Annotated in this window: 54 protein-coding genes, 1 rRNA gene, 2 pseudogenes and 1 riboswitch (1 of these 58 cut by a window edge); of the genes and pseudogenes, 20 read left to right on the top strand and 37 right to left on the bottom strand. The window is 70.3% G+C overall.

Annotated features, from left to right (window positions below; genetic code table 11):
- The 4 genes from ACFVYF_RS12335 to ACFVYF_RS12320 form a co-directional block, all read right to left on the bottom strand.
- Positions 1-49, bottom strand: partial view of a spermidine synthase gene (locus ACFVYF_RS12335; protein ID WP_389454847.1) — the 5' end (the start) only. Its footprint begins 797 nt before the window's first position; only the first 49 of its 846 coding nucleotides appear in the window; its start codon is at positions 47-49; its stop codon lies off the left edge, out of view.
- Positions 50-303: 254 nt separating this feature from the next.
- A complete protein-coding gene (locus ACFVYF_RS12330) occupies positions 304-1,146 on the bottom strand; it encodes a patatin-like phospholipase family protein (RefSeq protein ID WP_389454845.1) in 843 nt (280 codons plus the stop codon).
- 186 nt (positions 1,147-1,332) lie between these two features.
- The gene (gene tuf / locus ACFVYF_RS12325; protein ID WP_389454843.1) at positions 1,333-2,502 is read right to left on the bottom strand and encodes an elongation factor Tu; all 1,170 of its coding nucleotides are present in this window, start codon (positions 2,500-2,502) and stop codon (positions 1,333-1,335) included.
- Positions 2,503-2,841: 339 nt separating this feature from the next.
- Positions 2,842-3,576 carry a DNA alkylation repair protein gene (locus ACFVYF_RS12320; RefSeq protein ID WP_389454841.1) on the bottom strand — a complete coding sequence of 245 codons (735 nt, stop codon included), beginning with the start codon at positions 3,574-3,576 and terminating at the stop codon, positions 2,842-2,844.
- Between the two features lie 49 nt (positions 3,577-3,625).
- On the opposite strand from ACFVYF_RS12320, the gene ACFVYF_RS12315 reads away from it, so the two are divergent.
- Positions 3,626-4,513 carry a TVP38/TMEM64 family protein gene (locus tag ACFVYF_RS12315; RefSeq protein ID WP_389454839.1) on the top strand — a complete coding sequence of 296 codons (888 nt, stop codon included), beginning with the start codon at positions 3,626-3,628 and terminating at the stop codon, positions 4,511-4,513.
- A 260-nt stretch (positions 4,514-4,773) separates the two neighbouring features.
- Here the strand turns inward: ACFVYF_RS12315 and ACFVYF_RS12310 are convergent, their stop codons facing one another.
- Positions 4,774-5,943: a thiolase family protein gene (locus tag ACFVYF_RS12310; protein WP_389454837.1), complete on the bottom strand. Its 1,170-nt coding sequence runs from the start codon at positions 5,941-5,943 to the stop codon at positions 4,774-4,776.
- Between the two features lie 277 nt (positions 5,944-6,220).
- On the opposite strand from ACFVYF_RS12310, the gene ACFVYF_RS12305 reads away from it, so the two are divergent.
- The 3 genes from ACFVYF_RS12305 to ACFVYF_RS12295 all read left to right on the top strand — a co-directional run bounded on the left by ACFVYF_RS12305 (position 6,221) and on the right by ACFVYF_RS12295 (position 8,210).
- Positions 6,221-6,682, top strand: coding sequence for a winged helix-turn-helix transcriptional regulator (locus ACFVYF_RS12305; RefSeq protein ID WP_389454835.1), 462 nt, complete (start codon positions 6,221-6,223; stop codon positions 6,680-6,682).
- A 221-nt stretch (positions 6,683-6,903) separates the two neighbouring features.
- Positions 6,904-7,779: an undecaprenyl-diphosphate phosphatase gene (locus tag ACFVYF_RS12300; protein ID WP_389454833.1), complete on the top strand. Its 876-nt coding sequence runs from the start codon at positions 6,904-6,906 to the stop codon at positions 7,777-7,779.
- Positions 7,780-8,030: 251 nt separating this feature from the next.
- Entirely contained in the window at positions 8,031-8,210 is a 180-nt protein-coding gene (locus ACFVYF_RS12295; protein WP_389454831.1) for a hypothetical protein, read from the top strand.
- Between the two features lie 185 nt (positions 8,211-8,395).
- Here the strand turns inward: ACFVYF_RS12295 and ACFVYF_RS12290 are convergent, their stop codons facing one another.
- Complete coding sequence (locus ACFVYF_RS12290; protein ID WP_389454829.1) at positions 8,396-9,136, bottom strand: SDR family NAD(P)-dependent oxidoreductase; 741 nt, start codon at positions 9,134-9,136, stop codon at positions 8,396-8,398.
- A 118-nt stretch (positions 9,137-9,254) separates the two neighbouring features.
- Positions 9,255-9,536, bottom strand: a complete 282-nt coding sequence (locus ACFVYF_RS12285; RefSeq protein WP_389454827.1) for a hypothetical protein — start codon at positions 9,534-9,536, stop codon at positions 9,255-9,257.
- Between the two features lie 108 nt (positions 9,537-9,644).
- On the opposite strand from ACFVYF_RS12285, the gene ACFVYF_RS12280 reads away from it, so the two are divergent.
- Entirely contained in the window at positions 9,645-11,384 is a 1,740-nt protein-coding gene (locus tag ACFVYF_RS12280; protein WP_389454825.1) for a restriction endonuclease, read from the top strand.
- A 154-nt stretch (positions 11,385-11,538) separates the two neighbouring features.
- Here ACFVYF_RS12280 and ACFVYF_RS12275 read toward each other — a convergent pair whose 3' ends face one another.
- Positions 11,539-12,654 (bottom strand): AI-2E family transporter, encoded by a 1,116-nt coding sequence (locus ACFVYF_RS12275; RefSeq protein ID WP_389454823.1) that lies wholly within the window; start codon positions 12,652-12,654, stop codon positions 11,539-11,541.
- A gap of 111 nt (positions 12,655-12,765) precedes the next feature.
- On the opposite strand from ACFVYF_RS12275, the gene ACFVYF_RS12270 reads away from it, so the two are divergent.
- Positions 12,766-13,242, top strand: a complete 477-nt coding sequence (locus ACFVYF_RS12270) for a nuclear transport factor 2 family protein (RefSeq protein WP_389454821.1) — start codon at positions 12,766-12,768, stop codon at positions 13,240-13,242.
- Positions 13,243-13,317: 75 nt separating this feature from the next.
- Entirely contained in the window at positions 13,318-14,892 is a 1,575-nt protein-coding gene (lnt, locus tag ACFVYF_RS12265) for an apolipoprotein N-acyltransferase (RefSeq protein WP_389454819.1), read from the top strand.
- Here the strand turns inward: lnt and ACFVYF_RS12260 are convergent.
- Positions 14,816-15,721, bottom strand: a complete 906-nt coding sequence (locus tag ACFVYF_RS12260; protein ID WP_389454817.1) for a Gfo/Idh/MocA family protein — start codon at positions 15,719-15,721, stop codon at positions 14,816-14,818. The two genes, lnt and ACFVYF_RS12260, sit on opposite strands and share 77 nt — an antisense overlap.
- Positions 15,722-16,062: 341 nt before the next feature.
- On the opposite strand from ACFVYF_RS12260, the gene ACFVYF_RS12255 reads away from it, so the two are divergent.
- Positions 16,063-16,521 carry a hypothetical protein gene (locus tag ACFVYF_RS12255; RefSeq protein WP_389454815.1) on the top strand — a complete coding sequence of 153 codons (459 nt, stop codon included), beginning with the start codon at positions 16,063-16,065 and terminating at the stop codon, positions 16,519-16,521.
- A 215-nt stretch (positions 16,522-16,736) separates the two neighbouring features.
- Here ACFVYF_RS12255 and ACFVYF_RS12250 read toward each other — a convergent pair.
- The 7 genes and pseudogenes from ACFVYF_RS12250 to ACFVYF_RS12220 all read right to left on the bottom strand — a co-directional run.
- Positions 16,737-17,243 (bottom strand): annotated as a pseudogene (locus tag ACFVYF_RS12250) (hypothetical protein); the annotation flags it as partial.
- Between the two features lie 121 nt (positions 17,244-17,364).
- The gene (ung, locus tag ACFVYF_RS12245) at positions 17,365-18,048 is read right to left on the bottom strand and encodes a uracil-DNA glycosylase (RefSeq protein WP_389454813.1); all 684 of its coding nucleotides are present in this window, start codon (positions 18,046-18,048) and stop codon (positions 17,365-17,367) included.
- A 142-nt stretch (positions 18,049-18,190) separates the two neighbouring features.
- Positions 18,191-19,771 carry an ABC transporter substrate-binding protein gene (locus ACFVYF_RS12240; protein WP_389454811.1) on the bottom strand — a complete coding sequence of 527 codons (1,581 nt, stop codon included), beginning with the start codon at positions 19,769-19,771 and terminating at the stop codon, positions 18,191-18,193.
- Between the two features lie 266 nt (positions 19,772-20,037).
- Positions 20,038-20,799, bottom strand: a complete 762-nt coding sequence (locus ACFVYF_RS12235) for an SDR family oxidoreductase (protein WP_389454809.1) — start codon at positions 20,797-20,799, stop codon at positions 20,038-20,040.
- A 17-nt stretch (positions 20,800-20,816) separates the two neighbouring features.
- Positions 20,817-21,578, bottom strand: a complete 762-nt coding sequence (gene fabG / locus ACFVYF_RS12230) for a 3-oxoacyl-ACP reductase FabG (protein ID WP_389454807.1) — start codon at positions 21,576-21,578, stop codon at positions 20,817-20,819.
- Between the two features lie 203 nt (positions 21,579-21,781).
- Positions 21,782-22,165 (bottom strand): DUF3037 domain-containing protein, encoded by a 384-nt coding sequence (locus ACFVYF_RS12225; protein WP_389454805.1) that lies wholly within the window; start codon positions 22,163-22,165, stop codon positions 21,782-21,784.
- On the bottom strand, positions 22,162-22,917 hold the full coding sequence (locus ACFVYF_RS12220) for a HipA family kinase (protein WP_389454803.1): 756 nt from the start codon (positions 22,915-22,917) through the stop codon (positions 22,162-22,164). Before ACFVYF_RS12220 ends, ACFVYF_RS12225 begins: the two co-directional genes overlap by 4 nt.
- Positions 22,918-23,087: 170 nt before the next feature.
- Here ACFVYF_RS12220 and ACFVYF_RS12215 point away from each other — a divergent pair, with 170 nt between their 5' ends.
- Positions 23,088-23,552 (top strand): Rieske (2Fe-2S) protein, encoded by a 465-nt coding sequence (locus tag ACFVYF_RS12215; protein ID WP_389454801.1) that lies wholly within the window; start codon positions 23,088-23,090, stop codon positions 23,550-23,552.
- 10 nt (positions 23,553-23,562) lie between these two features.
- Here the strand turns inward: ACFVYF_RS12215 and ACFVYF_RS12210 are convergent, their stop codons facing one another.
- Positions 23,563-24,213: a cysteine hydrolase gene (locus ACFVYF_RS12210; RefSeq protein WP_389454799.1), complete on the bottom strand. Its 651-nt coding sequence runs from the start codon at positions 24,211-24,213 to the stop codon at positions 23,563-23,565.
- A gap of 191 nt (positions 24,214-24,404) precedes the next feature.
- On the opposite strand from ACFVYF_RS12210, the gene ACFVYF_RS12205 reads away from it, so the two are divergent.
- Positions 24,405-24,878, top strand: a complete 474-nt coding sequence (locus ACFVYF_RS12205; protein WP_389454797.1) for a pyridoxamine 5'-phosphate oxidase family protein — start codon at positions 24,405-24,407, stop codon at positions 24,876-24,878.
- A gap of 100 nt (positions 24,879-24,978) precedes the next feature.
- Here the strand turns inward: ACFVYF_RS12205 and ACFVYF_RS12200 are convergent, their stop codons facing one another.
- Positions 24,979-25,881: a LysR family transcriptional regulator gene (locus tag ACFVYF_RS12200; protein WP_389454795.1), complete on the bottom strand. Its 903-nt coding sequence runs from the start codon at positions 25,879-25,881 to the stop codon at positions 24,979-24,981.
- A gap of 74 nt (positions 25,882-25,955) precedes the next feature.
- Between ACFVYF_RS12200 and ACFVYF_RS12195 the strand changes: the two genes are divergently transcribed.
- Entirely contained in the window at positions 25,956-26,891 is a 936-nt protein-coding gene (locus tag ACFVYF_RS12195; RefSeq protein ID WP_389454793.1) for a DMT family transporter, read from the top strand.
- 156 nt (positions 26,892-27,047) lie between these two features.
- Here ACFVYF_RS12195 and ACFVYF_RS12190 read toward each other — a convergent pair whose 3' ends face one another.
- Positions 27,048-28,379 carry an aminotransferase class I/II-fold pyridoxal phosphate-dependent enzyme gene (locus ACFVYF_RS12190; RefSeq protein WP_389454791.1) on the bottom strand — a complete coding sequence of 444 codons (1,332 nt, stop codon included), beginning with the start codon at positions 28,377-28,379 and terminating at the stop codon, positions 27,048-27,050.
- A gap of 35 nt (positions 28,380-28,414) precedes the next feature.
- On the opposite strand from ACFVYF_RS12190, the gene ACFVYF_RS12185 reads away from it, so the two are divergent.
- Complete coding sequence (locus ACFVYF_RS12185) at positions 28,415-29,104, top strand: pyridoxamine 5'-phosphate oxidase family protein (RefSeq protein ID WP_389454789.1); 690 nt, start codon at positions 28,415-28,417, stop codon at positions 29,102-29,104.
- A gap of 138 nt (positions 29,105-29,242) precedes the next feature.
- Here the strand turns inward: ACFVYF_RS12185 and ACFVYF_RS12180 are convergent, their stop codons facing one another.
- The 3 genes from ACFVYF_RS12180 to ACFVYF_RS12170 all read right to left on the bottom strand — a co-directional run bounded on the left by ACFVYF_RS12180 (position 29,243) and on the right by ACFVYF_RS12170 (position 32,376).
- Complete coding sequence (locus tag ACFVYF_RS12180) at positions 29,243-30,208, bottom strand: DMT family transporter (protein ID WP_389454787.1); 966 nt, start codon at positions 30,206-30,208, stop codon at positions 29,243-29,245.
- Positions 30,209-30,537: 329 nt separating this feature from the next.
- Positions 30,538-31,542 carry a DMT family transporter gene (locus tag ACFVYF_RS12175; RefSeq protein WP_389454785.1) on the bottom strand — a complete coding sequence of 335 codons (1,005 nt, stop codon included), beginning with the start codon at positions 31,540-31,542 and terminating at the stop codon, positions 30,538-30,540.
- A 282-nt stretch (positions 31,543-31,824) separates the two neighbouring features.
- Positions 31,825-32,376: a Clp protease N-terminal domain-containing protein gene (locus tag ACFVYF_RS12170; RefSeq protein ID WP_389454783.1), complete on the bottom strand. Its 552-nt coding sequence runs from the start codon at positions 32,374-32,376 to the stop codon at positions 31,825-31,827.
- Between the two features lie 195 nt (positions 32,377-32,571).
- Between ACFVYF_RS12170 and ACFVYF_RS12165 the strand changes: the two genes are divergently transcribed.
- Positions 32,572-32,760: a hypothetical protein gene (locus ACFVYF_RS12165; RefSeq protein ID WP_389455473.1), complete on the top strand. Its 189-nt coding sequence runs from the start codon at positions 32,572-32,574 to the stop codon at positions 32,758-32,760.
- Between the two features lie 157 nt (positions 32,761-32,917).
- Complete coding sequence (locus tag ACFVYF_RS12160; RefSeq protein ID WP_389454781.1) at positions 32,918-33,346, top strand: SRPBCC family protein; 429 nt, start codon at positions 32,918-32,920, stop codon at positions 33,344-33,346.
- A 93-nt stretch (positions 33,347-33,439) separates the two neighbouring features.
- Here the strand turns inward: ACFVYF_RS12160 and ACFVYF_RS12155 are convergent, their stop codons facing one another.
- A complete protein-coding gene (locus ACFVYF_RS12155; protein WP_389454779.1) occupies positions 33,440-34,078 on the bottom strand; it encodes a PadR family transcriptional regulator in 639 nt (212 codons plus the stop codon).
- Between the two features lie 113 nt (positions 34,079-34,191).
- Here ACFVYF_RS12155 and ACFVYF_RS12150 point away from each other — a divergent pair.
- Positions 34,192-34,356: pseudogene (locus ACFVYF_RS12150) on the top strand (GNAT family N-acetyltransferase); the annotation flags it as partial.
- Positions 34,357-34,422: 66 nt separating this feature from the next.
- On the top strand, positions 34,423-35,232 hold the full coding sequence (locus ACFVYF_RS12145; RefSeq protein ID WP_389454777.1) for a PhzF family phenazine biosynthesis protein: 810 nt from the start codon (positions 34,423-34,425) through the stop codon (positions 35,230-35,232).
- Positions 35,233-35,384: 152 nt separating this feature from the next.
- Here ACFVYF_RS12145 and ACFVYF_RS12140 read toward each other — a convergent pair whose 3' ends face one another.
- The gene (locus ACFVYF_RS12140; RefSeq protein ID WP_389455472.1) at positions 35,385-36,185 is read right to left on the bottom strand and encodes a CPBP family intramembrane glutamic endopeptidase; all 801 of its coding nucleotides are present in this window, start codon (positions 36,183-36,185) and stop codon (positions 35,385-35,387) included.
- A gap of 186 nt (positions 36,186-36,371) precedes the next feature.
- Here ACFVYF_RS12140 and ACFVYF_RS12135 point away from each other — a divergent pair, with 186 nt between their 5' ends.
- Positions 36,372-38,135: a substrate-binding domain-containing protein gene (locus tag ACFVYF_RS12135; protein ID WP_389454775.1), complete on the top strand. Its 1,764-nt coding sequence runs from the start codon at positions 36,372-36,374 to the stop codon at positions 38,133-38,135.
- A gap of 42 nt (positions 38,136-38,177) precedes the next feature.
- On the opposite strand, the gene ACFVYF_RS12130 is transcribed toward ACFVYF_RS12135, so the two are convergent.
- Complete coding sequence (locus ACFVYF_RS12130; protein ID WP_389454773.1) at positions 38,178-39,695, bottom strand: glutamate--cysteine ligase; 1,518 nt, start codon at positions 39,693-39,695, stop codon at positions 38,178-38,180.
- 492 nt (positions 39,696-40,187) lie between these two features.
- On the opposite strand from ACFVYF_RS12130, the gene ACFVYF_RS12125 reads away from it, so the two are divergent.
- Entirely contained in the window at positions 40,188-40,772 is a 585-nt protein-coding gene (locus tag ACFVYF_RS12125; RefSeq protein WP_389454771.1) for a hypothetical protein, read from the top strand.
- Between the two features lie 388 nt (positions 40,773-41,160).
- Positions 41,161-41,367, top strand: a complete 207-nt coding sequence (locus ACFVYF_RS12120; RefSeq protein WP_383276400.1) for a DUF5999 family protein — start codon at positions 41,161-41,163, stop codon at positions 41,365-41,367.
- Positions 41,368-41,463: 96 nt separating this feature from the next.
- Here ACFVYF_RS12120 and gcvP read toward each other — a convergent pair whose 3' ends face one another.
- Positions 41,464-44,349: an aminomethyl-transferring glycine dehydrogenase gene (gcvP, locus tag ACFVYF_RS12115; protein WP_389454769.1), complete on the bottom strand. Its 2,886-nt coding sequence runs from the start codon at positions 44,347-44,349 to the stop codon at positions 41,464-41,466.
- Positions 44,350-44,532: 183 nt separating this feature from the next.
- A riboswitch (glycine riboswitch) is annotated at positions 44,533-44,628 on the bottom strand.
- Between the two features lie 114 nt (positions 44,629-44,742).
- On the opposite strand from gcvP, the gene ACFVYF_RS12110 reads away from it, so the two are divergent.
- Entirely contained in the window at positions 44,743-45,114 is a 372-nt protein-coding gene (locus ACFVYF_RS12110; RefSeq protein ID WP_389454767.1) for a PRC-barrel domain-containing protein, read from the top strand.
- Here the strand turns inward: ACFVYF_RS12110 and ACFVYF_RS12105 are convergent.
- The 11 genes from ACFVYF_RS12105 to rrf all read right to left on the bottom strand — a co-directional run bounded on the left by ACFVYF_RS12105 (position 45,036) and on the right by rrf (position 55,626).
- Positions 45,036-46,544 carry a DNA polymerase IV gene (locus ACFVYF_RS12105; protein WP_389454765.1) on the bottom strand — a complete coding sequence of 503 codons (1,509 nt, stop codon included), beginning with the start codon at positions 46,542-46,544 and terminating at the stop codon, positions 45,036-45,038. The genes ACFVYF_RS12110 and ACFVYF_RS12105 overlap by 79 nt on opposite strands.
- 127 nt (positions 46,545-46,671) lie before the next feature.
- Positions 46,672-47,304, bottom strand: coding sequence for a MerR family transcriptional regulator (locus ACFVYF_RS12100; protein ID WP_389454763.1), 633 nt, complete (start codon positions 47,302-47,304; stop codon positions 46,672-46,674).
- 235 nt (positions 47,305-47,539) lie between these two features.
- On the bottom strand, positions 47,540-48,013 hold the full coding sequence (locus tag ACFVYF_RS12095) for a bifunctional nuclease family protein (protein ID WP_006123076.1): 474 nt from the start codon (positions 48,011-48,013) through the stop codon (positions 47,540-47,542).
- Positions 48,014-48,096: 83 nt separating this feature from the next.
- Complete coding sequence (locus tag ACFVYF_RS12090; protein WP_389454761.1) at positions 48,097-48,852, bottom strand: MerR family transcriptional regulator; 756 nt, start codon at positions 48,850-48,852, stop codon at positions 48,097-48,099.
- A 42-nt stretch (positions 48,853-48,894) separates the two neighbouring features.
- Positions 48,895-49,866, bottom strand: coding sequence for an FHA domain-containing protein (locus ACFVYF_RS12085; RefSeq protein ID WP_389454759.1), 972 nt, complete (start codon positions 49,864-49,866; stop codon positions 48,895-48,897).
- Positions 49,867-49,927: 61 nt separating this feature from the next.
- Entirely contained in the window at positions 49,928-50,809 is an 882-nt protein-coding gene (locus tag ACFVYF_RS12080; RefSeq protein ID WP_389454757.1) for a DUF881 domain-containing protein, read from the bottom strand.
- A 5-nt stretch (positions 50,810-50,814) separates the two neighbouring features.
- Positions 50,815-51,147 (bottom strand): small basic family protein, encoded by a 333-nt coding sequence (locus tag ACFVYF_RS12075; protein WP_003988855.1) that lies wholly within the window; start codon positions 51,145-51,147, stop codon positions 50,815-50,817.
- Positions 51,144-52,052, bottom strand: a complete 909-nt coding sequence (locus tag ACFVYF_RS12070; RefSeq protein ID WP_389454755.1) for a DUF881 domain-containing protein — start codon at positions 52,050-52,052, stop codon at positions 51,144-51,146. Before ACFVYF_RS12070 ends, ACFVYF_RS12075 begins: the two co-directional genes overlap by 4 nt.
- A 90-nt stretch (positions 52,053-52,142) precedes the next feature.
- Entirely contained in the window at positions 52,143-54,638 is a 2,496-nt protein-coding gene (locus ACFVYF_RS12065) for a sugar phosphate nucleotidyltransferase (RefSeq protein WP_389454753.1), read from the bottom strand.
- A 111-nt stretch (positions 54,639-54,749) separates the two neighbouring features.
- Positions 54,750-55,358, bottom strand: coding sequence for a CDP-alcohol phosphatidyltransferase family protein (locus ACFVYF_RS12060; protein ID WP_389454751.1), 609 nt, complete (start codon positions 55,356-55,358; stop codon positions 54,750-54,752).
- A 151-nt stretch (positions 55,359-55,509) separates the two neighbouring features.
- A 5S ribosomal RNA gene (gene rrf, locus ACFVYF_RS12055) occupies positions 55,510-55,626 on the bottom strand.
- Between the last annotated feature and the right edge of the window lie 160 nt (positions 55,627-55,786).

Below are 55,786 nucleotides of genomic sequence, written 5' to 3'. Positions count from 1 at the left end.
TGGCGGTCCCGTGATCCACGTCCCGCGTCACGGGTATCGGCTCGTCCACGGCTCCATTGTGCCGTCTGGGGACGCAGGGTCAGGTCATGTACGGGGCTCGGCCCTTGCCGGTCCGGGGCAGGTCACGTACAGGGCTCGGCGCCCCTTCAGGATGCAGGCCCGCGTCAGGCCACGTACCGGCCTCGACACCCCTTCAGGATGCAGGCCCGCGTCAGGCAGGCCATGTACCGGCCTCGATCCATGCGCCGGGCAGGCCTTCGCCGGCTCGATCCCCACGTCGCTCAGACCCGGCCTCCGCGCCCCTCAGCCCGTCCACACCTCCGCGACCTCTGCCGCAAGGGCGGGGGCCTGGGTTCGGCCGGCGCGGGCTGCGGCCGCTCTCACCGACGGGTCGAGGGGGTTGCGTCCGAAGGACTGCTTGGCGGTGCGGTCGGGGGTGACGACCGCGACCCGCGCGCCGGCCTCCCTGAGCGCGCGCCCCTGGGCGGCGGCCGAGGCGAGAGGGCCGGCGCCCATCGCCATGGGCGCGAGGACGACCACGCGCTCGTAACCGACGGCCAGGTGGGCGTTGGCCGGGGAGTGGACACCGCCGTCGGTCCAGCGGCGGCCCTCGATGGTGACCGGCGGCCAGACACCCGGCACGGCACAGCTGGCGGACACGGCGTCGACCAGGGCGACACCACTCTCCCGGTCGAACACCCGCAGCTCACCGGTCACCGCGTCGACGGCCGGCATGCGCAGGGCCTGCGCCGGCCAGTCGGGCGAGACCAGCCGGCTCTGGATGGCGGCGCGACGGTCCGCCTCGGAGGGGGTACGGGCGCTGAGCGCCATCCGCCCGACCTTGCGGGCGTATGCCTCGGGTGTCCGCGAGGTCAGCGTGGCCAGCACGAAGCGGAGGAGCTGCGCCGCGCCCAGGCGGGCGGGGATCTCCCCCTTGGGCTCGGCGAGCTGACGTTCGTAGAGCTCCCGCAGCGTCAGCTCGCCCGAGGCGAGCTGGGCGCCGACGGACGAACCGGCGGATGTGCCGATCACGACATCGGCGTCACTCAGATCCACCCCCGCCTCACTGAGCCCGTACAGGATTCCCGACAGCCAGCCGATGCCGCTGCTGCCTCCGCCACCGAGTACCAGTGCCTTGCCTGCCATGGTCGTCCCATCTCCGCATGCCGGCTTTCCTGTTCAGTCTCGCCCACGGCACTGACATGCGTACGTGCGGGTGCCCGTCCGTCTCCGGTACGGGCACCCGCACAGACCACCGTCGGCCCAGCGAGGACACCGCCCCCGCACAGACCACCGTCGGCCGAGCGAGGTCCGTCCCCGCGCCAACCGCCGTCAGCCGACCGAGGTCACCGTCCCCGCGCCGACCGTCCGGCCGCCCTCGCGGATCGCGAAGCCGAGACCGGGCTCGAGCGGGACGTCACGGCCGAGCTCCACCGCCATCGTGACGGTGTCACCCGGCCGGGCCACCGCCGCCTCGCCCAGGTCGACGTCGCCGACCACGTCCGCGGTGCGGATGTAGAACTGCGGCCGGTAGCCGGTGGAGACGGGTGTCGTACGGCCGCCCTCGCGCGTCGACAGGACGTACACCTGCGCCGAGAACCGGCGACTGGGTACGACGCTGCCGGGCGCGGCGACGATGTGCCCGCGCCGTACGGCGTCGCGGGGCACCCCGCGCAGCAGCAGCGCGACGTTGTCCCCGGCCTGCGCCTCCTCCATCGGCTTGCCGAAGGTCTCCAGACCGGTGACGACCGACTCCACGGCGGCGCCGAGCACCTCGACGCGGTCGCCGACCCGGATCGTGCCGCGCTCCACGGCACCGGTCACGACCGTGCCGCGGCCGGTGATGGTGAGCACGTTCTCGACGGGCAGCAGGAACGGCGCGTCGAGATAGCGCTCCGGGATCGGCACATACGTGTCCACCGCGTCGAGCAGCGCGTCGATCGCCGCCGTCCAACGGGGGTCCCCCTCAAGGGCCTTGAGACCGGACACCCGTACGACCGGTACGGCGTCGCCGCCGTAGCCGTGCGCGGAGAGCAGCTCGCGTACCTCCAGCTCGACGAGGTCGGTGAGCTCCTCGTCACCCGCGTCGGCCTTGTTGAGCGCGACCACGATGTGGTCGACGCCCACCTGCCGGGCGAGCAGCACGTGTTCGGCGGTCTGCGGCATGATCCCGTCGAGCGCGGACACGACGAGGATCGCCCCGTCGAGCTGGGCCGCGCCGGTGACCATGTTCTTGACGTAGTCGGCGTGGCCCGGCATGTCCACGTGCGCGTAGTGCCGGGTGTCGGTCTCGTACTCGACGTGCGCGATGTTGATGGTGATACCGCGCGCGGCCTCCTCCGGGGCCCGGTCGATCCGGTCGAACGGAACGAACGTGCCGGAGCCGCGCTCGGCGAGGACCTTGGTGATGGCGGCGGTCAGGGTGGTCTTGCCGTGGTCGACGTGACCCATCGTGCCGATGTTGAGGTGCGGCTTGGTCCGCACGTAAGCCGTCTTGGGCATGGCTCTACCTCGAAGCGTCTTCAGATCGGATGAACTGAGTGAAGGTCCCGGCGCGTACCGGCCGGGACGGGGACCCCGAGGACTTGCCGACCCTCCCCCTGCGGGGTCCGCCGGACGATCCGGGAAGGGTCAGCTTCGGGCGCCGTCGACGGCTGCCACGATGATCTGGACGGCAGCCTTCGGCGCATCCGCGACTGCGGATGCTGCGAGGAGGAAGGCGTACCGGAACATGAGGCGATCATCGCCCACGCGTCTGCCCACGTCGAATGGTTTTCCGCGCCTGAAGAACCCCCGTCAGGACGGCTGTTCCTGGTGTTTCCGACGGTGCCTGAGGGTGCCTCAGGGGCCGATGTTCCTGAGAGCCTCGCGCGCCGACAGCGGCGCGAGCCGGTCCCGTTCCCGGGTGACGAAGTCCCGTACGGCCTCCGGATCCGTCTTGGCGTACTCGCGCAGACACCAGCCGATGGCTTTGCGGATGAAGAAGTCGCCGTGGCCGGACTGGCGCACGCAGTAGGCGAAGAGCCGTTCCGTGTCGGTGGCGTCCTGGTACCGGAGCTGGTGGAGCAGGGCCGTCCGGGCCACCCACAGGTCGTCGTCCTCGATCCATGTGTCCATGGCGGCCTTGAGCTTTGGATCGGCGGCGACGAGGCCGCCCACCACATGGGAGGCCAGCGCGTCCACGGTGTCCCACCACGGGATCGTGGTGACGAGATGGCGGGCGACCGGCAGGAAGCCGGACGACAGCCGTCCGACGTGCCGGCGCAGGTAGTCGACGGCGAAGTAGTGGTACTCGCGTTCCGGCAGCCGCCAGCAACGCAGTGCCACGGCGGTGCAGTCGGCCTCGTCGGGGCGGCCGGTGCCCAGCAGGACGGTCCGCGACAGGGCGCGGCGGTCGGGGGTGGCCAGACCGAGAAAAGGCGCGACGTCCTTCATGTACGCGCCCATCGACGCGGCCCGTTCCGGGTCGGCCGCCGCGCCGTACGTGGCCGTGAGCCGTTCCAGCAGCGTGTCCGCGAGCGCGCTGTCCGGCAGGCCGGCCGGAACACCTGACGTTCCCGAAGCTGTGACGCCCATGAGACGAACCATACGGCGATCACACACGCCGGTCGGTTAGTGTCACCGGATGCTCGATGCCACCACCCGCTCTGGGGGCACCGCCACGGCCACTCCCCCGGCCACCGCCATGGAGCTCGCCTCCACCGCGGATCTCGTCGGCACGACGAACCTCGTGGACGCGAGAGAACTCGTGCGTATGACGGCACCTGTCGGTGCGACATCACGTATCGGCGCACCGGCTCTCGTCCTGGCCGGCAGCGTCGGCCCCGCCTCGCCCAGAGGTTTCGCCGCTCACTGCACCAGAGTGCTGCTCTCTCCGTGGTCGCGGCTGTCCCTGCTGGTGGCGCTGCTCGCGGCCGGAGCGGCCACCGTGCTGCTCTTCGAGCCGCAGCGGCTGCTGTCCGACGGCTGGCCGCCCCAGCTCGGGGGCGCCGCGGCGGCCGGGCTGTTCGCGGTGGCCTACGGGCTCTGCACGGTCGCGTTCGTGCCGCGTCCGCTGCTCAATCTCGCCGCGGGAGCCCTGTTCGGCTCCCAGCTGGGCGTGGGCGCCGCGCTCGCGGGCACCGTGCTCGGTGCGGGAGTGGCCTTCGGTCTCGGCCGGATCCTCGGGCAGGACGCGTTGCGCCCACTGCTGCGCGCCCGCTGGCTCAAGGCGGCGGACGGACAGCTCAGCCGGCACGGCTTCCGCTCGATGATGGTGGCCCGGCTGTTCCCGGGAGTGCCGTTCTGGGCCGCGAACTACTGCGCCGCGGTCTCCCGGATGGGCTGGTTGCCCTTCCTCCTCGCGACGGCCCTCGGCTCGATCCCGAACACCGCCGCGTACGTCGTCGCCGGCGCCCGCGCCTCGTCGCCGACCTCGCCGGCCTTCCTGATCGCGATGGGCTTCATCGCGGTCCCGGCGCTGGTCGGAACCGTCGTGGCCTGGCGCAAGCGGCATCATCTGCGCGGCTACTGAGCGTCGGGCCGGGCCGTACGCCGCTCAGGGGGCCGTGCGGCTGCTTCCGAACCCGCCGAGGGCCGCCGGACGCGGAATGTCCGGCACCTTTTCTCGGCTCGGCCGGCACCGTTTCTCGGCTTGGCCGGCACCGCTTCTCGGCTCGGCCGGCACCGCTTCTCGGCTCGGCCGGTCATCGGGAGGCCGCGTCCGGCGGAGCCCTCCGGACGCGGAACACCCAGCACCCCTCCCGCTGCGAACAGCCTGCGGGACCTGACCGGTTACACAGCCTCCAGCACCATCGCGTTGGCGAGTCCGCCCGCCTCGCACATCGTCTGCAGCGCGTAGCGGGCCCCACGGGCCCGCATCGCGTGGACGAGGGTCGTCGTCAGCCGGGTACCGCTCGCGCCCAGCGGGTGGCCGAGGGCGATCGCGCCGCCGTGCACGTTCACCCGGTCGAGGTCGGCGCCCGTCTCCTGCTGCCAGGCGAGGACGACCGCCGCGAAGGCCTCGTTGACCTCGAAGAGGTCGATGTCGGCCAGGCTCAGTCCCGCCTTGCGCAGCACCTTCTCCGTGGCCGGGACGACGCCCGTCAGCATCAGCAACGGGTCGGATCCGGTGACGGCGAAGCTGTGCAGCCGCGCGATCGGGCGCAGACCCAGCCGGGCCGCGGTCTCGCTCGACGTGATCAGCACAGCCGACGCGCCGTCGTTGACCGGACTCGCGTTGCCGGCGGTGACGTTCCACTCGATCCCCGGGAAGCGCTCGGCGAACGCCGGGTCGTAGTAGGCGGGTTTGAGGCCGCCGAGTATCTCGGTGGTGCTGGACGGCCGCACGCACTCGTCGCGCGTCACGCCCTCCAGGGGAGCCACTTCGGCATCGAACAGGCCACCGTCCCAGGCCGCGGCCGCCCTCTGGTGCGAGGTGACCGCGAAGGCGTCCATCTGCTCGCGTGAGACCGACCACTTCGCGGCGATCAGCTCCGCGCTGATGCCCTGCGGCACCAGACCCTCCGGGTAGCGCTCGGCGATCCCGGGTCCGAAGGGGTCCGTGCCCGCCGGCACGTTCGACCACATCGGTACGCGGCTCATCGACTCCACACCGCAGGCGACGACGATGTCGTACGCGCCGGACATCACACCCTGCGCCGCGAAGTGCACGGCCTGCTGGGAGGAGCCGCACTGGCGGTCCACGGTGGTCGCGGGCACCGTCTCGGGAAAGCCCGCCGACAGGACGGCGTACCGGGTGGTGTTCATGGCCTGCTCGCCGACCTGGTCGACGGTGCCGCCGATGACGTCGTCGATCAGCGCCGGGTCCACACCGGAGCGTTCGACGAGGGTGCGCAGGGTGTGCGCGAGGAGTTCCACGGGATGGACATGGGCGAGCGAGCCGTTCGGCTTGCCCTTGCCGACAGGGGTGCGTACGGCTTCGACGATCACGGCGTCACGCATGGTGTGCCTCTCAGGTCAGGAACCGGCGATGGGGCGGGGTGGATCTTCAAACGTGGGCGGGTCGGATCTTCAAAAAACGTGGGCGGGTCGGATCTTCGAACGTCGGGTGAGTTGGATCTTCGAACGTCGGGTGGGTTGGGCCTTCAAACTCGACGCAGCGCCCGAGGTCTACGAGCCCGCCACGACCGAGCGCGTGCGTTTGAATTCCAAACCCACTAAGTGACTCGAGAGTAGCTCAGTGGGTTGGAACTACCAACCCACCCCCTAGACTGGTCTCATGAAGGACGCCCGCCCCTGCTCGATCGCCGGCACGCTCGCCCTCGTCGGCGAGAAGTACTCGCTGCTCGTCCTGCGCGAGGTGTCCCTGGGCGCCACACGCTTCGACCAGCTGGTCCGGAACATCGGCGCCCCGCGTGACGTACTGACCGCGCGCCTGAAGCGGCTGGTCGACGTCGGCGTACTGGAGAAGGTCGAGTACACCGACCGCCCCAAGCGCTACGAGTACCGGCCCACCCCGGCCGGTCTGGAACTGGAGTCGGTGCTGCTCACGCTCATGGCGTGGGGCGACCGTCATCTCCAGGAGGGCGGCTTCCGTCCCATGGTGCTGGAGCACACCTGCGGCAACGAACTCGTGCCCCAGGTCGTGTGCCGGGAGTGCGGCGAAGAGGTCCGGCACGACGATCTGATGCCGCACCCGCAGGCGCCGGGCTGGACGGTGACGGGGCCCGCGGTCGCGTAGGCCACCGACGCCCGGCCAACACCGACGGGCCGGCGCGCGGCAGGGACGAGAATTCGGTCGCCGAAGCGGACGCTCCCGTCCCGTTTACGCTCCGAAACCCCCGTGATCGGCGCCCCGGCGCGGAACGCTACGCTGCCCCTCAAGACCAGTGATCACCGCGCCGGGACGGCCCGGTGCCCCCATCACCCCTTCCGCCATCAGCACTTGGACCACGTAAAGCCATGTCTTGGTTTGAATCCCTCATCCTCGGACTCGTCCAGGGGCTGACCGAATTCCTCCCCGTCTCGTCCAGTGCGCACCTGCGGCTGACGGCCGCGTTCGCGGGCTGGCACGACCCGGGAGCGGCCTTCACGGCGATCACCCAGATCGGCACGGAGGCGGCGGTGCTGATCTACTTCCGCAAGGACATCGCGCGGATCATCTCCGCGTGGTTCCGCTCCCTCGCGAACAAGGCGATGCGGCGCGACCACGACGCGCAGATGGGCTGGCTGGTGATCGTCGGCTCGATCCCGATCGGCGTGCTCGGGGTGACGCTGAAGGACCAGATCGAAGGGCCGTTCCGTGATCTGCGGCTGACCGCGACGATGCTGATCGTGATGGGTGTCGTGCTCGGCATCGCCGACCGGCTGGCGGCGCGCGACGAGACGGGCGGCCGGCACCGGGCGGCCAAGCAGCGCAAGACCCTTCAGGAACTGAGCATCAAGGACGGGCTGATCTACGGCGTCTGCCAGGCGATGGCACTCGTCCCAGGCGTCTCCCGGTCCGGCGCGACCATCAGCGGCGGCCTCATCATGGGGTACACACGCGAAGCCGCGGCCCGCTACTCGTTCCTCCTCGCGGTACCCGCGGTGCTCGCCTCCGGCGCGTTCGAACTCAAGGACGCGAGCGAGGGGGGTCATGTCTCCTGGGGGCCGACGATCTTCGCGACGGTCATCGCCTTCGTGGTGGGTTATGTCGTGATCGCCTGGTTCATGAAGTTCATCAGTTCGAAGTCGTTCATGCCCTTCGTCTGGTACCGGATCGCGCTGGGCATCGTCATCCTCGCCCTGGTGGCGACGGGCGCGCTGAGCCCGCACGCTGCGGAGTCCTCGGGCTGACAGCCCCCTGGCGCGAGTACCCAGCGCATCCGTCACCACAGGAACGTCGTGGAGCCTCACCCGCTCGACGCGGAGCAGGTCCGCGGGTGGAGTCACTGTCGGCCTGATCGCACTCCTGGGCCGAACTCCCTTGCTCCGGGCGCCCGTTGAGCACTCGACACGTTCCCCCAAGAGCCGCCGTGACCAACCACATACGATGTGCGTAGCCGTTCGGTAGCGCAGTGTCAGTCCTTGCCCCTAGGCTTGTGCGCATGTCCCCCGATTCCATGTTCCCTGGTTCCGTGCGATCTGCGGCCGCGTTGAACGAGCAGATTCGTGCTCTGTGGATGCGTGCCGGCGGTTCCCTGTCGGCGCAGGAGCGGGCCGAGTACGAGCTGTTGGTGGTGGAGTGGGCCGCGGCGATCCGGGGCGAGGTCATCGAGGCGGCATGAGCGCGCGGGCGTCCCACCGCCCGCACGAGCCAGCGGCGCTTCCATGACTAGCCCGCGAACATCGCACCGCCCGCTCAAGCCGGGCCCCGCGCCGCTCCTTTGACAAGCCCGCGAGCATCGGGCCGCCCGCTCAAGCCGGAACCCGCGCCGCTCCTGAAGCGAGCCCACGAAACATCGCGCTGTCCTCAGCGGCCCCCCGCCACCCGAAGCACGGCCCCCGTCGTGTACGAGGATTCCGGTGACATCAACCACGCGATGGCGGCGGCGATTTCGTCCGCGTGACCGGGTCGGCGCAACGGAATCGCGGCGGCCGCCCGCTCGGCACGGTCAGGGTCGCCCATCGCCGCGTGCATGTCCGTGTCGATCATGCCCGGGGCGACCGCGTTGACGCGGATACCGTCAGGACCGAGTTCCTTGGCGAGCCCCAGAGTCAGGGCGTCGACGGCCGCCTTCGTCGCCGCGTAGTGGACGAACTCGCCGGGGCTGCCGAGCGTGGCCGACGCGGAGGACACGTTGACGATGACGCCGCTCCCCCATGCCGTCATCGCCTTGGCCGCACGCCGCGAACACAGCAGGGTCCCCAGGAGGTTGACCTCGACCACCCGCCGCAGGTCGGCCGGTTCCGAGTCCGCGAGCCGGCCCAGCGGCCCGGTCACTCCGGCGTTGTTCACGAGCCCTGTCACCGGCCCGAGTTGGTCCACCGCCACGTCGAACAGCCGGTCCACGTCGGCCTCGTCGGAGGTGTCCGCCCGCACCGTGACGCAGCGCGCCCCCGCCGATCGCACTGCCGTCGCGGTCCACTCGGCGGCGGCCCCGTCGCTCACGTAGCCGATGACCAGGTCATGCCCGTCGGCGGCGAGGCGCGCGCAGGTGGCCGCCCCGATCCCCCGGCTCCCGCCCGTGACCACCGTGACCTGACGTGCCATGCGTGCCTCCCCGTATCGCCCTGCGCCCGAAGCCGGCCCGAGCCGATTGATCCCGCACCGACGGATCAGTCGATCACGTGGATATGCGGGACGCCAATTGCTGGATAGAGTCAGCTGGTCACAACTGGTTGTGGGGACAACCAACGTGCCTTTCGGCTGTCAGCGTCCTGGGGAGGGCTTGCAGCGCATGAGTCGTCGCTCTACTGGTGTTGTCGGCGTGTGGGCTGAGGTGCAGCGGCAGCAGCAGCGCCAGCTGGAAGCCGAAGCCAGACAGCGGAGTCAAGAAGCCCAGCAGGCGCGGGCCTACCAGCGGCGAGCTGCCCAGAGCCATCGCGAGTACCGGCAGGCGGAAGCGCTGCGCCGTACCGAGGAACTGGACGCGCAGGTCGCGTCGTTGCAAGGCCTGCTTGCCTCGGGCTGCCGAACGCCGGGGTTCAGGGCGGCCTCCCTCATGCGGCCCGAGGAGGTCCAGCCCTTCGCCCCCGGGACGTTGGCACAGCCCGTGCCCATGCCGGATCTCCATCATTACCAGGCGCAGAGCGGCTGGACCGCGAGTCGCCGCGCCCAGGCCCAGGCCGAGGCACGGTCACGCTTCGATCGGGACTGGCAGGCCGCCCAGGCCGCCGAGGCCCACAGACAGCGGCAGTTGGCGTCGTACCAGCGGGAGTACCAGCAGTGGGCCGCTGCCCAGCTGGCCGAGGTACGCGCGCACAACGCCGGGGTCTCCGCGGTGGTCGACGGCGTGCGGCGCCGGGATCCCGATTCCGTGGTCGAGTACTTCTCCGCCGCCCTCTACGCCTCCACCAGCTGGCCCGAGGCCTTCCCGCGTCAGGTGGCGGCAGCCTACGACCCGGCAGCCCGGCAGCTGGTCCTCGACTGGGAGTTGCCCGCCTACGAGATCGTCCCGGAGGTCAAGTCCGTTCGGTACGTGTCCGGGGTGGATCAGGACAAGGAGACCCCTCGTCCGGTGGGCCAACGCCGTGCCCTGTACCGGGAGGTTCTCGCTCAGTGCGTGCTGCTGGTGCTGCACGAGCTCTTCGCCGCCGACGAGTTGGGCGCGCTCGAGTCCGTGGCCCTGAACGGGTTCGTCGACGGACACGACCCTACGACCGGTCGGCCCGGCCAGATCTTTCTCGCCACCGTGATGGCCCCGCGCTCCTCGTTCCGTGAGCTGCACCTCGCCCAGGTGGACGCGGGGAGCTGTCTGGCCGACGCGCTGCGCGGACAGCTCTCGGCGCGGCCTGACCAGCTCACGCCGGTACGGCCCGGCAGGCGGCCGCACGACATAGGAAACCGCGTGGTCGCCCACGGCAGCGACGAGGAACCAGACCTGTACGCCATGGATCCGCTCGCCTTCGAGAACCTCGTCGCCGAGCTCTTCCGGGCCATGGGCATGCAGGCGGTGACGACCCAGCGCTCGAACGACGGCGGGGTGGACGTCGATGCGCTCGACCCGGCGCCGATCCGGGGCGGCAAGATCGTCGTACAGGTCAAGCGCTACCGCAACACGGTCTCCCCCACCGCGGTGCGCGACCTGTACGGAACGGTGCAGGACGCCGGCGCCAACAAGGGTGTCCTCGTGACGACTTCCGGGTTCGGCCCCGGCTCGCACACCTTCGCCAACGGCAAGCCGCTGGAACTCGTCTCCGGCGCCGAGCTCGTGGATCTGCTGCACCGTCACGGGCTGCGCGGACGCCTGGGCGAGGGTGGCCGTCGAGCCGCCGGGCAGCCGGCGCCGTCGGTTCGGGAGACCCGACTGCCCGACGACTACAACGTCCTGGGCATGTCGTGGACCGGAGGCGTGGCCCTGGACGTCTGCGCGCTCGTCTGCCGCGGCAACCGCGTCCTCACCGACGACCACTTCGTCTTCTTCAACAACCCGCAGACGCCCGACGGTTCCGTGCGTGCCCTTCCCGCGTCAGCGCCTGACAAGGCCGCGATCTGCGTCTCCTTCGACGGGTTGCCTGAGGAAGCCGACCGGTTCGTCCTCGTGGCCGCCATCGACCCGGAGGTCAACCCGGACGCCGATCTCGCCGGTTTCACGGATGCCCGCATCCGTCTGCTGGACCCGGGGATGACCGAACTGGGGCGGCTGGAGGTGTCCGACGGCCGGCGGGGCGAGACCGCTCTGGTCCTCGGTTCCTTCCGCCGAAGGTCCAACGGGGACTGGGACTTCGTCCTCGGCGGCAAGGGGTACACGGGTGGCCTGGAAGAACTCGTGCGGGAGCACGGCATCGACGTGGAGTAACTCGCCGGCGCCGCACCGGCGACCGTGCGCCCCGAAGAACCGGAAAAGCTGGAAAAGCCGGAGAATCCGGAGAATCCGGAGAATCCGGAGAAGCCGGAGAATCCGGAGAAGCCGGAGAAGCCGGAGAAGCCGGAGAAGCCGGAGCGAAGCCCGCCTAGGACGGCACAACGGCCCCCGAGTCCGGCCCCTCGGTTTCCGGCTCCTCGGGCGGATCGCCGAGTTGCTCGCGTGCGTAGTTCCAGACCACCGCGATGAGCGCGGCGACCGGTACGGCGAGCAGGCTGCCGACGATGCCGGCCAGGTTGCCGCCCAGTGTCACCGCGAGCAGGATCACGGCCGCGTGGAGGCCGAGGCCGCGGCTCTGGATGATGGGCTGGAACACATTGCCCTCGAGCTGCTGCACCACGACGATGATCGCGAGCACGATCAGCGCGTCGGTCAGGCCGTTCGACACCAACGCGATGAGCACCGCGACGAAACCGGCGAACAGCGCACCCACGATCGGCACGAACGCGGACACGAAGGTCAGCACCGCCAGCGGCAGCACCAGAGGGATTCCCAGGATCCACAGACCGATGCCGATGAAGACGGCGTCCAGCAGGCCGACGAGGGCTTGGGACCGGACGAACGAACCCAGGGTGTCCCAGCCGCGCTCGGCCACGGTCGGGATGTCGGTGGCGAGCCGGCCGGGCAACTGGCGGGTGAGCCACGGCAGGAAACGTGGTCCGTCCTTGAGGAAGAAGAACATCAGGAAGACCGCGAGGATGGCGGTGACCAGGCCGTTGACCACAGTGCTGACCCCTGTGGCAACCGCGGTGACCATGCTCCCCACGCTGTCCTGGATGCGCGCGACCGCGGCGTCGACGGCGCTGGTGATCTGGTCGTCGCCGATGTTCAGCGGCGGCCCCCCGGCCCACTCGCGCACCTTCTGGATGCCGTCGACCACTCCGTCGGTCAGATCGCCGGACTGGGAGGCCACCGGCACCGCGATCAGCGCCACGATGCCCATGACGACGAGGAGGAACAGCACGGTCACCACGGAGGCGGCCAGGGCCGGCCGCCATCCGCGCCGCCGCAGAAAGCGCGCCAGGGGCCAGGTCAGCGTGGTCAGGAACAGGCCGACCACGAGCGGCCAGACCACGGACCACATCCGGCCCAGGATCCAGAGGGCCACCGCGAGCAGCACGAACACCAGCAGCAGATCGACGGAGACACGCGCCGATCTGCGGAGTGCGTCGCGGGTTTTCGTGGGGCTCAAGGTGGCAGACATGGGGGTCACCCTATTGGTACGCAAGTCACACTGCGTGGGCAGTGTGCCGGCCGGCGAATATCCACTGCACGCCCCCTTGGCTGGGCACCTCCCGTGGCCAACACTGAGCCGATGACGCAGCGTGTGGAGCTCGCGGCCGTGATGGACCGGCTTGCCGTGGACGAACTGATCACCGAGTACGCCGTGGCGGTGGACGACGGCGACTGGGAGGCGTACCGAAAGCTGTTCACACCGGACGGGCGCGCCGACTACCGGTCGGCCGGCGGTATCGAGGGGGATGCGGCGGAGATCACCGGGTGGCTCGCCCAGAGCCTGCAACTCTTCGCGATGCGCCAGCATCTGATCGTCAACCGGCAGGTCCGGTTCGGCCTCCTGGAGCAGGACACGGGCGACACGGCCCGGGTCCGGGCGGATTACATCAATCCGATGCGGTTCGCGGGCCGGGACTGCGGATCGACCGCACCGGACTTCGTGTGCGGCGGCCGGTACGCCTTCGATCTGTTCCGTACGGCCGACGGCTGGCGGCTTCACGAGGTGGTCGTCCAGGAGAAGTGGCGCAGCACCGTGGAGCAGCCCGTCGCCACCTGAGCGGAGGTGTTCTGTCTGAGATCGATTCGGGCGGGCAGACTGGTGAGGGCATGCCACTGGGGAGGGAGACGCCGTATGAGGCTGACCGGCGACTGGCTCGAATCCCGCTGGTGGCGGGGGGCCTTGGCGCTCCTGGCCGGGGCGCTGCCCATGTTCGCGTTCCCGGCGCCGTCCCTGTGGTGGTTCGCGTACGTCGCCCTGGTGCCGTGGATCGTGCTGATCCGCTCGGCGCCGACCGCCCGGCATGCGGTGTACGACGGCTGGCTGGGCGGGCTCGGCTACATGCTGGCCGTGCACCACTGGCTGCTGCCGAGTCTGCATGTGTTCACCGTCGTCATCGCGGCCCTGCTCGGTGCCCTCTGGGCTCCCTGGGGCCTGCTCGTCCGCCGGTTCCTGTCGGGTGTGCCCTCCCCCGGCCGGGTCGCGGCCGCGCTGGTCGTGCTGCCGTCGGGCTGGCTGGCGGTCGAACTCGTCCGCTCCTGGGAGGGCCTCGGCGGGCCCTGGGGGCTGCTCGGGTCGAGCCAGTGGGAGGTGCAGCCCGCGCTGCGGCTCGCCTCGGTGGGCGGGGTGTGGCTGCTCAGCTTCCTGGTCGTCACGGTCAACGTCGTGGTGGCCGTGCTGGCCTCGGTGCGTGAGTCGCGCGTACCGGCGGTGGCCGGACTGGTCGCCACGGCCGCCGCTACCTCGGCGGCCTGGGTGTGGTCGCCGCGTCCGGACGCGGACGGCGGGACCCGGATCGCCATCGTCCAGCCGGGTGTCGTCGACGGCTCCGACAGCGGCGAGAAGCGCTTCGCCCGGGAGGAGGCGCTGACCCGTCAACTGGCGGGCCAGAAGCTGGACTTGATCGTCTGGGGAGAGAGCAGTGTCGGCTTCGACCTCGCCGACCGTCCCGACCTGGCGGACCGGATCGCCGCGCTGTCGCGTCTCACCGACGCCGACATCATGGTGAACGTGGACGCCCGCCGCTCCGACCGCCCCGGCATCTACAAGAGTTCCGTGCTCGTCGGCCCGCAGGGACCCACGGGTGACCGCTACGACAAGATGCGCCTCGTGCCGTTCGGCGAGTACATACCGGCGCGTTCCCTGCTCGGCTGGGCCACCTCCGTCGGCAAGGCGGCCGGCGAGGACCGCCGGCGCGGCAGCGAGCAGGTGGTGATGAACGTCGGCCACGGACTGCGCGTCGGACCGATGGTGTGCTTCGAGTCGGCGTTTCCCGACATGAGCCGCCATCTCGCCGAGGACGGCGCCGAGGTGCTCCTCGCCCAGTCGTCGACGTCGTCGTTCCAGTCCAGCTGGGCGCCCGAACAGCATGCCTCGCTGGCCGCGTTGCGGGCCGCCGAGACCGGCCGCCCCATGGTGCACGCCACACTGACCGGCGTCTCCGCGGTCTACGGTCCCAGCGGGCAACGGATCGGTTCATGGCTCGGCACCGACGTGAGCGGTTCGGAGGTCTACGAGGTGCCCCTCGCCCGCGGTGTCACCCCGTACGTCCGCTTCGGCGACTGGCCGGTGCACGCGGCCCTGCTGGTGCTGGCCGCGCTCGGCGCCACCGAGTGCCTGCGGTCGCTGCGGCTCAGGCGGCCCGCTCCTCCACCGCACGTACCACCCGCTCGCACAGCTCATGAGTCGCCAGCGCGTCCCGGGCGCTGACCACCTTCCCGGCGCGTACGGCGTCGAGGAAAGCGAACACCACCTGTTCGATCCCGCGCTGCCGGGCCACCGGCACCCAGTCACCGCGCCGGCGCAAGGTCGGCTGTCCCTTGTGGTCGATCACGTCGGCGAGATTGAGCACCTGCCGCTTGGTGTCCTGGCCGGAGACCTCGAGGATCTCCTCCGTGGAACCGCTGAGCCGGTTCATCACACCGAGTGCCGTGAAGCCGTCCCCGCCGAGCTGCAGCACGACATGGTGCAGCAGACCCTCCTCCACCCGGGCCCGCACGGTGACGTCGTCGACCGGCCCCGGCACCAGGAACCGCAGGGTGTCGACGACATGGATGAAGTCGTCGAGGACCATGGTGCGCGGCGCCTCGGGCAGCCCGACCCGGTTCTTCTGCATCAGGATCAGTTCACGCGGGTGGTCCAGGCACTGCGCGTATCCGGGTGCGTAGCGCCGGTTGAAGCCCACCGCGAGGCTCACGTTCCGCTCCTCGGCCAGCCGCACCAGCTGTTCGGAGTCGGCCAGTTCGTAGGCGAGCGGCTTGTCGACGTACGTCGGTACGCCCGCCTCCAGCAGTCGCGTCACGATCTCGGGGTGGGCGACGGTGGCCGCGTGCACGAACGCCGCGTCGAGGTCCTGGGCGAGCAGCTCCCCGAGGTCGGTGTGCCGCTGCGCCGCCGGAAGGTGCAGGCTGTCCGCGACCTCGGCGAGCGCCGCGGGCGTCCTCGTCTGCAGATGCAGTTCGATGTCCGGCTGGGTGGACAGCACCGGCAGATACGCCTTGCGCGCGATGTCGCCGAGTCCGATACAGCCGACCTTCACAAGGATCTCCTCAGGCAGTACGTGCGCGTCCAGGGAGCAAGTTCCGTCTTGCCACCCTGGTCAGCAGCATACGACCGCCACGGCAGCCGGCCGGCGATCCCGCGGAAGCCACCCGGGAGAGGCGCGGGTGCGGCCTGGGGCAGCGCGGAGTCCCGCTGTTCCGCCTGCCCGTCAGTGCGGCCCGGCCATGCCCGATCGGGGATCCGCGAGCGCATCGACGGCGCCACCGGCGAGCAGGGGTGACGCGCGCGCCCGCCGACGGCGGGGCCGGGGTCACCCATGTGGGGCATCCTCCGCCTGTCCGCTCCCCAAAGCGGGCCGGAACCAGCAGAGTTGCGCGGGTGCATCGATCGACGACCACCGCAACGCTCCTGGTCACCGTGGCCTTCTCGGCCCTCTCCGGCTGTGTGAGCGTCCAGCATCAACCCCTCTCCGGGCCGACGCCCACGCCCTCCCGGCCGTCGGCACCGCGCCCGGACGGCAAGGCCGAGCCGCACGTCGTACAGGCCCCGGCGCGGGAGGCGCTGGAGCTCATCGGCCCGCCCCGGCATACCAGGCCGAACGCGCCCACGGCACCCCGGACGGCCCCTGCGGCTCCCGCGCCGGCGCCCGCGCGTCAGCGCCCACGCCACGAGAACCCACCGCCGAAGCCGCACCGGCCCGAGCCCCGCGTCGCCGTCCCGTCCGTGCCCCGAGACCTCGGCAAGAACGCGGACGTGTGCGCGCTCGGCAGAAAGTACGGCGGCTGGAAACCGGACAGCCCGGAGGCGGTCATCTGCAAGGGCGCGTACGGGCGTTGACGCCCGGGCCATCCCGGATTTCCTCGGCCCTTCCGTCGCTAGGGCCGCTGTCGCGGCGGCCCCAGCGTCTCCCCTCCGGCTCCCCCGGGACCCCTGACTCGTCCCGGATCACCGGGGCCCCCGGGACCACTCGGCCCCGCGGAACCGCCCGGACCTCCAGACCCCCCGTTGGAGCCGGAACCCCGAGCGGCCCCTCCCCCGCCGGTCCCACCCCCGCCGGTCCCGCCCGGCTCGCTCCCCGACCCCTCGTCCTCCCGCAGCCGCAGTTCCAGGCGGCCGATCGCCGCCCTCACCCCGTCCCCGTAGCGGTCGTCGCCGAGGGCGCCGGCCGCGCCACGGGCCCGGCGCAGATGGCCGCGCGCGGCCTCGGCGCGGCCGAGCTTCACATAGTCGGCGGCCAGATTCAGATGCAGCGAGGGATAGAGCGCGCGCACCGCGAGCGACTGGTCGTGCTCGGCGACGCGCCCGTCCGTGAGCGCCTCGGCCGCCGACAACGCACGCAGATCCCAGACCAGTTCGTCCGCGGGGTCGTCCTGCGCGTCCGCCATGTAGTGCGCCAGTGTGCAGCGGTGCAGCGGGTCGCCGTCCTCGCCGATCTCCGCCCACAGGCCCAGGAAACGGTCTCGGGCCTCCTCGCGGTCACCGGCGTGCTGCAGCATGATGATCTGCCCGATCCGGGTCATCATGGCGTCCGGCGCCGCCTGCTCCTGCTGCTCCGCCACCGCGTCCTCCACGCTCGTCGCCTGTCGCCCACGACGCTAGGGCCTGTCCGGCGGATCTTGCGGTAGGTCGCGGGGCGTGGCACGCACATCCGCGGCGCTGTCGTCGGACGGGCCCCTGCCGTCAGCCCAGGTCCGGGATCCGCCAGTCGATGGGCTCGTGTCCCTGCTGGGCGATCGCCTCGTTGATCTGCGTGAAGGGGCGCGAGCCGAAGAACCTCTTCGCGGACAGCGGCGACGGGTGGGCGCCCTTCACCACGATGTGCCGCTCCTCGTCGATCAGCGGGAGCTTCTTCTGCGCGTAGTTGCCCCAGAGCACGAAGACCGCCGGGTCGGGCCGCTCGGCCACCGCGCGGATCACCGCGTCCGTGAACTTCTCCCAGCCCTTGCCCTTGTGCGAGTTGGCCTCTCCGCCGCGCACGGTCAGCACCGCGTTGAGCAGCAGCACACCCTGCTGGGCCCACGGCAGCAGAAAGCCGTTGTCCGGGACCGGGGTGCCCAGCTCCTCCTTCATCTCCTTGTAGATGTTGCGCAGGGAGGGCGGGGTCTTCACTCCGGGGCGGACGGAGAAGCACAGCCCGTGGCCCTGGCCCTCGCCGTGATACGGATCCTGGCCGAGGACGAGCACCTTCACCCGCTCGTACGGCGTCGCGTCGAGCGCGGCGAAGACCTCCTCGCGCGGAGGGTAGACGGGACCCTTGGCGCGCTCCTCCTCGACGAACTCGGTGAGTTCCTTGAAGTAGGGCTGCTGCAGCTGCTCGCCCAGGACGTCGCGCCAGGACTCGGGCAGCATGGCAATGTCGGTCACGTCAACTTCCTCCGATGTGCGGTCACTTCCAGGCCTCAGAACCTACAGGCGACCACTGACAACCGGACCCGCAGCCCGAATCGCCACCCGGCACTCGTCGCAGCTCAGCACCCCTCACACCGCGGGCCGCACGCGCCCGGCGCTACCAGCTCGTCTTCCGGTGCAGTTCCCACATCATCATGATCGTCGAGGGGTCGAGGGCCAGTTCGCCGCCGGCGATCTCCTCGCTCGCGGCCACGTACTGCTTGCCCTGCCAGAGCGGCAGCAGGCGCGCGTCGTCCACGAGGATCTGCTGCGCCTCCTCGAACTCCTTGACCACGGCCCCGCGATCGCTCTCACGGCGGGACTCGGGCAGCAGCACGCCGGTGATCTCCGGCGCCGGATACGGCGTACCGAGCGCGTTCTGCTCGCCCACGAACGGCGCGATGAAGTTCTCCGCGTCCGGGAAGTCGGGGAACCAGCCCCGCCCGAACACCGGGTACTCGCCCTTGCGGTAGCCCGCCTCGTACGTCTTCCAGGGGCGGCCCTTGACGGTGACGTCGAAGAGGCCGGACGCGTTGAGCTGGTCCTTGAGCTCCCGGAACTCCGGAGCGGTCTCGGAGCCGTAGCGGTCGGTGGTGTACCAGAGCGTGAGCGGGACGCGCCCGGTGATGCCGTCTTCCTCGAGGATCTTGCGGGCCTTGGACGCGCTGGGGTCCCCGTAGTCGTCGAAGAAGCCCGTGGTGTGCCCGACCAGCCCCTTGGGGACCATGGAGTACAGCGGGTCGACGGTGTCCTTGTAGACCTTGTGCGCGATGGCCGGCCGGTCGACGATCTGCGCGATCGCCTTGCGCACCGCCGGCTTCTTGGCCCACGGGTCCTTCGGGTTGAACACCAGGTAGCTGATCTCGGTGCCCGCGCCCTCGACGAGCTGGAGGCCCTCCTCGTCGTGGTGTCCCTGCAGAGAGACGATGTCCGAGGAGGCGAGACCGCGGAAGGTGACGTCGATCTTCTTGTCCTTGAGGGCGTCGACCATCTGGGACGAGTCCTGGAAGTAGCGGATGGTGACCGCGTCGTTCTTGCGCTCGGCGAAGCCGTCGTAGTGGTCGTTCCTGACGAGTTCGGCCTTCTTGCCGTCCTCGTAGGAGTGCAGGCTGTAGGGCCCGGACCCGAAGACCTTGCCGTCCTTGCGCAGCGAACGGGCCGGGTAGTCGTCCGGGTCGACGATCGACATGGCGGGGGTGGCCAGGACGAACGGGAAGGTCGCGTCCGGCTTGTTGAGATGGAAGACGATCTCGCGGGCGCCCAGCACCTGGACGCGGTCCAGACTGCCCAGCAGCCCCGCGGGACCGCCGGACACGTTGATCTGCCTGATCCGGTCGATCGAGTACTTGACGGCTCGGGCGTCGAGGGTGTCACCGTCGGAGAACTTCATGTCCGGCCGCAGCATGCAGCGGTACGTCCGGTTCGAGGAGTCGGTGAACCGGCAGTTCTCGGCGGCGTCGGGCTGCGGCGTGGTCGCCCCGGAGGGGTAGCTCAGCAGGGTCTGGTAGATGTTGCGGAACAGCTCCCAGGAGCCGTCCCAGGACGCGGCAGGATCCAGCGTGCTGGGTGCGCTGGTGGTGCCCACGACGATCGGCCCGTTGTCCTCGGACGACCCCGTGGAGAGAACACCGCACCCGGCCACCAGGGATATGGACGTGAGCGCCGCCAGCCGGCGCAGACATCGGTTCCGGTTGAACACGCGCACGCTCCTCGATCTGCCGTCCAAGGGTCGGCAGACGATACCGCAGTGTCCCGCCGCTGGAACCGTGTTCCGGCAGGGCACTTGATCAGCGCGTATGTGACTACGTTGTCATTCCTCTGTGCCCCCGTCGCGCGTGGACACAAGGGCCGTTTCTGTCCACCGAAGGCCGACGCGGACACCGTTTCTGCCGACCTCTGCGACGCCCGGCGATACGCCGGCGCGGGCACCGTTTCTCCGTACGGGCGCCCGCGCCGACGCCTGCGTCAGCTGACTCCGGCGTTCAGGAAGATGCCGCCGTCCACCACGAGCGTCTGCCCGGTGACCCAGTCCGACTGCTCGGAGGTGAGGAAGGCCGCGGCACCCCCGATGTCGGAGGGCACGCCGAGCCGGCCGAGCGGGTAGGCCGCGGCCGCCTCCGCCTCGCGGCCCTCGTACAGGGCCTGCGCGAACTTGGTCTTGATGACGGCGGGCGCGATCGCGTTGACCCGGACCTTCGGCGCGAACTCGTGCGCGAGCTGCACGGTCAGGTTGATCATCGCGGCCTTGCTGATGCCGTACGCGCCGATGAACGGCGAGGGCGCGAGGCCGGCGACGGACGCGATGTTGACGATCGACCCGCCGTTCTCGCTCTGCCAGGCCTTCCAGGTCTGCTGGGCGAACCCGAGGGCCGAGACGACGTTGGTCTCGAAGACCTTGCGCGCCACATTGAGGTCCAGCTCGGCGATCGGGCCGAACACCGGGTTCGTACCGGCGTTGTTGACCAGGTGGTCGACGCGGCCGAAGGCCTCCATCGTGCGCTCGACGGCGACGGCCTGGTGGGCCTCGTCGTGCGCCTTGCCGGCCACGCCGATGGCGCGGTCGGCACCGAGCGCCTCGACGGCCTCCTTGAGGGCGTCCTCGTTGCGGCCGGTGATGCACACGCGGTCACCGCGGGCGATCAGCGCCTCGGCGACGCCGTATCCGATGCCGCGGCTGCCGCCCGTGATGAGGGCGACCTTGCCGGAGAGTTCGGGAAGTGCGGTCATGTCGGTGTCCCCCGGCTTCAGTTGAGCGGTCCGCCGGCGACGTACATCACCTGGCCGGAGACGAAGCCGGCCTCCTCGCCCGTGAAGAAGGCGATCGCGTTGGCGATGTCGTCCGGCTTGCCGACGCGCTGCACGGGGATCTGGGTGGCGGCCGCGGCCTGGAACTCCTCGAAGCCCATGCCGACCCGGGCGGCGGTGGCGGCGGTCATGTCGGTGACGATGAAGCCGGGGGCCACGGCGTTGGCGGTGACGCCGAACTTGCCGAGCTCGATGGCGAGGGTCTTGGTGAAGCCCTGCAGACCCGCCTTGGCCGCGGAGTAGTTGGCCTGGCCGCGGTTGCCGAGGGCGGAGGACGAGGACAGGTTGACGATCCGGCCGAACTTCGCCTCGACCATGTGCTTCTGGCAGGCCTTGGACATCAGGAAGGCGCCGCGCAGGTGCACGTTCATGACCGTGTCCCAGTCCGTCGCGCTCATCTTGAACAGCAGGTTGTCGCGGAGCACGCCCGCGTTGTTCACCAGGATCGTCGGCCCACCGAGCTCCTCGGCGATGCGCGCGATCGCGGCCTCGACCTGGGCCTCGTCGGAGACGTCGCAGCCCACCGCGATGGCCTTGCCACCGGCGGCGGTGATCTTCTCCACGGTGTCCTTGCAGGCGGCCTCGTCGAGATCGATCACGGCGACGGCGCGGCCCTCTGCGGCCAGTCGTACGGCGGTCGCGGCGCCGATGCCGCGCGCGGCACCCGTGACCACGGCCACGCGCTGCTCAGTGGTGGACATTGCTGGTTCTCCTCGCCCTTGGAAAAGCCTGTCGGAAGCCTGTCTCGGCACCCTCGGCCCCTCGCGGAAGCCTCGGGATCCTGAAAAGCCTGCGGCTCACACGGTACGCCCGTCCAGTGAGCGACCGCTTAGTACCCTCAGCAGACGTGACGCTAGAAGCCCTGGCACTCGGTGTCAACGGCACACGGGGTGCCTGTGATCCATTACCTCACCAGCAGGTCCAGCAACCGCTCCGCCTCGGCCCGCGGATCCCCCGTGAGTCCGGTGTGCACGGGCCCCGGCTGCACGACGGTGGACCGGGGCGCGATCAGCCATCGAAAGCGGCGCCCGGCGTCGTCGCCCGCGGCCTGACCTGCCGCTTCGCCACCGGCGCAGACTCCTTCGACGGCACGCAGCGCGGCCCGTACGCCCGCCACGTCCGCGTCCGGATCCAGTGCCCGCAGCTTGTCCTCGTCCAGATGGGTGCGGGCGGCCACGAAGGACCGGGCACGGCAGTAGACCAGCACCCCCGCGTTGAAGCACTCGCCGCGTTCGACCCGTGGCACCACCCGCAGCAGCGCGTACTCGAAGACGTCCCGCTCGCTCACTTCTCCCCCTTGACGCGCTCGTGGATGTCGGCGGCCCGGGCCAGCAGTGGCTCCGCGTAGGCGCGGCGCAGCGCGTCGGCCGAGTCGAAGCCCGGCTCCCCGGCCAGCCACGCCTCGGGGATCTCGGCGGTCACCTCGGCCAGCAGCTCCTCGGTGACCAGGGGGGCCAGCTGGGCGGCGGCGGAGGCGACATCGGGCCGGAACGGGGCGAGCGCGTGGTCGGAGGCGTCGTACGGCTTGGCCGCGGAGGTCCGCCATGCCGGCCAGTTGTGGTGCCAGATCATGGTGGCGCCGTGATCGATGAGCCACAGCTCGCCCTGCCGCATCAGCAGGTTCGGGTTGCGCCAGGAGCGGTCGACGTTGTTGACCAGCGCGTCGAACCACACGACGCGGCCGGCCTCCTCGGGGCTCACCTCGAAGGCGAGGGAGTCGAAGCCGAGCGCGCGGGACAGGAAGTCCATGCCGAGGTTCGGGCCACCGCTGGACTTGAGGAGCTCCTGCACCTCCTGGTCCGGCTCGCCGAGCCCCAGCACCGGGTCGAGCCCGATGGTGACGAGGCCGGGCACCCGCAGACCGAGCCGGCGGGCGAGTTCACCGCAGACGACCTCCGCGACGAGCGTCTTGCGGCCCTGGCCGGCGCCGGTGAACTTCATGACGTATGTCCCGAGATCGTCGGCCTCGACGAGTCCCGGCAGCGAGCCGCCCTCACGCAGGGGCGTGATGTAGCGGGTCGCGATGACTTCCTTGAGCATCGCCCCAGGCTACTGGGGTGTTCGGGGGCACCGGGCGCGTCCGGTGGGCGGGTCCGGCCGCGGCGGGATCTCGATTGGGTCACCATGCCGCCCCCGGCTGAACGGCGCGCGGGGGCGACCCGTACACCTTCATGGACCTATGTCACGTCCGTTGAAGGGAAGACGCCAGCATGACCAGCGAATCGTTTGAGCCCCGGCCGGTACCGGGACCGGGCCGTCGGGCCGTGGTGGCGGCGGTCGGGGCGGCCGGCATCGCCGTCGCGCTGACCGCGTGCGGGGACGAGAAGGAGTCGTCCGGTTCCACCGAGGTGAGCGGAGGCGCCTCGGGCGGAGCCGGTGCGGGCGGCGGCACCGTCATCGCCAAGACCGCCGACATCCCGGAGGGCGGTGGAAAGCTCTTCGCCGACCAGGGCGTGGTGGTGACCCAGCCGACGGCGGGCACCTTCGAGGCGTTCTCGTCGAAGTGCACCCACCTCGGCTGCGCGGTGAAGGACATCTCCGACGGCGTCATCAACTGCCCTTGTCACGGCAGCCAGTTCTCCGTCAAGGACGGCAGTGTGAAGAAGGGCCCGGCGACCAAGCCGCTGCCCGCCGCCAAGATCTCCGTGGACGGGGACTCGATCACCCTCCTGTGAACGGCCTCGCTCACTCCCGGGGTCCGCGCCGCGGCCCCTTGAGGCAGGCCAGCACCTCGTCCGTGGTCGCGACGGTGGCGACCAGGGCGAGTGTGTTGCGGAGCATCGCGGGGGTGTAGTCGGAGGGCACCCCCGCGATGGCGTCCGAGGGCACGACCACCGTGTAGCCGCGGTTCACGGCGTCGAACACGGCGTTGGGAATGGCCACGTTGGCGGAGACGCCGCTGACCACCAGCGTGCGGCAGCTCAGATTGCGCAGCAGCGGATCCACGTCGGTGCCCGAGATCGGCGACAACCCGTGCAGCCGTCGTACGACGAAGTCCTCGTCGGTCACCTCGATGGGCGGTACGACGCGCACGGCGGTGGTGCCCGTCAGCTGTTGCACCGGCAGCCGGGCGGCCGCGCGGAACAGCCGGGCGTTGCGGTTGGCGCCGCGCCCGTCCGGCCGGCGCTCGGCGATCGCGTGGATCACCTGTACCCCGCTCTCGTGCGCGGCGGCGACGAGGCGGGCGACCTGTGCGAGCGCCCCCGACGAGCGGGCCTCCTTGGCGAGTTCGGGCAGCGCGCTGTCCAGGCCCACGACGCCCTGCTGGCACTCGACGGTGAGCAGCACCGTGGTCGCGGGGTCGAGGAGTTCACTGAGCTGTTCGTACGACGGCATGGCTCCCCCTGGTCACGGACGGTCGGGCGGGCGAGACTAACGACCATTGCGTGCGGACGGAAGACAGCCCATGCTTTTCTGACGGAGCGTCAGAGCTTTTCCTGACGGAACGTCAGGCATATATCTGGCATATATCTGATAGGGCGTCAGAATACGAAGTCCGGCGTGCGCGCCGGAGAAGAGGGGACCGCATGGCCGTCACGCAGCGCCGGGGCCGCAGGATCATGATGACACCGGGCGAACTGGACGAGTTCCTGACCAGCCAGCGCACCTGCCGCGTCGCGACGGTCTCGGCCGACGGTGCCCCGCACGTGAGCACCCTCTGGTTCGCCTGGGACGGCACCTCGTTCTGGCTGTACTCCATCACCCGCAGCAAACGCTGGGCCGACCTGCGCCGCGACCCGCGCGTCGCGGTCGTCGTGGACAGCGGCGAGGAGTACGGCGAGCTGCGCGGCGCGGAGCTGTCGGGCACCGTCGAGTTCGTCGGCGAGGCCCCTCGTACGGGCGAGCCCTGCCCCGAACTCACCGCCGTGGAGCGCCTGTTCGCCCGCAAAAACTTCGGCATGGACGAGATGCCGCACGACGGCCGGCACGCCTGGATGCGGCTGACGCCTGATGCGGTGGCGTCCTGGGACTTCCGCAAGATGGCTGCACCGCAGGCCTGACCGGGGCCGGGCACGCGTGACTCGTGTCCGACCGGGGCCGGCCGTGACCGGTCCCTGGGGTCGCGGGCCACGGCCACAATGGTGCGGCCCTGGCCCCCGCTCAGACGACAGCCCGACCCGCCGCCCGCAACGCCTCCACCGCCGCCCGGATCGACGGGCGGCGGTCCGCGTCCGCCCGCCACACGACGTAGACATGCCGCCGTACCCGCTGCTTCACCGGGACCGTGACGACTCCCGGGGGCATCGGATGACGGCCGAGCAGGGGGGCGATGCACACGCCGAGGCCCGCGGCGACGAGGCCGAGCTGGGTGTGCGTCTCCGCGGCGCGATGACCGATGTGCGGCTCGACGCCCTTGGAGCGCAGCGTGAACATCAGCCACTCGTGGCAGAACTCGCCCTCGGCCCACGTGATCCACTCGTCGTCGGCGAACTCGTCGAGGTCCACCTCCGTACGGTCGGCGAGGCGGTGCCCGGCCGGCATCGCGACATCGGCGGGGTCGTCCAGGACCGCCGCCTTGACCAGCCCGTCGGGCAGGGGCATCGGCTTGTTGTACCAGTCGAGCACCACCGCGAGATCGAGGTCGCCCCGCACCACACCGGCCACCCCGGCCTCGGGCTCCAGCTCGCACGAGCGCACCCGCAGCCCGGGATGCGTACGGCGGAGCGCGGCCAGGGCGGACGGGAAGAGTCCGCGCGCGGCGGTCGGGAACGCCGACAGCCGCAGCTCTCCGACCACCTGACCGCGCTGCGCCTCCAGATCGGACTGGGCGAGCTCGACCTGGGACAGGATGCGCGCGGCGTGATCCGCGAGCAGCCGACCGGCGTCGGTGAGCCGGACCCCCCGGCCGTTCTTGGCGAGGAGCTGCTGCCCCACCTCCCGCTCCAGCTTGGACATCTGCTGGGAGACGGCCGAGGTGGTGACGTGCAGTCCATCGGCGGCCCCACTGACCGAGCCGTGGCGGGCCAGGGCGTCCAGGGTGCGCAGGCGCTCCAGATTCAACATGTAAGCGATGCTACGAGATATCGCTTGAGAAATCTCGCTTGTGCTACGAGGTCGACTGCTTCATCGTTACGTCCATGAGCACCGTCACCACGCCGTGCGACCTTGCCTCCACCGCCCCGCCCGGACATCGCCGCCCCGCCCTCGACTGGCGGATCCGCTTCGGCGTCCTCTCCCTGATCTGGGGTTTCAGCTTCCTCCTCATCAAGGTCGGTACGGACGGGTACGCGCCGTTCCAAGTCACCCTCGGGAGGCTGGTGTTCGGTACGGCGGTGCTCGCGGTGGCGATGGCGGTCAAGCGGGAGCGTCTGCCGCGCGGGGCACGCACCTGGGGCCATCTCGCGGTCGCCGCGCTCCTGTTGAACGCACTGCCGTTCTCGCTGTTCGCCTACGCCGAGCTGACGATCCCGTCCACACTCGCCGGCATCTGCAACGCGACCTCCCCTCTGTGGGGCATGGCCCTGTCGATGGTCGCCCTGTCCGAGGACCGGCCGACCCGGCTCAGGGTCGCGGGCCTCGGCCTCGGCTTCCTGGGCGTGCTGACCGCGCTCGGCGCCTGGCAGGGCTTCAGCGGCCTGGACGCCACGGGCACCGCGCTGGCCCTGCTGGCCTCGCTGTGCTACCCCATCGGCTGGATCTACGTCCGCCGCACCCTGGCCGGCACCGGCCACTCGCATCTCTCTCTGACCGGCGCCCAGTTGCTCCTCGCCACGGTCCAACTGGCCGTCGTCACCCCACTGTTCACCAGCCTGCCGACACACTTCCCGCTCGTCCCGCTGCTCGCCGTCACGGCACTGGGTGCCCTCGGCACAGGGCTCGCCGTACTGATCCAGTACGGCCTGGTCGCCGAGGTCGGTCCGACGACGGCCCAGATGGTCACGTACTTCATCCCCGTCATCGCCACCGCGGCGGGCGTCGCCGTGCTGGGCGAGCCGCTGGCCTGGTCGACGCCCATCGGCGCGGTGACAGTCCTCGCGGGCGCGGCACTGACACAGGCGAGGGGGCGTCGGTGACACATAGGTGCGGGCGCCTGTAGGCACGGGCGCGGGCACCGGCCTCACGCGTACCGGCCCGCGGTGCGGCCTCACGCGTACCGGTGCTGCGGCCCCGCCGGACCCGCGCGCGCCCGTCCTCCCCATGAACACATGGACCCGGCACACCAACCGGCCCTACACGTACCGCCGTTCCGGCATCGAGCCGATCGCCGCGGCAACCGCGTCCGCCATCGGCTCGGCGTCGCGCGGAGCGAACGTCGAGACCGTGATCCTGATGCCGGGTGGCGCGCCGATCCGGAAGCGGGCCCCGGGCGCGACGGCCCAGCCGGCGTGCAACAGCCGCGCGACCGCGCCCGTCTCGTCCGGGACGGGCACCCACACGTTCATCCCGCTGCGCCCGTATGCGGCGATCCCGCGCTCGGCGAGAGCGGCGATCAGCGCCTCCCGGCGTCGGCCGTACGCCGCCGCCACGGCCCGGGGGTCCACCGCGCCGCCGGCCCACAGGTGCACCACGGCCCGCTGCAGCAGCAGACTCACCCAGCCGGGCCCCAGCCGCTGCCGCCCGCGCACCCGGTCCACCGTGACAGGGTCACCGGTCAGGACGGCCAGGCGCAGGTCGGGGCCGTACGCCTTGGCCGCGGAGCGGACGACGGCCCAGCTGTGCGTCACACCGGCGAGCGGATGCAGCGGCAGGTCGACGATCCGGTGGCCGTGGTCGTCCTCGACCAGCAGGGTCTCCGGGTACGTCCGGAGCACCGACCGCAGGGCACGCGCGCGCCGGGCGGTCACGGCGGCGCCGGTCGGGTTCTGCGCCCGGCTCGTGACGATCAGGGCGCGCGCGCCCGCCGCCAGGGCGCGTTCCACGCCGTCGGGGACCGGCCCCTCCTCGTCGACGCCCACCGGAACCGCCCGCAGACCCAGCGCGGGCACGAGGTCGAGAAGGCTGCCCCAGCCAGGATCCTCCACGGCGACGGCGTCCCCGGGTTTGAGATGGGCGGCCAGTACGCGTTCCAGTGCGTCGAGCGATCCGGAGGTCACGACGACCGGCCCGTCCGGCACTCCGTCCGCGTCCAGGTCCGCGCGGGCCAGCCGCGCGAGGTCGGGGTCGACGGCCGCCTCCCCGTACATGACCGGTGCCCGGTCCGCCCGCTCCGCGGCCGCCGCGAACGCCTCGGCGAGGCTTGGCAGCAGGGCGGGATCGGGGTTGCCGTCGGCCACGTTCCGCACGCCCGGCGGGACGTCGACGCGGATGTGGTCCCGAGCGGTGGTGACGGGCTTGGGACGGACACGGCTGCCCCGGCGCCCGGCGGTCTCGATGACCCCGCGTTCCCGCAGCGTGCGATAAGCGGCCGCGACCGTGTTGGGATTCACGCCCAGGTCGGCCGCCAACTCCCGCATCGGCGGCAGCACATGGCCCGGCTGCAGATCTCCGGCACCCACCGCACGCTCGACGCTCGCGGCAATCTCGGCTGCGCGACGCCCTTCGATCCGATACTCTCCTAGCACAAACAAGATTATGCACTAGTGCAATGGAGAGCGCAATGCCGGAGACGAGCACCCAGCCAGGGACGCCGCAGCCCGCTGCCTACACCCCGACCGACCGCACCGTCCCCACCCGTTCCAAGGAGCGCGCCGCCTACGACCACGAGCTGGTGCACTCGATACTCGACGAGGGTTACGTCTGCCATCTCGGCTTCGTCCGCGACGGCGCGCCGGTCGTGCTCCCCACCCTGTACGGGCGCGTCGGCCGGCGGCTCTACGTGCACGGTTCGACGGGCTCGCGCCCGCTGCGGATGACGGGCCAGGCCGACCCCGGGCTGCCCGTCTGCCTGACGGTCACCCATGTCGACGGCCTGGTCCTCGCCCGCTCCGCCTTCCACCACTCGATCAACTACCGCTCCGTGGTGGTGCACGGCATCGCCCACGAGGTCACGGACCCCGAGGAGCGGCGCACGGCCCTGGACGCGCTCGTCGACCACGTCGTGCCCGGCCGTTCCTACGACTCCCGGCCCGCCAACGCCAAGGAGCTGGCCGCGACCGCCGTGATCAGCCTCGACCTGGACGAGGTCTCCGCCAAGGTGCGCACCGGCGGTCCGAACGACGACCGCGAGGACCTGGCGCTCCCCCACTGGACCGGCGTCGTGCCCCTGACCAAGGGATACGGCACACCGATCCCCGCCGACGACCTGGCTCCCGGCATCGAGCTGCCTGACTACCTGACGACTCTGTGAGGCGAGGGCGGGCCTGAGGGTGTCGCCATCCGCGGTGATCGGGCAGGTGCGGGCCGGCACCCGTACCCGTACCCGTACCGCGATGGCACCTCCACCGGCGCCCGGCGCCGGACCGGGACCCTCAAGCCCGCCGACCCGTCACACGAGCGCCGTCTCCTCCCGAGGTACCGCGCGCGTGGCCGACTCCGCGGCGCGTGCCTCCGCGACCGCGAGTCCCGCGACCGAACCCAGCATCAGCAGCGTGCCGACGAGGGTCGCAGCCGTCAGCCGCTCACCCAGCAGGCCGACCGCGAGGACCGCGGCGCTCACCGGCTCCAGAAGCATGATCACCGACACGGTGGCCGACCGGACCACGGCCGCACCCGCGAAGTACAGGGCATAGGCGATCGCCGTGGGGACGGCGGCGATGTACGCCAACAGGGCCAGGATATGGGCGGGTTGAGCGGTGTGCGGGACGAGACCCTCGGCCAGACCGAGCGGCAGCAGGCACACCGTGGTCACGGCGAACGCCCACACCGACGTACCGGAGGAGTCGATCCCGCCGTCCCGGCCCCACCACCGCGTGAGCAGCGTCATCAGGGAGTACCCGGCGGCCGACGCGACCGCGAGGACGACACCCCACGGCCGCACGGTCGCTCCCCCGTTGCCGAGCACCAGCACCGCGAGTCCGGCGAGCGCCCCGGCGACGGCGGTGACGCCACCGCGCCCGAGCCGTTCGCCCAGGGTCAGCCGAGCTCCTAGGGCGATGAGCACGGGACCGGCGCCGAGCGTGACGACGGTGGCCACGGCGAGGCCGGTCGCCTCGACCGCGGCGAAGTAGGCGGTCTGGAAGACGGCGAGCCCGGCGCCCGTGACACCGATCCGCAGCGCCTTGCGGCCGAGCGGCTCACGCACCGGGGGCTTGACCCGCGGGCGGAGCAGGCGCACGGCGAGCAGCAGGACGAGTCCGCCCGCGCAGCGCCAGAAGGACAGGGCGACCGGCCCCATGTCACTGGCCCGGTAGACCAGCGACGCGGCCGCGCCCGCGGTGCCCCAGGCGACACCGGCGACGATCAGATAACGGAGGCCTCGCCCGACAGGCAGGCCGGAAACGGCATTCGACATGTGTTCTCTCCACGGAGACGCAGAAGCTCGGGAAAGGACCGCGTCGCCACGGGCACGCCGACCGCGCCGCCGGTGCATGACATACAGCCGCCGATGCATGACATACAGCAGCTGATACACGGCGTACGGGAGCCGGCGCGCGGGTCGCGGCCGAAGCGTGCGCGGGGCACGGCGGCCGGCGCGCGGAGCGCGGGCGTACGGAGGGTCCTGGGACTTCTTCTGCGGGCAGCACCGTCCGCCCGGCGGCAGTGCCGGGTGTTGATCCGGAGGGCCCGCCTCAGGCGGCCGGAGGCGGAAGAACGAGTGCGCGCGAATGCATGATCAGCACACTAGGCGGCGGTGCCGCGCGCGGACAACTCCCTTTCGGCGTCGCCCGCACCGGCCGCGACCGGCTCTTCCGCGGCTTTCACGGGCGCCGAGGACTGTGCGATGAACGCGCCCACGAGCACGACGCCACCGCCGATGATCTGCGGCGCCGACAGGTGCTCGCCCAGCAGGACCCAGGCGAGGACCGTCGCGATGACCGCCTCCAGACAGGCCACGACACCGGCCACCTGCGGCGAGAGCCTGCGCACGGACACCACGCCGGTCACATACGCGACGACGGTGGCGATCAGCACGATCCAGCCGAGCAGCAGCGCGGCCGAGACGGAGGTGCCGTTCATGTCCGCGCTTCCCCCGAGCACGGACCAGTCCATGGTCCAGGGCCGCGCGACGACGGTCAGCACGAGAGTGCCGACGAGCAGCCCGTACGCGATGACGCCGAGCGGATCCGGCGCCTGGGCGCCCGCGTCGCTGCCCTGGTCGGACAGGACGAAGTAGCCGACCTGGCAGCAGGCGGCACCCAGGGCGAGGAGCAGCCCCAGGACATCGAAGCTGAGCCCCGACCACACCTCGACGACACAGGCGAGGCCGCCGACCGCGAGGACGACACCCAGTGCGGCGGCGCGCGTCACGGGCCGCCGCTGTACGAACCGCACCCAGCCCAGCACCAGCGCGGGCGCGAGGTACTCGACGAGCAGCGCCACTCCGACCGGGATCCGGGAGATCGAGGCGAAGTAACAGGCCTGGACACCGGCCACGGCGAGCAGTCCGTACCCGGCGAGCAGCGCGGGACGCCGCCGTACCAGCGAGCGGTGACGGACGGCCAGGGGCAGCATCACCAGCGCGGCGCCGGCGACCCGCAGCCACACCACGTGGAGAGGATCCAGCCCCGCCTCGATCAGCGGCTTCGCCGCGACACCCGATCCGCCGAAGGCGACCGCCGAGACGAGGGCGATACCCAGGCCGACGCCCTTGCCCTGGTGAACCTGACTGCTTGGAGACGTGTGCACCGGGACATGATGACAGGCGCGGTCATGACCGTCACCCCGGATGACACCTGTCTCATACGGTGGACGCCCGGCGGAACCGCCAGCGGTCGCCCTTCGCACGCCCCGGGGCACCGGCCCTCACCACACGGCGTCACGACCACGGCCACGGCCACGACCACGACCATCGGACCCGCGTCGTCACCGCGCCACGTCACCACCCCCGAGCGCACGCTCATCGCACCGCATCACTACCGCCGGGCGTCCGCCCGCAACGCGCCACGTCACCTCTGCCGGGCACGCAGCTCACCGCGCTACGTCACCCCCGCCGGCGTACTCCTCGCATCCCGCGTCGATGCGCCGCAGCAGCTCACGAGGGTCCACGCCGGCCCGGCCCAGCACCTCGACGGCCCGCGAGTCGGGGTCCGCGATGACGGCCGCGAGCATGTCGACCCCGCGAGGCCGTGGGTCGCCGCGTCGTTCCGCGCGGGCGCAGGCGCCGTCCATGGCTCCGGCCGCCACCGGCGACCAGCCCGTGCCGGACGTCATGACCGGTACGGCACCCGAGTCCTCGACCGCGCTCTGCCAGCGCAGCCCGTAGCCGATGCTCCGCTGTACGAGATAGCCGAGCAGCCGCGCGACCTGCGGACCACTGTCGAAGACCGCGCGCACCTCGGGATCGGACTCCAGGAGCGAGTGCAGCAGATGAGCCGTGTCGACCTGCCGGTCCCCGTCCCGCAGCGCCCGCCTGCGCGCACCGGCCACCACCGAGGCCAGCTCGGCAGTGAGCCTGGCGTCGACATCCGGGCGGTGGGGCCCCTGTTCGGCGGCCGGTTGCTGGGGAAGACCGTAGTGCACACTGCTACCCCATCAGCCTGCCGGGAGTGGAGCATCCCCGGCGGGAAGCATCTTGCCGTCCGACACAGGTTGGGCATCCGCGGGCGGGGTCTCCTCCCTACGGATGACATCGCACCGTCTTCCCTCATGGGCGCGCGCCGCCTTGCCGCGCGCCCCGTGCGCAACCGCGCCACTCCGGCGCACGTCGGAACTGACATGGAGAGCGGGGGCTGGCTGGTGGCCCTGCCGGCGGTCGACGGCAGGCAGTACGTGTACCGGGTGTACGCCCCTGAGGACGCGCTGCTCGCCGACCTGTTCTGGGAGGCGTGGCACTGCCACGACGAAGGCCCCTTCCCGCGCGCGTGGGACCTGTTCGACGCCGCGGTGATACGGCGGCTGGGCTGACCACCACTCGGCGCACAGCGGCCGGAAGGCCGCACAGGGCCCCGACCCCTCCGCAATTCCTGACGGTTCATCAGTATTGAATGTTCCAGGCCCTGCGGCTACGTTCCGCGACACCGTAGCTGCGCTCGGCGCAGCGCCCGACAGAAGGGGTGGCCGCATGGCCGAAGTCAGCGCGGAAGCACGGATCGAGGCGCCCGCCGAGAAGGTCTGGGCGCAGCTCACGGACTTCTCGTCGTACGGCGAGTGGAACTCCACGCACACGAACTTCCCGAAGGGCGGCCCCGAAGTCCTCGCGAAGGGCGGCACGTTCGAGGAGAACATGAAGCTCATGGGCTTCCCGGCCGAAGTCAACTGGACGATCGAGGAGCTGGAGCCCGCCCGCACTCTGGCGATCCGCGGCAAGGGCCCGATGTCCGTGACCGTCGTCACGCGTTACACGCTGATCCCGGACGGCGAGGCGACCACGCTCCGCATAGACGGCGAGTTCACGGGCGCCGCCGTCTCCCTGATGGCGGGCAAGCTCAAGGATTCGGCGACGGCCGCGCTCAACGAGTCCCTGCGCAAGCTGGCAGGTCTGGTGTCCTGAGCCACTGGGCCACACCCGAGCACGAAACACGAAAGAGGCGCCCCGCGGAGAGATTCCGCGGGGCGCCGTCGGTTCACGGACCACGGTGGGCCGTCAGTCCTCGTCGGCGAGGATCAGATACAGCTTCTTGCGGGCTTCGTTGATGACCGTCAGCGCCTTGTCGCGCTGGTCCTTGCTGCCGGTCTTCCAGACCTGGCCGAACGCCTCCATCAGACCGAAGCCGGCCTGCCGGATCTCGCTCAGCGCCTCCCAGTCGACCCCGCGCCCGGCCTCTTCCCAGGGTGCGTCGGGACCTTCGTCGGCCGCGGAACGGCCGGCCTCGGTGAGCGCGAACAGCTTCTTGCCGCCCTCGCTCTCACTGGCGATCAGGCCCTCGTCCTCCAGCAGTTGAAGGGTGGGATAGACCGAGCCCGGGCTGGGCTTCCACGCCCCGCCGCTGCGCTCGGCGATCTCCTGGATCATCTCGTAGCCGTGCATGGGCCGGTCCTTGAGCAGGGCCAGGATCGACGCGCGCACATCGCCGCGTCGCGCCCTTCCCCGCGGACCGCCCCGGCCGCCCCGTCCACCCCAGGGACCCGGGCCGAAGCCGGGTCCACCGAAGCCTGGACCACCGGGCCCGAAGGGCCCGAAAGCCCCCCGGCGCCCCTCGAAACCGCCCCGACCCGGATGGCCGGGCCCGCCATGACGTCCCTGTCCGTGTTCGTATCCGAATTCCTGTCCATGGGAACGCATCGCAATCACTCCATTCCATCGTTGATCAGTCGCGATGTGTCAACGATATATCGGAACAGCTCGGCTGGCAAGCACTGAGGTGAGCACTCGGGCTGCGCGATAGCGTGGCGATCATGGGGGACTGGGAAATCCGGCCGGCATCGGTGGCGGACGTCGAGGCAGTGGCCGAGTTGCGGGCGATCGTGCTGCGGGCGGATCTGGACCGGCTCGGGCGGTACGACGCACAGGGGGTGCGGCAGCGGCTGCGGCTGCGAGACGGATTCGGCCCGTCCTGCACAACCTCCGGTCCAGAAACCCCGAATTGGCCTTGGCCGACCGCTTCGCACCGGCGCTAGCTTCAGCTCATGCGGATTCGAATCGTCGACGCCTTCACCGACCGTCCCTTCGCCGGCAACCCGGCCGGGGTCCTGCTCCTGGACGCCTTCCCGGACGACGAGTGGCTCCAGAACGTGGCCCGCGAGGTCAACCACGCCGAGACGGCGTACGCCCACCGCCTCCCCGAGGGCGGTGAGGCCGACTGGGCGCTGCGCTGGTTCACGCCCGCCACCGAGGTCGCGATGTGCGGCCACGCCACGCTGGCCACCGCGCATGTGCTGCACACCACCGGCAGTCACGAAGGGCCGGTGCGGTTCGCCACCCGCAGCGGCGTCCTCATCGCGACACCCCACGAGGACGGCTCCCTCACCCTCGACTTCCCGACCGCGCCGCTCACCCCCGTCGAGGTCCCGGAGGGCGCCGCCCAGGCCCTGGGCGCCGAGCCGCTCGCGGCCTTCGACACCGGCCCGAACGTGGGCGACCTGCTGGTCGAGCTCGCCGACGAGAAGACCGTCCGCGGCCTCACCCCGGACCACAAAGGCCTCGGCCGGCACTCCGAGCGCGGGTTCATCGCCACCGCCCGCGCCGAGGACCCGTCCCGGGGATACGACTACGTCTCGCGCTGCTTCTTCCCGAACGTGGGCATCGACGAGGACCCGGTCACCGGCAGCGCCCACACGGCGCTGGCCCCCTTCTGGTCCGAGCGCCTCGGACGGCCGTCCCTCACCGGCCTGCAGGCCTCACCCCGCTCCGGCCGCGTCCGCACGGAACTGCGCGGCGACCGCACCCTGCTCACCGGCCACGCGGTCACCGTCATCGAGGGCGACCTGCTCGCCTGACAGCGCCCGGAGGGGGCGTACGCACCAGAGCGCCCGGAGGGGGTACGCACCAGAGCGCCCGGAGGGGGCGTACGCACCAAGCCGTTCGCCCCCTCCGGGCAGGGACTCCCTCGGACAAGGACTCCCCGTGGAGAGACTCCTCGCGCCACGGCTCACGCCGTGGGCAGCCACCCCACCTTCCCGGCCAGCAGCGCGTATCCCACGAACGCGCCGATGTCGAGCAGCGAATGGGCGACCACCAGCGGGCCGACCCGCCCCCAGCGCCGGTACAGGTAGACGAAGACCAGGCCCATCGCCATGTTGCCGAGGAACCCGCCGACGCCCTGGTATAGGTGGTACGAGCCGCGCAGCACCGCACTCGCCACCAGCGCCGTGCCCGGTGTCCACCCCAACTGCCCCAGCCGGCGCAGCAGATAGCCGACGACGATCACCTCTTCGAGGACCGCGTTCTGGATCGCGGAGAGGATCAGGACCGGGTACTTCCACCACACGTCGGGCAGCGCCTCCGGCACCACCGTGAGGTTGAAACCGAGGCCCCGGGCGGCCAGATAGAAGGCGATGCCCGTGCTGCCGATCACCGCGGCGATCGCGGCGCCCCGGCCGAGGTCCGGCCAGGGCCGCGTACGGTCGAAACCGAGCGTGCGCAGCCCCGCTCCTTCCCGCATCAGGAAGTGCGCCACGAGTGCGACCGGCACCAGCGCGGAGGCGATGCCGAAGAGCTGCCAGGCCAGATCCAGCCACGGCCGGCCCGGAGCGGCCGAGGCGTTCAGGGTGGCCGCCTGGTCCTTGAGGCCACCCGGTTTGGTCACCGATCCCACAAAGCTGATCAGTGCCGAGACCCCGCTCGCGCCGAGCGAGAGTCCGAGAACGAGCAGGGTCTCGTCCCGGAAAATCCTTCGTGAGGGCCCCTCTTCAGGAAAAGATCCGGCCACCGACCCCGCCTCCACCTGCACTCCCGCCACTAGTTGAGTAATCCCGTCTCATGCCCATCTTTGCCCCGCTAGGGTCTCGAAAGAAGTTGCGAAGATCGTGCGCGACAGGCCGTTGGGGGGACGGGCACCATACGGGGCGTATCTCCCCTGTGCCTGCCATTCGGCTGCTTCACGGTTCACCGTTCACCAGGGAGGGGCTTCATCGGCATGGGACGACACAGCTTGCCCGACGGGTACGGGGCGGGCGCCGCCGGCCCCCGGCCACGCGTCCGCCGCCGTAACGTGGCCCTCGCCACCGCCCTCGTCCTCGCCGTCGCGGCGGGGACCGCGGCCGCCGTCCGGGGCGGGCTGCTCTCCTTCGGCTCCTCCTGCCAGGACCAGGCGGTGCGGCTGAAAGTCGCCGCTTCCCCCGATGTGGCCCCCGCCCTCAGGGCCGCGGCCGCTCACGCCCGCGACAACGACATCACCTCTGACGGCCGCTGCCTGGACATCAGGGTGACCGCGCGCGAGGCGTACAAGGTCACGGACGCGCTCCGCTCGGGCAAGCGGTCCGACGTGCAGGTGTGGGTGCCGGACTCGGATGTATGGGTGCAGCGCGTCGCCGCCGACAGCAAGGCGACCCAGGTCACCCAGGCCGGCAACATCGCCTCCTCGCCGGTCGGCGTGGCCGTGGTCCCGGCGGCCGCCAAGTCCCTCGGGTGGCCCGACAAGACATACACCTGGGCCGAGTTGGCGGGCGCGGCCATGCAGGACGACCGGCTGAAGCTCGGCGCGGCCGACCCGTCGCGCAGTGCGGCCGGCCTGCTCGCCCTCACCCGGCTGAGCTCCACCACCGCCTCGGCCAAGGGTGGGGACACCCAGGTGGCGGCCATGGCGAAGGCGTTGTCGCAGCGCACGGCCGACAGCGACAGCCAGGTCCTAAAGACCCTCCCCCGCGACTCCTCCGGCGCCGAGCAGGGCAACCCGAAGCGCAATCAGGCGCTGGTCCTCTCCGAACAGGCGGCCTTCGCCCACAACTCCTCGGCGGGCAGCGCGGACGAACTCGACCTCTTCTACCCGAAGGACGGCTCACCGCGCCTCGACTACCCGCTCACCCTGGTCGACGAGTCACGGCTGACCACGGACGAGAGCCGTGCCGCCCTGCGGTTCATGACCCTGCTGGACCAGCCGGACGGGCGCGCGATCCTGGCGAAGCACGGCTTCCGGACGCAGGCGGACTCCGCCCCGGACGCGCTGATCACCCGGGCCGGCGGCCGAACCCCGCAGCCGTACGCGGTGTCCGCGCCCGAACCGGCCTCGGCGAAGGCGCTCCAGGAGGCGCTCGGCATGTGGACGATCACCGTGCAGAGCGCCCGCGTCACCGCGGTCGTCGACGCCTCCGCCTCCATGACGGAGGAGGTGCCGGGCACCGGCCAGTCGCGGATGGACGTCACCAGAGCCTCGCTCCTGCAGGCCCTCGCCACCTTCACGCCCGAGGACGAGATCGGGCTGTGGGAGTTCTCCACGAAGCTCGACGGGAACCGCGACTACCGCGTGCTCGTACCGACCGACCGCCTCGGCGACCGCAAGGGCAGCGGCACCCAGCGGGACAAGCTGTCCGCCGCGTTCAGTGGCCTCAAGCCGGTGCCGGGCGGCGCGACCGGCCTGTACGACACCACGCTGGCCGCCTACAAGGCGGCCACCGCGTCGTATGTGAAGGGCAAGTTCAACGCGCTGGTCATCCTGACCGACGGGGTGAACCAGGACCCGGGCAGCGTCTCGCGCTCCACCCTCGTCGACGAGCTGGAGCAGCTGGTCGACCCGAACCGTCCGGTGTCCCTGATCGCCATCGCCGTGGGCCCGGACGCCGACAAGGAGGAGGCCGAACAGATCGCCAAGGCGACCGGCGGCTCGGGTCACGAGGTCAGTGAGCCCTCGCAGATCCACTCGGTGATCCTGAAGGCCATCGTGGAGGCGGGCAGTCAGGGCTGATTCCCCCACGCGCGACCAGGTGCTGCCGCGAAGCCTCCGGCGTCACCCGAGTGGCACCGGCTCCGGCAGCCCCACGGGCCACGTGTGCACCGGCTCCCCCGCATGCATCAGCTCGCTGTACCGCTTGGTCGTCGCGGCCAGCGCCGCGTCGCGCCCGAGCCCCTTCTCCAGGGCGCGGTGGAAGGTGGCAGCCTGCCAGCTGGCGCCGTTGACCCGCCGCCGGCACCGCTCCTCGATCACCCCCAGGTAGAAGTCCCGGTCGGCCGGCTCCACGCCCCATGCGTCGAGCCCGGCCGCGGCCAGCGGCAGCAGCTCGTCGCGCACCAGATGCACGGCGTCCACCTGGGCGGTCCCGCCGTACCGGCCCCGGCGCGGCCACTCCAGGCGCGCGTCGATGCCGTCGCGGCAGGCGGCTTCGAAGTTGGCCGCGGCCGCCTCGAAGGGCAGCCGTGTCCACACGGGCCGCGCCTCGTCGGCGAGCGCGCGGACGACGCCGTAGTAGAAGGCGGTGTTGGCGATGACGTCGGTGACGGTGGGCCCTGCGGGCAGCACGCGGTTCTCGACGCGCAGATGAGGAACGCCGTCGGCGATGTCGTACACCGGCCGGTTCCAGCGGTACACGGTGCCGTTGTGCAGCACGAGTTCGGAGAGCTTCGGGATGCCGCCCGCGTCGAGCACCTCCAGCGGGTCCTCGTCGTCGCAGATCGGCAGGAGCGCCGGGTAGTAGCGCAGGTTCTCCTCGAAGAGGTCGTAGGCGGACGAGATCCACCGCTCCCCGAACCAGGTGCGCGGCCGGACGCCCTGGGCCTGCAGCTCGGGCGGCCGGGTGTCGGTGGACTGGAGGAACAGCGGCGGCCGCGACTCCCGCCACAGCTCGTGACCGAACAAAAACGGAGAGTTGGCACCGACCGCGACCTGCGCCGCGGCGACCGCCTGCGCGGCGTTCCACACGTCCGCGAACCGCCCCGGCGTGACCTGGAGATGCAACTGCACGGAAGTGCAGGCGGCTTCGGGCGCGATGGACCTCGACGTGCAGACCAGACGCTCCACGCCGTCGATGTCGAGCGCGAAGTCCTCGCCGCGGGCGGCCACGATCTGGTCGTTCAACAACGTGTAGCGATCGACGTCCGAGAGATTCGAGGAGACCAGGTCGTCACGGCCGAGCGTCGGCAGAATGCCGATCATCACGATTCCGGCGTCGACTTCGTTCGCTTTTCGATGGGCATACGCGAGCGAGGTGCGCAACTCCTCGGAGAGCTGGTCGAATACCCGGCCCGCCAAACGATGGGGAGCGATGTTCACTTCCAGATTGAACATGGCGAGTTCTGTTTGGAAATCTTTGCTCGCTATCCGCTCCAGTACTTGCGCATTCATCATTCTCGGCATGCCGTCGGGCCCGGCGAGATTCAGCTCGATCTCCAGGCCCATCAGATTCTTCGGGCGCTCGAACCGCTTCTCGTCCAGCAACCGCTCCAGTCCCGTCAGACACTGCCGGAGCTTGCCCCGGTAGCGCTGACGGTCGGACAGGTCGAACGAGCCCGCCGCGACCTTCTCTCCCATCGGGGTATCCCTCCTCGGATGGGCAGGCCGACGCTCCGCCCGCGATGTCGTCCACGGTCACGGGGGATGATGCCCCGGCAACGCGATCCATAACGTCCCCGCTGGACCCCGTGGCCGCTACTCTGGACACGAGTACCCCCAGGCACATTCACCAGGCATGGGGCATGGCGCAGTTTCGGCCCGCCGTGCGCTCGTGAAAAACGCCGACGAGAATCGGCCGACCGCTGCCGCGCGATATTTCGAGGTCAGCGCCGCGACACCCTCGCGAAACGGGGATGAACCCCAACCTTTCCGCGACCGAATAGGTCCTTGTTCTTCATCTGCGGAACAGGTAGACGAAACATCATCTGAACACGTGTCGTATAAACTCCGCAATCGGGGCAGAGAGTTGGCGATCCGTCCTCTATTCGCCTCCTCTGACCCCGAGTGCTGACAGCGTCGTCCGCCCCCGCCCTCGCGCCACCATGCCTGTCGAATGAGAGGCGACCCACCATGCCGCTGCATGTCCCCCCGGCTCCCGCGCCCGCCCTGCGCTCCGTTCTCATGGCACTCGGTTCTCCCACCGCTGTCCGTGAGGCCCGTACGCCCGCCCTGCGCAACGCGCAGGGACCCGCCACACCCGAATTCCCGTTGCCCGTACACGTATGGGACCGGATCACTCCCGAGGGCGCCTCCGCCACCCGGCTTGCCGGGTGGCGTTTTCTGATCCGCTGCGGCGAACGCGCGGTCGCCGCAGCGGAGACCATGCTGACCCCCGACGGCTGGGCCTTCTCGCACTTCTTCGAGGGCCCCTACATCGCCGCCACGGAGCGCGCACTGCGCCAGGCGGAGAACATGAAACAGTCGTACCAGGCACGCCTCCTGTCGGTGCCCGAGCTGTACATGCTCACGCTCTGGCTGCACGGCGACTGCACCGCGGACGGTGCCACCGGCCACCCCGCCGCCACCGATCTGCTGGTGCCGCTCGCGCCCGCCCCGCCCGGCATCGCGGCCCACCGCCCGCACCGCGTAGCCGAGCTGCTGCCCGTGCTCACCCACCGGGTCACCCCGGCCCCGCTGCTCGGCTCGCCCGCGTAACCGGGACAGCCGCACAGCAGACAGGTCATCTCGAGCGCACCACTTCGTGCCCCGCAGCCGGTCGACGGCTGCGGGGCACGCGCTCTTACGGGCCCACCCGCGCTCGTAAGAGGGCGCAGGGCACCTTCGTACCGTGTGGACTAGTCCTATTCGGCCCCCCGGAACCACCCGAACTGACAGTGCAGTTGGGATGAACCGTCCGCACGGGTGATGCGTCATGAACCTGTGAGAAGTGCTGCTGTGAAATACCTGCGGATTGACGCCCGTAGGGCAACACTGGTGACGGACCGACTTATTCAAACGGGGGGCGGCCATGAACGACGTTTCGAGCCGCAAGACGGACAAGACAGCCATCTCACACGTCACGACAGAGCGAAAGATCCCATCCATGTGCCAGCACCAGCCACCGTGCCCGACAGCCGACTCAGCAGACCGGGAAGCCGCGCTCCACGTGGCGCACCACCCGGAGCAGGGATGGAGCCTGCTGTGCAACGGCGTTGTGCTCTTCGAGGACACCGGTGAGCTCCTGCCCGACGGCAAGATCATCGACCCGCACCGCCCGCTGGGCACGGAGCAGGTGATGACGGCCGCCTGAGCCGCACAAGCCGGGTGGAGTGACAGCCGCCCAGACACATTTGGGGCCGGCCCGGAGGAACACTCCGAACCGGCCCCGACGCATGTCCGAGGGTGACTACTCTTCGTAGGCGTCCAGCGGCGGGCAGGAGCAGACGAGGTTCCGGTCGCCGTACGCCTGGTCGATGCGGCGCACCGGCGGCCAGTACTTGTCGGCGGCCGAGACACCCGCCGGGAAGACCGCGTCCGCACGGCTGTACGCGTGGTCCCAGTCGCCGCCGAGGGCCGCCGCGGTGTGCGGAGCGCCGCGCAGCGGGTTGTCGTCGGCGGGCCATTCGCCCGCGCCGACCTTCTCGACCTCCGCGCGGATGGCGATCATCGCCTCGCAGAACCGGTCGAGCTCCACCAGGTCCTCGGACTCGGTCGGCTCGATCATCAGCGTGCCGGCCACCGGGAAGGACATCGTCGGCGCGTGGAAGCCGTAGTCGATCAGCCGCTTGGCGATGTCGTCGACGCTCACGCCGGTGGCCTTGGTCAGCGGGCGCAGGTCGATGATGCACTCGTGCGCCACGAGCCCGCCCGGGCCGGTGTAGAGCACCGGGTAGTGCGGCTCCAGGCGCTTGGCGATGTAGTTGGCCGAGAGCACCGCCACCTGCGTGGCGCGCTTCAGGCCCTCGCCCCCCATGAGCCGGACGTACGCCCACGAGATGGGCAGGATGCCCGCGGAGCCCCAGGGCGCGGCCGAGATCGGGCCGACACCGGTCTTCGGGCCGGCTGCGGGCTGCAGCGGGTGGTTCGGCAGATACGGCGCGAGGTGGGCGCGCACACCGACCGGGCCGACGCCCGGACCGCCGCCGCCGTGCGGGATGCAGAACGTCTTGTGCAGGTTCAGGTGCGAGACGTCACCGCCGAAGTGCCCCGGCTTGGCCAGCCCGACGAGTGCGTTGAGGTTGGCGCCGTCGACGTAGACCTGACCGCCCGCCTCGTGCACCTGCGCGCAGATGTCGGCGACGTGCTCCTCGAAGACGCCGTGCGTGGAGGGGTACGTGATCATCAGTACGGCGAGTTCGTCGCGGTACTGCTCGATCTTGGCCCGCAGGTCCTCGACGTCGATCTCGCCGTCCCCGGCGGTCTTCACGACGACGACCTTCATGCCGGCCATCACGGCGCTCGCGGCGTTCGTGCCGTGCGCGGAAGAGGGGATGAGGCAGATGGTGCGCTGCTCGTCGCCATTGGCGCGGTGGTAGCCGCGGACCGCGAGGAGGCCCGCCAGCTCGCCCTGCGAACCGGCGTTGGGCTGCAGCGACACCTTGTCGTACCCGGTGACCTCGGCGAGCCGCTCCTCCAGCTCACGGATGAGCGTGAGGTAGCCCTGCGCCTGGTCTGCGGGCACGAAGGGGTGCAGCTGGCCGAACTCGGGCCAGGTGACCGGCTCCATCTCCGTGGTCGCGTTGAGCTTCATCGTGCAGGAGCCCAGCGGGATCATGCCGCGGTCGAGCGCGTAGTCGCGGTCGGAGAGCTTGCGCAGGTAGCGCAGCATCGCGGTCTCGGAGCGGTACTGGTGGAAGACCGGGTGGGCGAGGTAGTCGTCGGTCCGCAGCAGCCCCTCGGGCAGCGTGTCGGCGGCCGACTCGTCCAGCGCGGCGATGTCGGCCTCGACACCGAACGCGGTCCAGACGGCGCCCAGTTGCGCACGCGTGGTGGTCTCGTCGCAGGCCATCGACACATGGTCGGCGTCCACGAGATGGAAGTTGACGCCCTGGTTGCGCGCCTCCGCCACGACCGTGGCCGCCCGGCCCGGAACCCGCACGGTCAGCGTGTCGAAGTACGCGCCGTGGACGACCTCGACCCCGCCGGCCTTGAGTCCCTCGGCGAGGATCGTGGCGTAGCGGTGCGTGCGCCGGGCGATCGTCTTCAGGCCCTCGGGTCCGTGGTAGACGGCGTACATCCCGGCCATCACGGCGAGCAGTACCTGCGCCGTACAGATGTTGCTGGTCGCCTTCTCACGGCGGATGTGCTGCTCGCGGGTCTGCAGGGCGAGGCGGTACGCCTTGTGTCCGTCCGCGTCGACGGACACGCCCACGAGCCGGCCCGGCAGGCTGCGCGCGAACTTCTCGCGCACCGCCATGTATCCCGCGTGCGGACCGCCGAAGCCCATCGGCACACCGAACCGCTGGGTCGTACCGACCGCGATGTCGGCACCGAGGTCGCCCGGAGCGGTGAGCAGGGTCAGGGCGAGCAGGTCGGCGGCGACGGTGACCACGGCACCGAGCTCGTGCGCCTGCTCGATGACGGGCTTGATGTCGCGTACGGCGCCGGAGGCCCCCGGGTACTGGATGAGCACGCCGTTGATCTCACGCTCGGCGATCCCGGCCGGGATGCCCTCGCTCAGGTCGGCGACGACGACCTCGACGCCCGTCGGCTCGGCGCGGGTCTGGATGACCGCGATGGTCTGCGGCAGCGCGTCCGCGTCGACCAGGAACAGGCCCTTCTTGTTCTTGCCCATGCGCCGGGACAGCGACATCGCCTCGGCGGCGGCAGTGCCCTCGTCGAGCAGCGAGGCGCCGGAGGTCGGCAGACCGGTCAGCTCGGCGACCACGGTCTGGAAGTTGAGCAGCGCCTCCAGGCGGCCCTGCGAGATCTCCGGCTGGTACGGCGTGTACGCGGTGTACCAGGCCGGGTTCTCCATGACGTTGCGCAGGATCACCGGCGGCGTGAAGGTGCCGTAGTAACCGAGGCCGATCATCGAGTCGAGGACCTGATTGCGGTCCGCGAGGGAGCGCAGCTCGGCCAGCACCTCGGCCTCGGTGCGCGCGCCCGGCAGCTCCAGGGCGTCGGCGTTCTTGATGACATCCGGGACCGCGGCGGCCGTCAGTTCGTCGAGGGAGCCGTATCCGACCTGCGCGAGCATCTTCGCCCGGGCCTCGTGGTCGGGCCCGATATGGCGCTGCTCGAAGGGGATGCCCTGTTCGAGCTCGGAGAGCGGAATGCGGTGGGCGGTCATTGCGGAGGCCTCCTGGTCTGACGCGACCTTCGAGGGGCACCCCGGCACGGGTACCCCGACGGCCTCCCCCTCTGTCATCTCGACCTGAGAGCTTCACCGGCCCGCCCCGCGCGCTGACGACCCGGCTTTCACCGTCGGTGAGAGCGGGAGGTGTGGATCCCCCGCCCTGCTTTCCAGAGTGACCTCGTCCGTGCGGTACGTGAGCCTGAGAGATTCCGGGGAGGATTTGCTCCTTCGGCGCCTTCGGTGTTGTCCAAAGGACTCTCCCGCACGGGGTCAGCAGCCGCTAGCCAGCCTACCAGCGAGGGCAACGCACGGGCTTTCGAGTGGCCACCTTCCTGAATGTGCTCTTTTGTAGTGCTTACGGATGAGTTGCGACCAAGAGGAGGTCCCGTGCATACCGACATCGATCCGCGCAACCTGATCGGCCGCAAGGCGTTCGACCGCAAAGGAACCAAGATCGGCACCGTCGACGAGGTCTATCTCGACGACGCCACCGGAGTGCCCGAGTGGGCGGCCATACGCACCGGCCTGTTCAGCCGCGACGCCTTCGTCCCGCTGGAGCCGAGCGAGCTGGTGGAGGGCGCCCTTCAGGTCCCCTTCGACCGCGCCCTGATCAAGGACGCCCCAGACTTCGGGGTCGGCCGCCATCTCTCCCCCGAACAGGAGATCCAGCTCTACCACCACTACGGTCTCGACGTGGCGTCTCCGTCTCCTCCGCCGGACCGCGACTTCGGAAGACTCGCGGGCTCGGACGAGGGCTGACCGGACCGCTCCTCAAGGGACTCCTCCGCATCCGTCACCGGCCCGACCGCCCCTCCCTCCGGCGCCGCCGGCACCCGCGCCACCAGGGGCAGCGGATCCGCCGGTTCCAGCTGCGGATCGTCGGTCCGGAACGTCCGTACGCGCCCGGGCTCCGAATACGGCGTCTCGAATCGCACGGTCACCCTCCCCAGCCCGCTCCCCTGCACCCATCCGTGCCCGAACTCCGCATGCCGTACGTCGTGCCCCGCGGGCCACCGCCGCTCGGCGGGCGGCTCCGGTGCGGGCTCCGCCGCGGGCTCCTGCGCGCTCTCCCCGTCCGGCAGCTCCAACGCCGGCAGCTCCTCCTCGGCGGCCTGCGCCTGCGCCTGCGCGAAGAGATCCTCCTGGGTGAAGTCGGCGAGGCCCGTGACGCCGACACCGAGCAGCCGCACCCCGCCGGTCGTGTCCACGGAGTCCAGCAGCCGCGCGGCGGCCTCCCGCACCACCCCGGGATCGTCCGTCGGCCCCCGCAGCGTCTCCGACCGGGTCAGCGTGGAGAAGTCGTAGCGCCGGACTTTGAGCACTACCGTCCGCCCCGAGCGCCCGGCGCCCCGCAGTCGCTGCACACACCGGTCGGCCAGCCGCTGGACCTCCAGGCCGACCCGCACCCGGTCATGGATGTCCACGTCGTACGTGTCCTCGACCGACACCGACTTGGTCTCGCGCTCGGCCACCACGGGCCGGTCGTCGTGGGCCAGCGCCATGGCGTACAGCGCATGCCCGTGCGCCTTCCCGAGCAGCCGTACCAGCTCGTCCTCGCCCGCCTCGGCGATCTCCTCCACCGTGGTGATCCCGCCCCGGCGCAGGTGGTCCCCGGTCGCGGGCCCCACGCCCGGCAGGGTCCGCACCGACATGGGCCCCAGCAGCGCCCGCTCGGTCCCGGGCTCTATCAGCACCAGTCCGTCCGGCTTGGCCTGCTCCGAGGCGATCTTGGCGAGCATCTTGGAGGCGGCCAGCCCCACCGATCCCGTCAGTCCGGTCACGGCACGGATGTCCGCGCGCAGCTGCACACCCACCAGCCGCGCGGATCCCTCGTCCCAGGCCACCCCACCGGCCTCCAGATCGACGAACGCCTCGTCCAGGCTCAGCGGCTCCACCAGCGGCGACAGCTCCCGCAGCAGCCCCATCACCTGCTCGCTGACCTCCCGGTAGATCTCGAAGCGCGGCACGAGATACGCGGCGTTCGGCGCGAGCCGGCGCGCCTGGGCCATGGGCATCGCCGAATGCACCCCAAAAACGCGTGCCTCGTACGAGCAGGTGGAGACGACTCCACGGGGGCCGAGTCCGCCCACGACGACCGCTTTCCCGCGCAGGCTCGGCTTGGACGCCTGCTCCGCCGAGGCGAAGAAGGCATCCATGTCGAGATGCAGGATCGTGGGCGTCGTTCTCACAGGTCCGATGCTGCCCTACGCCACTGACAATGCCCCGGCATGCCGGGGCATTGGGCACGCGCTCTGCGCCGCAGGGTCCGGCCATGAGCGGCCGGACCGGCGATCACGCCGCAACGAGGTGTGTCCGTCAGACCGCGCGGTTGCGCCTGCGCGCCAGCTCGTCCGTGGGATTGTGGCCGACAAGCGTCTCGCCCGTGTCGACCCGCTCTCCGTGCAGCTGTGACAGCGCGCTCTCCACGTCCCGCCAGACGACACCCACGGCGATCCCGAAGATGCCCTGGCCACCTTGGAGCAGTGCGTGCACCTCGTCGGGTGACGAACACTCGTAGACCGTCGCGCCGTCGCTCATCAGCGTCATCCGCTCGAGGTCCAGGAATCCGCGCTCTTTCAGGTGCTGGACCGTGGTGCGGATGTTCTGCAGCGACACTCCGGTGTCGAGGAACCGCTTGACGATCTTCAGGACGACGACGTCCCGGAAGCTGTAGAGGCGCTGCGTCCCCGACCCGTGAGCGGGCCGCACGCTGGGCTCGACCAGGCCCGTACGAGCCCAGTAGTCCAGCTGCCGGTAGGTGATGCCCGCGGCCGCGCACGCTGTGGGGCCGCGGTAACCGATCTCCTCGGAAGCCGCCCCTCCGTCCGGCACAGCCGCCGGCCGCTGCGCGGCGTGGCCGGGCGTGCTGCCGTGAAGCGGGTACGGGCCGCCTTCCCCCAGACTCCGTCCGGGGGCACCCCCGACCGTACCGTCGCCGCTGCTTCCCACGCCGACCTCCGTCCTTGACCTGCCCTCTCGACGGTAGGCAGTCACCAGGGGCGCGTCAACGATCGCCACACTCGGCACGCCGAGTGATAATCACCCTAGGAGTGGTTTCCCGTGCCCCACCGCGGGGAAAGGCTAGCCGAATGCTCTCGGTGCGGACCGCAAGACGCCTCACTGGCCCCCGGCAATTGCCGGCCGCGGCGGCCCGGCCCACCGGCCCGTCATGGGCCGACCGGGGTCACTGGCTGTTGGTCCCGAAGTCCTCGGGAGAGATCTGGTCGAGGAACTCGCGGAACTTCTCCACCTCGTCCTCCTGCTCGTCCGGGATCGCGATGCCGGCGTCGTCGAGCACACCGTCACTGCCGTAGATCGGCGTACCGGTCCGCAGGGCCAGCGCTATGGCATCGGACGGCCGGGCGCTCACCTCGACACCACTGGCGAACACGAGCTCCGCGTAGAAGACGCCCTCACGCAGGTCCGTGATGCGCACTTCGGTGAGCTCCTGGCCGACCGCCTCCAGCACGTCCTTGAACAGGTCGTGGGTCAGCGGTCGCGCGGGGGCCATGCCCTGCTGGGCGAAGGCGATCGCCGTCGCCTCCCCGGGCCCGATCCAGATGGGGAGGTAGCGGTCGCCTCCCACTTCACGCAGGAGCACGATCGGTTGGTTGGAGGGCATTTCGACCCGGACACCTACGACATCGAGCTCGTTCACACAGCAACCCTAGGCCGTGCCCGGGACGTTTGGGTAGTCGGGCACAGAACGGGTGGACGATCCGCCACCGGCGAACACCCGGCTCAGGGCAGTCGTACGCCGAGCGCGGTCCGCACCAGCGCCGCGTGCAGCTTCATCGTGAGCCCCGCCAGTTCCTTCGTACGGGCTTCGGCGTGAGCCCTGGTCTGCGGGTTGCGGTGGCGCTTCAGCGGGGCCACCACTTGGTCGACGAGACCCGCCTCACGGTCGGCAGCGGCCTTCATCGCGCGCAGGTGCCGTGGTTCGATCCCGAACCGCCCCAGCTCGGCAACGAGCGCGGCGACGACGACCACCTCTGCGTCGTACCCGCCGTCCGGCAGCGGTGCGACGAGGCCGTACGACTCCCACTCGTCGAGCTCCCGCTCACCGATCTCGGCGGCGGCGAGCAACTCGTCACGGCCGATACGGGCCGCCGTGGGGGTCTCGGGCTCCCCGAAGAGGTCGCCCGGGCGTTCCGCGTCCCCGGGACCGCGCTGCCGGCCCAGGGTGGGCGGCCGTACCTCTTCCCCGCGCTCCAGGGCGTCCAGGTGCTCGCGGATCACCTTCAGCGGCAGATAGTGGTCCCGTTGCATCCTCAGTACGTGACCGAGGCGCTCGACGTCCTCCGGGCTGAACTTGCGGTACCCCGACGCGGTGCGCTGCGGCTCGATGAGCCCTTCCGACTCCAGGAACCTGATCTTGGAGATGGTCACTTCGGGGAACTCGTCGCGCAGCACGTTCAGCACCGTGCCGATGCTCATCAGCCCACTGTCCGCTGCGGCGGTACCACTCCCGGCACCGCCGCTCGGTGTTTGAAGCATGGACCTTCCTGGGGGTCCCCCCGGACCGCGTCCGGGGGAGGGTCAGATGCCTCGCTGGCTCGCGTAGAACACCAGCCGGTACTTGCCGATCTGCACCTCGTCACCGTTCGACAGGGCGACCTGGTCGATCCGCTCCCGGTTGACGTACGTGCCGTTCAGGCTGCCGACGTCGGCAACCGTGAACGAACCGTCCGCGGCGCGGCGGAACTCCACATGGCGACGCGACACCGTCACGTCGTCGAGGAAGATGTCGCTCTGCGGATGACGCCCGGCCGTGGTCAGCTCGCCATCCAGCAGGAAGCGGCTGCCTGAATTCGGTCCACGGCGCACCACCAGCAGCGCCGAGCCCAGCGGCAGCGCGTCGACGGCCGCCTGTGCCTCCGGGGAGAGCGCCGGCGTCGCCGTCTGGCCCGTCACTTCGGCGTCGTAGGCCTCGAGGCCTGAGATGGAGATCGTGGACGTCGTCTCGGACGGACGCTCGGGGACCGAGGCGCCCCGCAGCGGCGCACCGCAGTTGGAGCAGAATCGGCTGTTCTCCGCGTTGCGGTTACCGCACCTCGTACACACCAGGGCCGACATGGACGGATCCTCCTGCCGCGGCTGCCCGCCAGGGGCATGGGACGCGTACGGATCGGAGGCAAACCCTCCACCCGTACTTGAGGTTGACGGATCCCCGAAACCTATGCGGCCGGATGCGGCAGGGTCAACAGACGCGCCCTGACCACCGGAAATGTCACCACCCGGACCACCGATCTGGTCCCGGAACAGCGGGCGCTCACCGCTCTGCCCCTCCGCGTCGGCGGGGCGCGATGCACGATGACGGGCAGTCGCGTTGTCATTGCCCTCTCGTGCGCTCTTGCCGAACAACTTCCCAAACAACTTCACGGGCGATTCCCCTTGACCGAAACAGACCCGCCCGTGGGGCAGGACGAACCCTGATTGAACACACCGGTCGACCCGGACATCCTCACAACGTCCGTATCCACCTGACAGTTTCCACCACGCACCACCCAATCGGTGCGTCGACCCCCCGCAACCTCCTGCCCTGCCCCGGCGACCCCCATGCGCCCGCCGGTCACTGGGACGACGACCGAGCGTAGTCAGGCCGCTTCGCAGCTCGCAAGGCATCGACGACGATCTTCGTCGAGCGATCGACCGTCACGGTGGCCTGCTCCTTCTCCAGCGTCTGCACCACGCCTCCGGGAATGTTGAGCGCCGGCTCCAGGTCCTGCGGCTTGCCGATGACCTTGAAAACGTAGGGCTGGGTGATCTTGTTCCCGTCGACGCTCACTCCGCTCCCGGAATCCGTCAGATAGGTGCTGGCGACCACCCGCACACCGTTGACCTGGATCGCTTCGGCCCCCGCCGCGCGCAGCTCCTGGATGGCGTCGAGCAGCATGTCCGCCTGGACCGTCCCCTTCGTGTCGTCGATCGTCAGCGTGATGCCGGGCCCCTGCGCCGCCACCGTGCCCGCCAGAATGCCGAGTTGCTTCTCCTTCTCGACCGTCTGCTTGCGGGCCTCCTCGGCCTGGTTCGAGCTGTTCCGCAGCTCGGTGCGCTGATCCTCGAGACCCTGCTTCTCGTCCTCAAGACGCTGCGTACGGTCATCGAGTTCATCGAGGATGCGTACGAGATCCTCCTGGCGGGCGCCGCGCAGGGCGCTGCCGCTGTCGCTGTTGGAGGCCACCTGCACGGCCAGACCGAAGCCGAGGCCGAACAGGAGCACGGCGACGATGAGTTGGGCGCGCGTCACCCGCGGCGGCCACAACCCCTTGACCAGCCGCTGACGGCCACCGAGCGAGGGCTCCGGGGCCTTCTCCTTCTCCTTCTCCTTCTCCTTCTCCGGTTCCGGGACGGCTGCAGCCACCGCGGGGACCTCTTCGGGGAGTTCCTTGCGCAGCGGGTTCTCCGGAGTCCCGGGGACCTCGGAGTTCTTCGGCGTCTCGTCGTCGCTCATCGGCCTCACGCCCGGAACACGTGCCGGCGGATCGCCGCGGCATTGGAGAAGATGCGGATACCGAGGACGACCACGACACCCGTGGACAGCTGGGCACCGACGCCCAACTTGTCGCCCAGGAAGACGATCAGCGCCGCCACGACGACGTTGGACAGGAACGACACCACGAAGACCTTGTCGTCGAAGATGCCGTCGAGCATCGCGCGCAGGCCCCCGAACACGGCGTCGAGCGCCGCCACGACGGCGATCGGAAGATAAGGCTCGACGACCGCCGGAACCTCGGGCCGGACCAGCAATCCAGCCACGACTCCCACGACGAGGCCCAGTACGGCGATCACGATGTGCCCTTCTCTGTGCTCGGTTCTGCTGTACGTACGATCACACTCGGTGCGGCGGGCAGCCGGACATCGTCCTCCACGGAGATGCTGGTCCGGATGTCGAAGTTCTCGTGCAGCGCGTGCAGATACTGACCGTCGGCGCTGTCCTGGAACTTGGTGCTCAGCCGTTTCCCGTCCCCCACCGCGAGCACCGTGTAGGGCGGCACCAGCGGCCTGTTGTCGACCAGTATCGCGTCACCGGCGGCCCGGATCGCCGACAGGGCCGTCAGCCGCTGTCCATTGATCGAGATGGCCTCGGCGCCGGACTGCCACAGCCCGTTGACGACCCGCTGCATGTCACGGTCGCGCACCCGCCCGGTGTCGGAGAAGTCGGTCGTCTCCCGCGGATCCCCGTCGCCGCCACCAGAACTGGCTTCCTTGGCGTCGTTCACCACGAGCTTCACACCGGGACCGTGCACCGCGGTGGCGCCGGAGAGGATGCTCACCAGGTCGGCCTGGTCACTGCCCCCGTCCTGCTTCAGTGCCGCACGCTGCCGCGCGCTCACGTCGTCGCGCAGGGTGTCGACGCGGTCTTCCAGCTTGTCCGCGGACGCCGTCTGGCGCTCGATCCGGTCGATCAGCTCCTGGCGCTCCTTGGCGACAACGGGGGCCGCGACACGGGCCTGCGCCGCCCCCACGGTCACGACCAGCGCCGCGAGCACCAGACCGGCCGCGAGACCGAGCTTCGCCCGCAGCGTCTTCGGCATACCGCTGGTGCCTTCCGCGTGCTTTCGGGCAGCCGCCTCGGCATATCCGTCATCGAGGCTGTGATCCATGACGTTGGTGAGCAGCGACATGGAGGCGTCCGGGCGCGTGGGGCGCGTGGGGATGCTCCGAACGGGGGGCTGCTGCGGCATGCCGCACATCGTCGCATGTCGCGGGTACTACCTCCGAACGGCCCCACCGGCGTGCCGGACAGGCCCCCTTGGGGGCACTTGTCCGGCACGCACGCGTGGCTATCGCCCGGCGCTGTCCACGATCGCGGACCACTCGTCGAGCAGAGCCTGGGCGGATGCGTCGTCCGGCCCTTCGGCCCACAGATGCGTGACCGCCTCGGCCGGGTCCGGGAGCACCATGACCCAGCGCCCGTCGGTCTCCACGACCCGCACACCGTCGGTCGTATCGACAAAGCGATCCCCGGCCGCCTCCACGACCCGGCGCATCACAAGCCCCTTGACGGCCCAGGGAGTAGCGAGGTCGCGCTTGAGGACGTGCGCCCGCGGAATCCGCGCGTCGATCTGGCTCAGGGTGAGCTGCGTCCGCGCCACCAGCCCGATGAGCCGTACGAAGGCAGCCGCACCGTCGAAGACGCTGCTGAACTCCGGAATGATGAACCCACCGCGGCCGTCGCCACCGAAGATCGTCGCGTCGTCGCGCCCGACCCGGGTCAGGTCGTCGGGCGACGTAGTCGTCCACTCGACCTGCGTCCCGTGGTACGCCGCCACCTGCTCCGCGATCCGTGTAGTGGTCACGGGCAGTGCCACCCGCCCACTGCGCCGCTCCGCGGCCACCAGGTCGAGCATCACGAGCAGGGCCCGGTCGTCCTCGACGATCCGCCCCTTCTCGTCCACGAGCGAGAGCCGCTCACCCACCGGGTCGAAACGCACCCCGAAGGCGGCCCGAGCGGACGCCACGATCTCGCCCAGCCGGACCAGCCCGGACCGGCGCGTGTCACCGGTCTCCGTCGGCCGCGACTCGTCGAGACCGGGGTTGATGGTCAGCGCATCGACACCCAACTTGCCCAAGAGGCTGGGAAGCACCAGGCCGGCGCTGCCGTTCGAGGCATCCACGACCACCTTCAGGCCGGAGTCGGCGATCCCAGTGGTGTCGACATTCCGCAGCAGGGATCCCGTGTACGAGTCGAAGACGCTCGCCGGGAAGTGCAGGTCCCCGATCTCACCAGGGAACGCACGCCGGTACTCCTGCCGCGCGAAGACGCGGTCCAGCTTCCGCTGACTCGCCTGCGAGAGATCGGCACCCTGCTCGTCGAAGAACATGATGTCGACGGAGTCGGGCACTCCAGGCGTCGTCCGGATCATGATTCCGCCGGCACTGCCCCGGGCGGTCTGCTGCCGGGCCACCGGCAGCGGTACGTTTTCCAGGTCGCGTACGTCGATGGCGCTGGTCTGCAGTGCCGAGATGACCGCCCTCTTCAGCGCGCGGGCACCTCTGGAGTGGTCACGAGCCGTCGTGACGGTCGAGCCCTTCTTGAGGGTCGTCGCATACGCGCCGGCGAGTCGCACGACGAGCTCCGGGGTGATCTCGACGTTCAGGATCCCGGAGACTCCGCGGGCGCCGAAGAGATGCGCCTGGCCTCTCGACTCCCAGATGACCGACGTGTTGACGAAGGCGCCGGCCTCGATCGTCTTGAAGGGGTAGACGCGGACGTTCCCCTGGATGATCGATTCTTCTCCGACGAGGCACTCGTCACCGATGACGGCGCCGTCCTCGATCCGCGCCGCCCGCATGATGTCGGTGTTCTTACCGATCACACAGCCACGCAGATTGCTGTGCTGCCCGATGTACACGTTGTCGTGCACTACGGCCCTGTGCAGGAAAGCGCCGCTCTTGACGACGACGTTCGAGCCGACGACGGTGTGCTCGCGAATTTCCGCGTTCGCCTCGACCTTGGCGTAGTCACCGATATAGAGCGGTCCACGGAGTACGGCGTCGGGATGCACCTCGGCACCCTCTGCGACCCACACGCCCGGCGAGATTTCGAAGCCGTCGAGCTCGACGTCGACCTTGCCCTCCAGGACGTCGGCCTGCGCCTTCACATAGCTCTCGTGGGTACCGACGTCCTCCCAGTAGCCCTCGGCGATATAGCCGTAGATGGGCTTGCCTTCCTTCATCAGCTGAGGAAAGACGTCACCGGACCAGTCGACGGAGACGTCGGCCTCGACATAGTCGAAGACCTCCGGCTCCATGACGTAGATGCCCGTGTTCACCGTGTCCGAGAAAACCTGGCCCCAGGTCGGCTTCTCGAGGAAGCGCTCGACCTTGCCCTCCTCGTCGACGATGGTGATACCGAATTCCAGCGGATTCGGCACACGGGTCAGGCAGACGGTGACCAGCCCACCTTTTTCCTTGTGGAAATTGATGAGGTCCGTGAGGTCGAAGTCGGTCAGGGCATCACCGGAGATGACGAGGAAGGTGTCGTCCTTCAGCGCTTCCTCGGCGTTCTTCACGCTCCCGGCGGTACCGAGTGGCTTCTCCTCATTGGCATAGGTGAGCTCCATCCCGAGCTCCTCGCCATCCCCGAAGTAGTTCTTGACCAAAGAGGCCAGGAACTGCACGGTAACGACGGTCTCGTTGAGCCCATGCCTTTTGAGCAGCCGCAGCACGTGCTCCATGATCGGGCGGTTCGCCACGGGCAGGAGCGGCTTGGGCATGCTTGAGGTCATAGGGCGAAGGCGTGTGCCCTCGCCTCCGGCCATCACGACGGCCTTCATGTCGGAAGCGTCCTCCTTGAAGAGACGGTCAAGCCGACTTCACCCGTCCAAATTGTCCCGCACTTTTCGTCCGCGGGCCAACGAGCCACTACAACCGCGCAATGGGCGAGCTCAATCGGCCATGGTGTCCGCCGTGACAAGACGGCGGACCTGAACCACGTAGAGGACTCCTGCCCACCAATACAGGGTTGTACCCCATCCGGCGAACGCCCATCCGAAAATAGCACCGAGTGACGCGATCCATCCGCTTGCGTCACTGAGCAGCAGCAACGGGAAGGCGTACATCAGGTTGAACGTCGCGGCCTTCCCCAGGAAGTTCACCTGCGGCGGCGGGTAGCCGTGCCGTCTGAGGATGCCGACCATGACCAACAGAAGCAGCTCTCGGGCCAGAAGGATCCCGGTCAACCAGAGTGGCAGGATCTCGCGCCAGGTGAGACCGACGAGAGTGGACAGAATGTAGAGCCGGTCGGCCGCGGGGTCCAGCAGCCGGCCCAGGCTGCTGATCTGGTTCCAGCGTCGGGCGAGCTTCCCGTCCAGATAGTCGGTGATGCCACTCAGCATGAGAACCAGCAGCGCCCAGGCGTCACTCTTGGGACCACCGAACTCAGGCCGGAGGATCAACCACAGGAAGACGGGCACGCCGACGAGACGCGCCATGCTGAGGATGTTCGGGATGGTGAGGACCCGGTCTGTCTGGACGCGGGTCTCCTGGACCTCCACCCGGGGGCCTCCTGTGGGAAACGAGCCAACGATGCCCCCTGACCCTACCCGCAGCCCTACCGTCGAGGCGCGGAGGGGTGGTGGCGTTGCCGGAAAACAAAAAAGCTCCGGCTCTTGGGCAAAATGCCCAAGAGCCGGAGCTCTAAAAGGAGTTCGGCGGCGTCCTACTCTCCCACAGGGTCCCCCCTGCAGTACCATCGGCGCTGTGAGGCTTAGCTTCCGGGTTCGGAATGTAACCGGGCGTTTCCCTCACGCTATGACCACCGAAACACTATGAAACTGTCAACCGGAGCCGTGGCATGGCTACGACGGTTGTTCGTGGTTTCAGAACCAACACAGTGGACGCGAGCAACTGAGGACAAGCCCTCGGCCTATTAGTACCAGTCACCTCCAGCGGTTACCCGCCTTCCAGATCTGGCCTATCAACC

This window comes from Streptomyces sp. NPDC058274, assembly GCF_042881375.1.
Taxonomy (GTDB): Bacteria; Actinomycetota; Actinomycetes; order Streptomycetales; family Streptomycetaceae; genus Streptomyces.
This window is presented reverse-complemented; position numbering and strand designations above follow the sequence as displayed.

Excerpts from the sequence above, each read along its gene's own strand:
- ACFVYF_RS12280 (WP_389454825.1), top strand. The coding sequence starts at position 9,645 with ATGCCGGATCTCCATCATTACCAGGCGCAGAGCGGCTGGACCGCGAGT.
- ACFVYF_RS12125 (WP_389454771.1), top strand. The coding sequence starts at position 40,188 with ATGCCGCTGCATGTCCCCCCGGCTCCCGCGCCCGCCCTGCGCTCCGTT.
- ACFVYF_RS12135 (WP_389454775.1), top strand. The coding sequence starts at position 36,372 with ATGGGACGACACAGCTTGCCCGACGGGTACGGGGCGGGCGCCGCCGGC.
- ACFVYF_RS12155 (WP_389454779.1), bottom strand. The coding sequence starts at position 34,078 with ATGCGTTCCCATGGACAGGAATTCGGATACGAACACGGACAGGGACGT.
- ACFVYF_RS12330 (WP_389454845.1), bottom strand. The coding sequence starts at position 1,146 with ATGGCAGGCAAGGCACTGGTACTCGGTGGCGGAGGCAGCAGCGGCATC.
- ACFVYF_RS12165 (WP_389455473.1), top strand. The coding sequence starts at position 32,572 with ATGGAGAGCGGGGGCTGGCTGGTGGCCCTGCCGGCGGTCGACGGCAGG.
- tuf (WP_389454843.1), bottom strand. The coding sequence starts at position 2,502 with ATGCCCAAGACGGCTTACGTGCGGACCAAGCCGCACCTCAACATCGGC.
- gcvP (WP_389454769.1), bottom strand. The coding sequence starts at position 44,349 with ATGACCGCCCACCGCATTCCGCTCTCCGAGCTCGAACAGGGCATCCCC.
- ACFVYF_RS12305 (WP_389454835.1), top strand. The coding sequence starts at position 6,221 with ATGAAGGACGCCCGCCCCTGCTCGATCGCCGGCACGCTCGCCCTCGTC.
- ACFVYF_RS12080 (WP_389454757.1), bottom strand. The coding sequence starts at position 50,809 with ATGAGCGACGACGAGACGCCGAAGAACTCCGAGGTCCCCGGGACTCCG.
- fabG (WP_389454807.1), bottom strand. The coding sequence starts at position 21,578 with ATGTCCACCACTGAGCAGCGCGTGGCCGTGGTCACGGGTGCCGCGCGC.
- ACFVYF_RS12215 (WP_389454801.1), top strand. The coding sequence starts at position 23,088 with ATGACCAGCGAATCGTTTGAGCCCCGGCCGGTACCGGGACCGGGCCGT.
- ACFVYF_RS12300 (WP_389454833.1), top strand. The coding sequence starts at position 6,904 with ATGTCTTGGTTTGAATCCCTCATCCTCGGACTCGTCCAGGGGCTGACC.
- ACFVYF_RS12070 (WP_389454755.1), bottom strand. The coding sequence starts at position 52,052 with ATGTGCGGCATGCCGCAGCAGCCCCCCGTTCGGAGCATCCCCACGCGC.
- ACFVYF_RS12090 (WP_389454761.1), bottom strand. The coding sequence starts at position 48,852 with ATGCTTCAAACACCGAGCGGCGGTGCCGGGAGTGGTACCGCCGCAGCG.
- ACFVYF_RS12315 (WP_389454839.1), top strand. The coding sequence starts at position 3,626 with ATGCTCGATGCCACCACCCGCTCTGGGGGCACCGCCACGGCCACTCCC.
- ACFVYF_RS12205 (WP_389454797.1), top strand. The coding sequence starts at position 24,405 with ATGGCCGTCACGCAGCGCCGGGGCCGCAGGATCATGATGACACCGGGC.
- ACFVYF_RS12295 (WP_389454831.1), top strand. The coding sequence starts at position 8,031 with ATGTCCCCCGATTCCATGTTCCCTGGTTCCGTGCGATCTGCGGCCGCG.
- ACFVYF_RS12220 (WP_389454803.1), bottom strand. The coding sequence starts at position 22,917 with ATGCTCAAGGAAGTCATCGCGACCCGCTACATCACGCCCCTGCGTGAG.
- ACFVYF_RS12210 (WP_389454799.1), bottom strand. The coding sequence starts at position 24,213 with ATGCCGTCGTACGAACAGCTCAGTGAACTCCTCGACCCCGCGACCACG.
- ACFVYF_RS12185 (WP_389454789.1), top strand. The coding sequence starts at position 28,415 with ATGCCGGAGACGAGCACCCAGCCAGGGACGCCGCAGCCCGCTGCCTAC.
- ACFVYF_RS12320 (WP_389454841.1), bottom strand. The coding sequence starts at position 3,576 with ATGGGCGTCACAGCTTCGGGAACGTCAGGTGTTCCGGCCGGCCTGCCG.
- ACFVYF_RS12275 (WP_389454823.1), bottom strand. The coding sequence starts at position 12,654 with ATGTCTGCCACCTTGAGCCCCACGAAAACCCGCGACGCACTCCGCAGA.
- ACFVYF_RS12065 (WP_389454753.1), bottom strand. The coding sequence starts at position 54,638 with ATGAAGGCCGTCGTGATGGCCGGAGGCGAGGGCACACGCCTTCGCCCT.
- lnt (WP_389454819.1), top strand. The coding sequence starts at position 13,318 with ATGAGGCTGACCGGCGACTGGCTCGAATCCCGCTGGTGGCGGGGGGCC.
- ACFVYF_RS12180 (WP_389454787.1), bottom strand. The coding sequence starts at position 30,208 with ATGTCGAATGCCGTTTCCGGCCTGCCTGTCGGGCGAGGCCTCCGTTAT.
- ACFVYF_RS12270 (WP_389454821.1), top strand. The coding sequence starts at position 12,766 with ATGACGCAGCGTGTGGAGCTCGCGGCCGTGATGGACCGGCTTGCCGTG.
- ACFVYF_RS12130 (WP_389454773.1), bottom strand. The coding sequence starts at position 39,695 with ATGGGAGAGAAGGTCGCGGCGGGCTCGTTCGACCTGTCCGACCGTCAG.
- ACFVYF_RS12160 (WP_389454781.1), top strand. The coding sequence starts at position 32,918 with ATGGCCGAAGTCAGCGCGGAAGCACGGATCGAGGCGCCCGCCGAGAAG.
- ACFVYF_RS12120 (WP_383276400.1), top strand. The coding sequence starts at position 41,161 with ATGTGCCAGCACCAGCCACCGTGCCCGACAGCCGACTCAGCAGACCGG.
- ACFVYF_RS12195 (WP_389454793.1), top strand. The coding sequence starts at position 25,956 with ATGAGCACCGTCACCACGCCGTGCGACCTTGCCTCCACCGCCCCGCCC.
- ACFVYF_RS12235 (WP_389454809.1), bottom strand. The coding sequence starts at position 20,799 with ATGACCGCACTTCCCGAACTCTCCGGCAAGGTCGCCCTCATCACGGGC.
- ACFVYF_RS12290 (WP_389454829.1), bottom strand. The coding sequence starts at position 9,136 with ATGGCACGTCAGGTCACGGTGGTCACGGGCGGGAGCCGGGGGATCGGG.
- ACFVYF_RS12145 (WP_389454777.1), top strand. The coding sequence starts at position 34,423 with ATGCGGATTCGAATCGTCGACGCCTTCACCGACCGTCCCTTCGCCGGC.
- ACFVYF_RS12200 (WP_389454795.1), bottom strand. The coding sequence starts at position 25,881 with ATGTTGAATCTGGAGCGCCTGCGCACCCTGGACGCCCTGGCCCGCCAC.
- ACFVYF_RS12310 (WP_389454837.1), bottom strand. The coding sequence starts at position 5,943 with ATGCGTGACGCCGTGATCGTCGAAGCCGTACGCACCCCTGTCGGCAAG.